This window comes from Bacteroidia bacterium (assembly GCA_033391075.1).
Classification (GTDB): Bacteria; Bacteroidota; Bacteroidia; order J057; family J057; genus JAWPMV01.
Map to the genome: position 1 here is coordinate 1,268,769 of JAWPMV010000001.1, position 57,671 is coordinate 1,326,439.

At 43.2% G+C, this 57,671-nt stretch carries 29 protein-coding genes (2 of these 29 cut by a window edge); 13 read left to right on the forward strand and 16 right to left on the reverse strand.

The genetic code is table 11. From position 1 onward, the window contains the following. A protein-coding gene (locus tag R8P61_05085) for a glycoside hydrolase family 3 N-terminal domain-containing protein (GenBank protein ID MDW3646408.1) crosses the window boundary here: on the reverse strand, positions 1-715 show its 5' end (the start). Its footprint begins 1,580 nt before the window's first position; 715 of the gene's 2,295 nt are visible here — the first part of the coding sequence; its start codon is at positions 713-715; its stop codon lies off the left edge, out of view. 223 nt (positions 716-938) lie between these two features. On the opposite strand from R8P61_05085, the gene trpS reads away from it, so the two are divergent. The 3 genes from trpS (at position 939) to R8P61_05100 (ending at position 4,303) form a co-directional block, all read left to right on the forward strand. Next, positions 939-1,937 carry a tryptophan--tRNA ligase gene (trpS, locus tag R8P61_05090; protein MDW3646409.1) on the forward strand — a complete coding sequence of 333 codons (999 nt, stop codon included), beginning with the start codon at positions 939-941 and terminating at the stop codon, positions 1,935-1,937. Positions 1,938-1,940: 3 nt separating this feature from the next. Further along, positions 1,941-2,561, forward strand: a complete 621-nt coding sequence (locus R8P61_05095) for a deoxynucleoside kinase (GenBank protein ID MDW3646410.1) — start codon at positions 1,941-1,943, stop codon at positions 2,559-2,561. A 158-nt stretch (positions 2,562-2,719) separates the two neighbouring features. Beyond that, a complete protein-coding gene (locus R8P61_05100) occupies positions 2,720-4,303 on the forward strand; it encodes a T9SS type A sorting domain-containing protein (GenBank protein ID MDW3646411.1) in 1,584 nt (527 codons plus the stop codon). Here R8P61_05100 and rlmD read toward each other — a convergent pair. Beyond that, the gene (gene rlmD, locus R8P61_05105) at positions 4,300-5,724 is read right to left on the reverse strand and encodes a 23S rRNA (uracil(1939)-C(5))-methyltransferase RlmD (protein ID MDW3646412.1); all 1,425 of its coding nucleotides are present in this window, start codon (positions 5,722-5,724) and stop codon (positions 4,300-4,302) included. The two genes, R8P61_05100 and rlmD, sit on opposite strands and share 4 nt — an antisense overlap. Before the next feature lie 198 nt (positions 5,725-5,922). Between rlmD and R8P61_05110 the strand changes: the two genes are divergently transcribed. The 3 genes from R8P61_05110 to R8P61_05120 all read left to right on the forward strand — a co-directional run bounded on the left by R8P61_05110 (position 5,923) and on the right by R8P61_05120 (position 11,603). Continuing rightward, positions 5,923-9,351, forward strand: coding sequence for a lamin tail domain-containing protein (locus tag R8P61_05110; GenBank protein ID MDW3646413.1), 3,429 nt, complete (start codon positions 5,923-5,925; stop codon positions 9,349-9,351). A gap of 121 nt (positions 9,352-9,472) precedes the next feature. Continuing rightward, complete coding sequence (locus R8P61_05115) at positions 9,473-10,264, forward strand: thioredoxin family protein (GenBank protein MDW3646414.1); 792 nt, start codon at positions 9,473-9,475, stop codon at positions 10,262-10,264. A 199-nt stretch (positions 10,265-10,463) separates the two neighbouring features. Beyond that, positions 10,464-11,603, forward strand: a complete 1,140-nt coding sequence (locus R8P61_05120; GenBank protein ID MDW3646415.1) for a serine hydrolase domain-containing protein — start codon at positions 10,464-10,466, stop codon at positions 11,601-11,603. A 371-nt stretch (positions 11,604-11,974) separates the two neighbouring features. Here R8P61_05120 and crcB read toward each other — a convergent pair whose 3' ends face one another. The 4 genes from crcB to R8P61_05140 all read right to left on the reverse strand — a co-directional run bounded on the left by crcB (position 11,975) and on the right by R8P61_05140 (position 15,173). Next, a complete protein-coding gene (crcB, locus tag R8P61_05125) occupies positions 11,975-12,340 on the reverse strand; it encodes a fluoride efflux transporter CrcB (protein ID MDW3646416.1) in 366 nt (121 codons plus the stop codon). After that, positions 12,337-12,936 carry a hypothetical protein gene (locus R8P61_05130; GenBank protein MDW3646417.1) on the reverse strand — a complete coding sequence of 200 codons (600 nt, stop codon included), beginning with the start codon at positions 12,934-12,936 and terminating at the stop codon, positions 12,337-12,339. The genes crcB and R8P61_05130 overlap by 4 nt, the downstream gene beginning before the upstream one ends. Positions 12,937-13,020: 84 nt before the next feature. After that, positions 13,021-14,556 (reverse strand): 2,3-bisphosphoglycerate-independent phosphoglycerate mutase, encoded by a 1,536-nt coding sequence (gpmI, locus tag R8P61_05135; GenBank protein MDW3646418.1) that lies wholly within the window; start codon positions 14,554-14,556, stop codon positions 13,021-13,023. Positions 14,557-14,894: 338 nt separating this feature from the next. Continuing rightward, on the reverse strand, positions 14,895-15,173 hold the full coding sequence (locus tag R8P61_05140; GenBank protein ID MDW3646419.1) for a hypothetical protein: 279 nt from the start codon (positions 15,171-15,173) through the stop codon (positions 14,895-14,897). Between the two features lie 116 nt (positions 15,174-15,289). Between R8P61_05140 and nadC the strand changes: the two genes are divergently transcribed. Further along, positions 15,290-16,147, forward strand: a complete 858-nt coding sequence (gene nadC / locus R8P61_05145; GenBank protein ID MDW3646420.1) for a carboxylating nicotinate-nucleotide diphosphorylase — start codon at positions 15,290-15,292, stop codon at positions 16,145-16,147. A gap of 406 nt (positions 16,148-16,553) precedes the next feature. On the opposite strand, the gene R8P61_05150 is transcribed toward nadC, so the two are convergent. Continuing rightward, positions 16,554-17,042, reverse strand: coding sequence for a hypothetical protein (locus tag R8P61_05150; protein ID MDW3646421.1), 489 nt, complete (start codon positions 17,040-17,042; stop codon positions 16,554-16,556). A 395-nt stretch (positions 17,043-17,437) separates the two neighbouring features. On the opposite strand from R8P61_05150, the gene R8P61_05155 reads away from it, so the two are divergent. Continuing rightward, on the forward strand, positions 17,438-18,739 hold the full coding sequence (locus R8P61_05155; protein MDW3646422.1) for a hypothetical protein: 1,302 nt from the start codon (positions 17,438-17,440) through the stop codon (positions 18,737-18,739). A 341-nt stretch (positions 18,740-19,080) separates the two neighbouring features. Then, on the forward strand, positions 19,081-25,197 hold the full coding sequence (locus tag R8P61_05160; GenBank protein ID MDW3646423.1) for an MG2 domain-containing protein: 6,117 nt from the start codon (positions 19,081-19,083) through the stop codon (positions 25,195-25,197). A gap of 190 nt (positions 25,198-25,387) precedes the next feature. Here R8P61_05160 and R8P61_05165 read toward each other — a convergent pair whose 3' ends face one another. Further along, entirely contained in the window at positions 25,388-25,801 is a 414-nt protein-coding gene (locus R8P61_05165; protein MDW3646424.1) for a hypothetical protein, read from the reverse strand. 99 nt (positions 25,802-25,900) lie between these two features. Here R8P61_05165 and R8P61_05170 point away from each other — a divergent pair, with 99 nt between their 5' ends. The 4 genes from R8P61_05170 to R8P61_05185 all read left to right on the forward strand — a co-directional run bounded on the left by R8P61_05170 (position 25,901) and on the right by R8P61_05185 (position 31,212). Continuing rightward, complete coding sequence (locus R8P61_05170; protein MDW3646425.1) at positions 25,901-26,518, forward strand: TetR/AcrR family transcriptional regulator; 618 nt, start codon at positions 25,901-25,903, stop codon at positions 26,516-26,518. Then, on the forward strand, positions 26,515-27,033 hold the full coding sequence (locus R8P61_05175; protein MDW3646426.1) for a class I SAM-dependent methyltransferase: 519 nt from the start codon (positions 26,515-26,517) through the stop codon (positions 27,031-27,033). Before R8P61_05170 ends, R8P61_05175 begins: the two co-directional genes overlap by 4 nt. 2 nt (positions 27,034-27,035) lie before the next feature. Then, positions 27,036-28,079 (forward strand): bestrophin family ion channel, encoded by a 1,044-nt coding sequence (locus R8P61_05180; GenBank protein ID MDW3646427.1) that lies wholly within the window; start codon positions 27,036-27,038, stop codon positions 28,077-28,079. Between the two features lie 256 nt (positions 28,080-28,335). Then, the gene (locus tag R8P61_05185; protein ID MDW3646428.1) at positions 28,336-31,212 is read left to right on the forward strand and encodes a PD-(D/E)XK nuclease family protein; all 2,877 of its coding nucleotides are present in this window, start codon (positions 28,336-28,338) and stop codon (positions 31,210-31,212) included. Between the two features lie 95 nt (positions 31,213-31,307). Here R8P61_05185 and R8P61_05190 read toward each other — a convergent pair whose 3' ends face one another. The 8 genes from R8P61_05190 to R8P61_05225 all read right to left on the reverse strand — a co-directional run. Next, positions 31,308-32,498, reverse strand: a complete 1,191-nt coding sequence (locus R8P61_05190; protein ID MDW3646429.1) for a tetratricopeptide repeat protein — start codon at positions 32,496-32,498, stop codon at positions 31,308-31,310. A gap of 31 nt (positions 32,499-32,529) precedes the next feature. Next, positions 32,530-33,648, reverse strand: coding sequence for a tetratricopeptide repeat protein (locus R8P61_05195; protein ID MDW3646430.1), 1,119 nt, complete (start codon positions 33,646-33,648; stop codon positions 32,530-32,532). 295 nt (positions 33,649-33,943) lie between these two features. Continuing rightward, on the reverse strand, positions 33,944-36,073 hold the full coding sequence (locus R8P61_05200; GenBank protein ID MDW3646431.1) for a S8/S53 family peptidase: 2,130 nt from the start codon (positions 36,071-36,073) through the stop codon (positions 33,944-33,946). 200 nt (positions 36,074-36,273) lie between these two features. Then, entirely contained in the window at positions 36,274-38,418 is a 2,145-nt protein-coding gene (locus R8P61_05205; protein ID MDW3646432.1) for a S8/S53 family peptidase, read from the reverse strand. A gap of 154 nt (positions 38,419-38,572) precedes the next feature. Beyond that, positions 38,573-39,028: a hypothetical protein gene (locus R8P61_05210; GenBank protein MDW3646433.1), complete on the reverse strand. Its 456-nt coding sequence runs from the start codon at positions 39,026-39,028 to the stop codon at positions 38,573-38,575. Positions 39,029-39,109: 81 nt separating this feature from the next. After that, complete coding sequence (locus R8P61_05215; GenBank protein ID MDW3646434.1) at positions 39,110-39,637, reverse strand: T9SS type A sorting domain-containing protein; 528 nt, start codon at positions 39,635-39,637, stop codon at positions 39,110-39,112. A gap of 3 nt (positions 39,638-39,640) precedes the next feature. Beyond that, on the reverse strand, positions 39,641-47,425 hold the full coding sequence (locus R8P61_05220; protein ID MDW3646435.1) for a tail fiber domain-containing protein: 7,785 nt from the start codon (positions 47,423-47,425) through the stop codon (positions 39,641-39,643). 207 nt (positions 47,426-47,632) lie between these two features. After that, positions 47,633-57,671, reverse strand: the 3' portion of a protein-coding gene (locus R8P61_05225) for an FG-GAP-like repeat-containing protein (protein ID MDW3646436.1). The gene runs 2,204 nt beyond the window's last position; only the last 10,039 of its 12,243 coding nucleotides appear in the window; its start codon lies off the right edge, out of view; the stop codon is at positions 47,633-47,635.

Consider the following 57,671-nt stretch of genomic DNA (forward strand, 5'->3'; position numbering starts at 1 on the left):
CTGCAACACTATAGAGATCGCTAATATCCTCTCCCTGATTTCCCATTATACTTGCGGTTCCCATTGCTGAAACGAGATGTACATCTTCTCCAAATCCTTCCCAAATCCGTGACCAGCGAACATCTCTACCTACATCCAGCATGGGAGTAAAATTCCAGGGAATCCCTGAGGCCCTGGTTTCATAAGCCGTAATTCTTCCCATTTTCCTGGCCAAATCCAGGTTCCAGGTAGAAGCTAATCCGATGGGTTGAGGAAAGAGGGTAGAGTTCATAGTGAAATTGGTGCCATGAATAGCATCTATCCCATATAAAACAGGAATCCCCGTTTCTTTTTCTTCCCTTGCTATCCGCTGAATGACTTCCAGTATTTCATGCCAGTGATCTTTTGTATAGGCATGTCCGCTAATATTCAAAATCGAACCGACACGAAGGTCTACCAAAACTTTCCTCAGCTTGGCTGAGTCCAGTTGATGAGGATCTTTCAAAGCATAGGGATCACCCACAGAGATCATATCTATCGCCAATTGGGTCATTTCCCCCACTTTATCGAGGGTATCCATCCTGGCCATAAGCTCCGTGATCTTGCTCTCTATCTGAGGATTAAGGGGAGGATGTAATTCTTTTTTAGGGCCAGTGTCCGATGGTTTGCAGGCAGCCAGGAAATAAAATCCTAGCATAGCGACAACAATGCCCTTGATTATTCGTCTAATAGTCATTTGTAGAAAGTAGTTTCAAATCCGGGCTGAAGTTAGTGAAAAGTAGGGAAGTGTTATAGTGCGGGAGTGTTGTAGAAGGAAGTGATCTTGTATTCAGGTGTCTTCGTGTTCATGTGGATACCTTTTTTAACTACAACACTAAAACACTACAACACCTAAACCCAAGAACACGTGAACACTTAAATATTTTTCCGTAGTTTCGGCCTAAAATTGGAGATAGCCTATGGCACGTATTTTAACAGGCATACAGAGTACCGGAGTTCCCCATTTGGGAAACTTGCTGGGAGCCATTCTTCCGGCAATTGAGTTGGCTAATGATCCGGCCAATGATTCCTTTCTGTTTATGGCAGATATGCATACCCTTACCAGCATCAAGGATGCTTCGGTTATTCGTGAGAACACCTATGCGACTGCTGCTGCCTGGCTTGCTTGTGGACTTGATACGGATCAATCGGTTTTCTATCGTCAGTCTGATATTCCGGAAGTAACTGAACTTACCTGGTATCTAAACTGCTTCATGCCCTATAGTCGTCTGCAATTGGCTCATTCCTTTAAGGATAAGGCTGATCGTATGAAACTGGTTAGTGCTGGCCTTTTTACCTATCCGGTATTGATGGCTGCTGATATCTTATTGTACGATACGGATATAGTACCGGTAGGGAAGGATCAGAAGCAGCATTTGGAGTACACCCGAAACCTGGCACAGGCTATAAATCGAGAATACAAAAAGGATATACTTGTAGTACCTGATGTGCAGATCGATGAAAAGGTCATGGTGATCCCGGGAACGGATGGTCATAAAATGAGTAAGTCTCGTGATAATACCCTGGTGATCTTTATGCCGGATAAAAAATTGCGGAAAAAGGTCATGAAGATTGTTACAGATACCAAGTCAGTCGAAGAACCCAAAGATCCTGATAGCTGCAATGTTTTCAGGCTCTACGAACTCCTGGCGGATGAAGGGCAGATTGAGGAGATGCGCAAAAACTATCTCGCAGGTAATTTTGGCTATGGTACAGCCAAGCAGGCCCTTTTTGAATTGATCATTGAGAAGTTCAAAGATGAAAGAGAGCGCTATAACCATTATATAGAGAACCTGGAAGAGGTAGATAAGAAGCTGGCGGAAGGTGCTGATAAGGCCCGTGAAGTAGCTTTAGGGGTTCTTCAGAGGGTAAGGGAAACATTGGGTTACAAAAAAGAGGTGAAAAACCTATATTTGTAATATATGCATATCTGCGTTGCAGGAAATATCGGAGCTGGAAAAACAACCTTGACCTATTTACTTTCAAAGTACTTTGGCTTTGAATCATTGTTTGAGGAGAATGAGCAGAATCCATACCTCATGGATTTCTACTCTGATATGCAACGTTGGTCCTTCAATTTGCAGGTCTCCTTCCTGCAATCTCGTCTGAAAAAACTCATGCAAATCCGCCGGGATGCCAAGAATGTCATCCAGGATCGGACTATCTATGAGGATGCCCAGATATTTGCGCCAAACCTTCATGCTATGGGCCTGATGTCTACCCGGGACTATGAGACCTATAAAGAACTCTTTGAGACGATTGCAGATCTTGTCCAGCCTCCTGATTTACTTATATACCTGAGGGGGAGTATCCCTCGATTGGTTGAGCAAATTCAGGATAGAGGTAGAAATTATGAGGATGCCATTCGCCTGGACTACCTCAAAAGGTTGAATGAGCGCTATGAAGCCTGGTTTGAAGCCTATAGCTATGGGAAAAAGATCGACGTAGATATTGCAGAACTCAATTTTAGAGACAATCCCGAGCATTTGGGCATCATCATCAATAAGGTGAAAGGTGAGTTGTATGGTTTATTTTCTAAATAATCCATACAAATAATTATTTTTAAATTATTTATTACCAAATATCCAACAAAAATAACCGTTGGTAAGCGCTCGCTTTCAATTGAGCAAAGGGAGAGTGACCTTTAGGGCCCATTATCTATCTCAAGTATATATAATGGAAAAGGTTTAACCCAAAGCTAATGCGATACCTGGCTTATGCAACTACCTTTACCTCATTCTTCTTTTTTTACTTTTTAGCCTTCTCTCAAGATCCTGTTCCTGGTGCCTGCGGCATAGTAGGGCCTAATCTACTCTCAAATGCAGAGTTTGATGCGGGGAATACAGGATTTACCAGTGATTACAATTTTTTTCCCAATAAGATCTGCAACTTTGGAGACTATACCGTCACCTCAGGAGTATTTTATGATCCCATAGATAATTGTTTCGGGGATCCTACCTTCAATCTGCAGACTATTTGGGCCGTTGAGGACAGAAACAGTCCGGGTGTTGGCAATTTTATGATTGTTGATCCCGCTGCTGCCAATGGGGTTACAGACCGCATCTGGGAGCAGGATGTAATTGTTTGTCCCAATACGGAATATGTTTTTTCCATCTTCGCCAAGAACGTCTACTTTCTGGAGGCGGCTTCTTACAGCGGGGTTGATCCTACCTTCAACTTCACCATAAATGGAGTGGAAATTACGGATCTGTATGTGGATGGAGTGTTTACCGGTTCTTCCGTTGTTGACTTACCCCGTCAGGCTCAGGCCGAGGCAGGTGTTTGGAAACAGATATCCGGCAGATGGAGCTCCGGTTCGGCGACAAGTGCTCTTATTACCATGAATAATCTGGTGGGCGTAGAGCAAGGCAATGACCTGGCTATAGATGGTGCCTTTTTCGGAAGATGTGGCAAAGCCAATGAAGTTGAAATTTCTGCTGGTGCTCTTTCTCAATGTGTAGCTGAAGGTACCGTCGAACCTATCACCCTGGTTGCGACACCTGAAACCAATAGTTCAAACTGGGCTTACCATGAATGGTTGAAAAATGGAGTAGTGGCTCAGGCCGACAATTCCAATCCTATTCCTCCATATACACCGGCAGCTAATGGGGATGGAACCTATTTTGCCGACTATGAATTGCGGGTATATGATGATCCATTAGGTCTGACTTGTGCAAGTATTAGTGAAACCCTCAGTTTTCAGGAAGATTGTCAAACCATCTTTCCGGTCGAATGGCTGAGTTTTGAGGCGAAGGTTCAGGGCCAGGGCGTAATGCTGAGCTGGACGACAGGAAGTGAATTGAACAATCAGGGATTTGAAGTAGAAGTTTCTGTAGATGGTCAACTATTTAGAAAAATCGGATGGGTACATGGTTTTGGAAATAGTTCTGAAGCCAAATCCTATAATTTCCTGGCAGATAAGTTGTTGAGAGGTGATAGTTATTTTCGCCTAAAACAAGTGGACTATGACGGAGCTTTCGAGTATAGCTCTACGGTTCAAGCCAGCTTTGTTTCAGATTTGGCCTATACCCTAAGTATAGCTCCCAATCCTATGCAGGAAGTCTCTTATTTCCGCGTGGAGTTGGATCAGGATGTTGAGGATATTCGCATGGATATATTTGACAGCTCTGGCAGAAGAGTAAGGGCATACTATCAGGGACCCTTAGAGGGCCAAAGGCTCTATCAATTTCCTTTCAAAAAGGAAGATTTGTTACCGGGACTGTATTTCCTGAGAATTCAGCACAATCAGTTTATCGGAGCAAAATCCTTCTTGATTAGTAATTAATCTGAGATTCTTCTGAGCAAAGCCACATTCTCGACATGAGCGGTTTGTGGGAACATATCTACGGGCTGTATTTTTAACAGCTCGTAGTTTTCTTTTAATAAGGCTATGTCTCTGGCTTGTGTGGAGGCTTTGCAACTCACATATATGATATGCTCTGGAGCCATCTCCAGGATTCGATTTACGACTTTCGGATCCATGCCAGCTCTCGGAGGATCTGCAATGAGAATCTCTGGCTTGCCGTGCTCCTGGATAAATTCCTGGTTCAGGATCTTTTTCATGTCTCCCGCATAGAAGCTGAATTTATCTTCGAGTTGATTGAGTTTCACATTCTCTTTAGCGTCTTCTATAGCTTCATTCACATATTCAATCCCTACTACCTTTTCTGCATATTCTGATACAAAAATACCGATACTGCCCGTTCCGGAATAGAGGTCATAGAGTAACTTTACTTTTTTCTTTTCGCCCAAACTTTCCACTAAAAACTCCCTAACCACTTCATAAAGAGCTTCTGCTTGTTTAGGATTGGTCTGGAAAAAGGAATTCGCCCGAATTTGGAAAGCATACTTTCCCAGTTTTTCCGTGATATATGATTTCCCTTTCCATACCTGAAAGTCCAAATCTGTATAAGAACTGTTTTTCTTAGGATTGTGGATCCAAAGGAAATCTGTGATCTGCGGAAACTTCTTTTCTAAATGAGTAAATACCGCATCTGCTTTCTGCTCATCTCCATCTGCCAAAATCAGGATCACCATCAATTCTCCTGTAGCGAGGGAAGAACGAAAAACCAGACTCCTCAGACTACCTGTATGTTCTCTATGGTCATAAAATGCGATACTATGTTCACGGGCAAAATCGCGAACCTCATTCCTGATTTCATTTACAATCGGCAATTGTAGCTGGCAGCTTTCGATATTGACGATTTTGTAAAAGACACGGGGTACATGAAAACCTAAGACTCTTTGATCTAAATCTTCAACTGGTCCTTCATCTCCTGTCAACCATTGATCTTTACTAGCGGTAAATTCTAGTTTATTTCGGTAGAAAAGGTCTTTTTCACAGGCCAGTATGGGCAATTTCTCCTGAGGTTCAACCTTCCCAATCCTGATAATGGCATTCTCTACATGCTTTTGTTTGTATTCCAATTGAGCCTCATAGCTCATATGCTGCCATTTGCAACCACCGCAGACCCCAAAATGCTCACAACGAGGACTGATCCGATGCGGGGAAGCTTCGAGGATCTCCTCAATGCGTGCTACCAAAGCCTTTTTTTCTTTGCGAAAAATGTGCGCACGGACTTTATCACCCGGAACGGCCTTTTCGACAAAGACAATTCTTTCCTCATGTTTAGCGATACCTCTTCCATCTACAGCAGTATCAACTACTTCCAGTTCCGTATCGAAAGGTTTTATTCTTCTTCCCATGCCGCAAAAATAAGGAGCCTTTTTTCCCCATCCCAACTCCCGGATTATTTCCTGGATAAGCCAGGCTTAATACAGGAAGAGAAAATTTTCAGAATAAATAAACAAAGAAGGAATTTCCTAAAATGAAATCCTGGCTCTGGCGTTATAGAATTGAATTTGCTCGACTTTAGCTTAACTTGTTTGCATAAATAGAAACACATGAATCAATTTTTATCTGGGATCATTGGGGTGATCCTATGTCTCCTACCCATTTGTTTATCAGCACAACTTAGCGAGGATTTTACCGACAGAGATATTACAAATAATCCGACCTGGATCGGAGATGATTCCTTATTTAGCGTTACGGCAAATGAGGAATTGCAAAGCCAGGGAAATCCTCTGACAGAGACCATTTATTTGGCTACCGCCCAAAATCAGCTTAATGATATAGAGTGGAGGATCGATCTGAGATATGCATTTGGTCCTAGTGGAAGCAATGCGATTCGGATCTATTTGATGGCCGATCAATCCAATATGCGAGCAGCTTTGCAGGGATACTTTTTACAAATAGGGGAAAGTGGTTCTAATGATAGTTATGACCTTTATCGTCAGGATGGAACAACGATTACCAAAATCATAGATGGGGTGGATGGAAGAGCAGGCTCCGGAGTTGATGTTCGCATACGTGTTAGCCGAACTTTAGCAGGTGTTTGGGAACTTTATTCAGATCCTAGCAAAACAGATAATTTTCAATTGGAAGGAAGCGCAACAGACAATACCTATAACAGTACGGCCTGGTTTGGCATTTCTGTAACGCATACTTCTTCACGTGCCAATTCCTTCTTCTTTGACAATATATATGTAGGACCGGAAGTACAGGATACAATGGCTCCTGATCTTTTGAGTGTAAATGTACTTTCTGCAACAAGTCTGGAATTGCATTTCTCAGAGGCTATGGAAAGTAGTTCGGCCGGATCAGCCGCTAATTATCGTTTGCAGCCAGATGATGTCGCTCCTGCAAATGCTCAACTTGATCCGACAAATGCAGCAAAGGTGATCTTGACCCTGGCAAACCCCCTGGTAAGTGGCAATAGCTATAGTATAGAAGTTTCTGGCTTGAGTGATCTTGCGGGGAATCTCATGCAAGGGACCCAAAGTCAGACTTTTGATTATTTGGAAATCGAATCTGCCCTGGCTTTTGATGTAGTGATCAATGAAATATTTGCGGACCCGACCCCTAGTCAGGGATTGCCGGAAGCAGAATTTCTGGAACTTTTCAATAGAAGTAATAAAGTCCTGGATTTACAAAACTGGAGCATTTCTAATGGCTCTACCGTAGGGCTTTTACCTGCACATGTTATGGGTCCGGGAGAACTTTTGATTTTGACCAGAGATACAGATGCCGGGAGATATAGCCCATTAGGTACAACCATAAGCCCGACGAATTGGACAACTCTGGTCAATAGTGGAGATAACCTGGGCCTTAGAAGTGCTGATGGAGTCTTGATAGACACGGTAGACTACGAACCTGAATGGTTCAGAGATGAGTTTAAGGCAGGAGGTGGCTTTTCTCTTGAACGCATCAATCCCGATAATCTGGATTGTCCTTCCAAAGCCAATTGGGCTTCAACCGTAAACGCACAAGGAGGAACGCCCGGAGCTTTCAATAGCATCTTTAATCCCAATCCTGAAAATGATCCTCCTGCACTGGCAAGTGTAGCAGTTTTGGATCCTCAGAATCTGGAACTATGCTTTGATGAGCCTATGGATGCCGCTTCGCTGAATAACTTAGGCATTTATACTCTCACAGGAATAGGCGCTCCCTTAAGTGCCGAAGCTCAAGGTCCGGATTTTGAATGTGTTCGCCTCAGCTTTTCAACGGCTTTACAACTAGGGCAAATTTATCAACTGGAAGTGGATGCTGCCGTTGTGGATTGTAGTGGAAATGCAATGGGAAGCATGTCCTCTTTACCAGTAGTGCTGGCTCGTCCAGCTCAGGCCCATGAGGTTGTATTTACAGAACTCTTTCCAGACTTCAGCCCTTCTGAAGGATTGCCGGATGCAGAATTTGTGGAGATATACAATCGGACTGCTGAGGTTCTGGACTTGAGTGGATCTGTATTGACTGATGGAGGCGGATTTGCCCTGATCAATAATTTGCAGATTTTCCCCAATGAATATGTGATACTTTGCAAACTGGATGATGCAGAGGAGTTTGAATCTTTTGGAAAAACAGTAGGACTGGATGGCTTTCCTTCCCTCGGTAATGCGACAGATTCTTTGACCTTTTTCGCAGTGTCCGGAGATGTATTAGACTTCGTGTATTATTCTGATGATTGGTATGGAGATCCGGATAAGGCGAGTGGAGGATTTAGTCTTGAGAAAATCGATCCGAATTATCTCGATTGTAATCAGCCTGATAATTGGCGGGCGTCAGAAGCCCTTGATGGGGGAACACCCGGCAGCGAGAATAGTATCAATGGGAGTTATACAGATACAGAGCTTCCTTTAATCAGTGGCATTCGGATATTAGGGAGTAATGGCCTGGAGCTGATTTTTTCCGAACAAATGGATCCTGCCAGCCTGGAGATGCTTAGTAATTATGTAGCAGGCCAAGGCATTGGTACTCCCATTTTAGCTATGGCTACAGCCCCTCATTATACAAGCGTTCGCCTTAGCTTCGACCAGGACTTTCAGGAAAATATACTTTATACCCTGGATGTAGCGGGCTTGTTGGATTGTGCCTCCAATGAACTGGAAGGAAGTTTCAGTTTTGGTTTGCCCTTACCCGCGCAAATTGGAGATGTCTTAATCAATGAAATTCTCTTTAATCCCCGAAGTGGAGGAGCCGACTATGTAGAAATCGCCAATGTTTCCGAGAAAATTTTGGATCTAAAGAGTTTGAGAATAGGCGAAATCTTTCCTGAGACAGATTCCATTTTCAATTCAGATCCCCTTACTACAACTTCAGTTTTATTCTTCCCGGGCCAATTGATTTGCTTGACTGCGGATGCGGGTTTTCAGATTCAACAATACCAACCGATTGCTGCCGCCAATTTTCTGGAGATGGAATCTTTTCCCAGCTATGATGATGGCAGTGGGGAATGCGTGATATTTTCTGATTCGGGTGCGGTATTGGATCGATTCTATTATGAAGATGATTTTCACTACCCAACCCTCATAGATGATGATGGAGTTTCTTTGGAAAGGATTTCTTTGAGTGTTCCCGCTTCGGAGGCCTCAAATTGGCATTCAGCAGCTTCTACCCTTCGTTTTGGCACTCCGGGCTATCCTAATAGTCAAGAGATAGATCAGAATTCAATGATTTCAGAAGTTCGTCTGGACAGAGAGAGTTTTACCCCTGATTTGGATGGAGTAGGGGATGTAGTAGCTATTGAATATGACTTCGATTTTAATGGAGCCAATGCTCGGGTAAGTGTATTGGATAGCCAGGGGAGACCAATCAAAATCCTTCAACAAAACACCTTGCTGGGAACAGAAGCCGGTTCTTTCTTTTGGGATGGAACAGATGCTAAAGGTACGAAAGCCGATCTTGGAATCTACATCATTCTATTTGAACTCACCCAGGCAGAAAATGGTCAAAGACAGGTCTATAAATTACCTGTAGTTCTGGCAGCGAAATTCTAGCTTTTTCTTATTAAATATCCCCTTTCCTATGTAAGTAGCTCTATTATCTTGCTATTTTATTTACTCTGATAATATGTAATTTAATATAATTGTAATATTGGAGTAGGTTAATAGATTGTACATGGATAATAAAAAGCGTAGCAAGCTTTCTCTTGGAAAAAGGTTAAAAGACCAACTTAAACTGCAGCGCAAGAGGACATGGTTCTTGTTTGCTGGCTTGATTCTGATCAGTTCCGGCGGATACTATGAGGCGAACCGGGAGAGAAACGCGAATCTTAATTTTGCTGAGCTCGCTTATGAAGAGTTTATAGACGAACTGGATGGCAATTATAAGAAAGGCCTGATCTTTTTCCATACAGACTATTGCTATCCCTGTCAGCGTATCAATGAAGTCTTTATGGGAGATGTAGCGGCTATTGAATTAGTGCAAAGCAATTTTCTCCCCTACAAGCTGGATGCATTTGAAAAAGAGCCGGGAATGATGTTGGCGGAGAAATATAAGGTAGACAAATACCCCACCTTTTTGATTATAGATGATGATGGAACAGAGATCGGAAGAAGTAGTTTTGAGGGAGATAAAGAAAAATTTCTAGCTGAAATACGATCTTTTGTTGGAGAAAAAGGGAAGGCTAAAAAATCAGAGCTTCAATACAAAAAGAAGGAAACCCGCTATGCTTTAGCCCTCAGTTCCTATGAGAAATACACAGAAGCAAGAAATAATGCTATGTTGAAAAGGGAGATTTGGGATAAAGAGATTTGGATCGAAGATACAGACGGCCAAAGCTATGAACTTCTCCTGGGCAAATTTGACAATAAAAATGATGCCCGTCTGGCCAAAAAATACCTCAATTCATGGGAAGGTATTGATAGTGAAATTCGCCCCCTCAAGGCCCATGCGCAATCTTATCAATAAATTTCCTCATAAAATCATCTATATTTCTATATTTACCTTTCTTTAAGCATTCCTCCTGCGCCCGGAACCAAAGAGGTTTCTTTGCTCTGCTGTGACAAACAGGAGATGAATTGACCAAATGCGAATTATTTCGAAAGCGGAATAATGTTTGCATTTTTGTTGAAACTGTATTTCAAACGGAATATAAGCGTTCTCATTTATGTTGAAGAAAGGTGCGATTATCGTATTGACGATAATAGTTACTTCCTTGCTTTTTGATGCAACTCCCCCACAAAGTCAAGCAGGTATAATGACAGCCATCGAAGATGATCCCCATAAACTCGGGACCTATCTTAGGATAATGAAAGCGCCTGGCATTGACAAAATTTTCACCCACTTACACCACAAAAAACGATTTAACGGATCCGTCCTGGTTATGCAGGAAGGGGAGACTTTGTATAAGAAAAGTTTTGGTTATGCCAATATGCGTACAAAGGAAAATCTGGATGAGCATTCTGCTTTCCAGTTGGCATCGGTTTCCAAAATATTTACAGCTTATGCTGTAGTGCTCCTTCAGCAGGAAGGGAAGCTGAATATAGAGGATAAAGTTGCCGATCATATCAAAGGCTGGCCGTATGATAATATGAGCATAAAAAACCTGCTCAACCATCGTTCGGGAATGTCGCGGTATATGGCAGTAGCGAGTTGGTATTGGAAGAACTGGAGAAAGGACATGAGCAATGATGATGTATTGAAACAGTTCATTCGTCATAAGCCTCCGATCTTCTTTCGCCCGGATCGCAATTTCAATTATTGCAATACCAATTATGTGATCCTGGCTTCTTTGGTAGAGGAAGTTTCGGGCATGCCCTTTGAGGAGTTTATGCAGGAGAGAATCTTTACTCCTTTGGAAATGAAGGATGCGATGATTTTTGGAAGAGGGCAGGGGATGGAGATTCCCCATGAGGCGGAAGGCTATAAAGCAGGACGAAGAGGGTATTATAAAGCCCCCAATGACTACATCGATGGTGTATGGGGAGATAAGAATATGTTTGCCAGTATTTCTGATCTTGAAAAATTTGACGAAGGACTGAGAAAATATAAACTCCTGGATGAAGAGCACACAGCTTTGCTTTTTGAGCCAGGATCAAAATGGCGTAAATACAATTATGGTTTAGGTTGGAGACTCAAAAGAGGAGAGGAAAATCTGATCTATCATTTCGGCTGGTGGCGTGGATACAGAACCTGTTACATTAAAGATCCCACGAACGACCTGACCCTGATCATTCTTACAAACCGTGACCACCCAGGTCTGAATGTAGATTATTGGAAAGTCTATAAACAGATCCTCGACACCTGAGACTACATACAAACCCTTTGTATACTTCCATTTTGTTGCGATCGCACAGTCTTTGACTGTGCGATATGCTTTTAGGGATTTGTGTAAAAAGAAATGGCTCCATCTGGGGATAGATGGAGCACATTGAGTTTGGGGTATTAGGTAGGTTAATAGGGAAAATCAAAATGAAATCTATCATTTGATCTTCAACACTAAGATAGAAAAAAAATGTACTTGCACAAAGTAATAGTCTGAGACCCGAACTATATGTGGCGTAAAAAAATCAAGCCTTTCTATCATTTTTGATCAAGATATTGACGCTTCCCGCAAAATACTTACATGAAAAGATGGAGCTGGATGTGAAAGGTAAATTTTCTATATTTCTCCGCTATTTATTTGCTATTAGAGAAAATAAAGGCCAATACGGCCAGGCAGGCCGCAACGGAAGCAAGGACATATATAGAGGCCAGAAGCATTTTCCCTTCCTCCAACAGACGGAAAGTTTCCAGGCTAAAGGTAGAAAAGGTTGAGAAGCCTCCGCAAAAGCCTACAAGGACAAGTAGCTTTAGTCCTTCGTCCAAATTGAGATGTTTCTCGACGTACACCCAGGCCAAAGCCAGCACTACACAACTGAGGATATTCGCAGCAAAAGTAGCGCTGGGAAAACCAGAACTGTGCTTGCCAAGCCAGAGGGATAATGCATAGCGAAGAATACTTCCCAATCCTCCCCCAATAAATACGGCTAAAAATGGGTTCATGAGCCTGCCAGTTTTGCTTCTACGATGCTTTTGAATGATTCATTGAGCCAGGGGACTTCATTATGAATTTTCAGTCTGTGAGAACTGTAAAGACCACTTTCATCGAAATATACCTGTATTCTCACATCGAGATTGTACAACCAGCTTTCCATATGACTACGGGATTCAAAGTAGCTGAATCGTTCTCCCACTCTCACCAGCTTTTGTTCTTGCAACTGGATGCTGCTGGCATACTCGGGCAATACTTGTGCGATCAGGGTATCTCCTGATTCATCTTGAGTGAAATAATCTGTTAATCCTTCCTGATCGAAATATTCCTCATAGGCATAGACCAGATCCCTGATCAGCGGACAGTTTAGACTGGCCTGATCCGAACTGAGTTGATAAACAGAATCTTCTCGGCTTTGAGGAGTTACATTCAGATTATAAACCTCCTTTTGATATGCACGAGCCGTCGCACAACTTTCTTCCAGTTGAGCATACAATCCCTTTAATCCATCTGCTACTTTTCGCTCCGGCTCACGAGAACAGGAGATCAGGGCTGGAAGCAGGAGGAAGAAAAGTATATGCCTGATTTTAGCTTGATTTTGCATCATGTGTAAGGGCTAAATCTAACATGAGAAGATAATGTTGCTTTTTGGATTTATTTGCCACGAGAATCTGACATTTTTTTAAAGGAATCAGGATTCTATCAGGATATCTCCCGACATTTCTTCCGGTATACTTAGTCCCATGAGCGTGAGGATGCTGGGAGCCAGGTCTCCTAGTTTACCCGTAGCAGGCTTAAGTCGATAGGTATTTTCCGGATCAAATAGAATAAGAGGTACCAAAGCAGTTGTATGGGCTGTATGAGGGCTCCCATCTGAATTCTGCATTTTATCAGAATTGCCATGATCGGAAGTAAGGAGGACTTTGTAGCCTTGCTCCATCGCAACCTTTACGATAGCTTCAGAACAGGCATCAACGGTCTCGCAGGCCTTTACAGCAGCCTCAAAAACCCCTGTATGCCCTACCATATCAGGATTGGCGAAGTTTAGGCATACGAAATCAACCTCTCCTTTCTCAATCTCCGGAATGATCTTGTCCCGGATATCATAGGCACTCATTTCCGGTTTAAGGTCATAGGTGGCTACTTTGGGAGAAGGACAGATCATGTATGCTTCTCCGGGCATTTGCTCTTCTCTTCCTCCATTAAAGAAAAAGGTAACATGAGGATATTTTTCAGTTTCTGCTATCCGGATCTGTTTTTTCCCCTGATTAGAAAGGTATTCTCCCAGGCCATTCTTTATCTGGTCCTTTTCATATAAAACATGTAATCCCTGAAACTTCTCATCGTAGCGGGTCATGGTTGCATAATGAAGGTCTAAAGTCTTCATTCCAGCATCGGGCATATCTTCCTGCGTGAGTACATGAGTCAATTGTCTTCCTCGATCCGTACGAAAGTTGTAAAAGAGGAGGGCATCTCCATCGGCAATCTTTGAGACAGGAACACCATCTTTTACTATAACTGATGCTTCAACAAATTCATCTGTAATCTCAGCATCATAAGAAGCCTGGATCGCATCGGCCGCAGAAGTAAAGGCTTTTCCCTTACCTTCAATCAAAAGATCATAAGCCAGTTTCACTCTTTCCCAGCGCTTATCTCTATCCATGGCATAGTATCTTCCTATAATCGTGGCGATCTCTCCACAGCCTTCTTTTTTCATATGGGCTTCCAAATCGGCTATATAAGATTTTCCTCCATCGGGTGCAGTATCTCTTCCATCTGTAAAGACATGAATGTAGACTCCTGCAAGATTTTCTTTGGCAAGGAAACTTATGATCCCCTTTAAATGATCGATACTACTATGAACGCCACCGTCACTTAATAACCCAAGTAGGTGAAGGGGCTTATTTTTGTCTTTACAATAGGAAAGCAATTCCTGAAAAGACTGGTTTTTTGCGAATTCTCCCGATTTTATTTCATGGTTAATTCGCACCAAATCCTGATAAACGATCCTCCCGGCACCAATATTCATATGACCCACTTCTGAGTTGCCCATTTGACCCTCCGGAAGGCCGACAGCATTGCCTGAGGCCTCAAGTTTACAGCTTGATTGCTCTTTGAGGGCTTTGTCATAAAAGGTCGTTTTCGCGGATTGAATGGCGCTAACTGCAGGATTATCTGCAATTCCCCAACCGTCTTGGATGATTAAAATTACTTTTCCAGAATTCATGGGGCAAAGGTATAATTTATTGGCTAGTGCTGGCAACATTTTTGCTATTTCTAGCCTATAAAGCCCAGATATTTATTAGCTGGATTTAAAAAAAGACAATTTTATAGTACTGAAATTCGTGAAAAACTTTCCACCCCATTGTATTGGCACGGTTATGGTACTACTTACATCCGAAAGCAAATGATTGATTTCACAGTTCCGAAAGTATGAGATTTTTCTTAACCATAACTTTGCTTTTCATCACGATGATGGTGAGTCTAGAGCTTGTAAGCGCACAGCCTTCAGGCCGCACCTTCAACACGGTCACGGAGAGTTTAGTCGAAGGAAAAGCAGACCAACTAGCAGATTATTTCGCACAGCGTGTCGAGATTTCCATTAACGGTACGACTCGCGTATATAATAGATCGCAGGCCAGACACGTGATGAGAGACTTTTTCCAGAAATACCCCCCTGATGGTTTCAGCCTGAGACACAAAGGAGATACCGGTGATACGACATTCCTTATAGGTCGTTACCGAAGCCGAAGCGGTTCGTTTGATGTGAACATCTTTATGAACAATCGAAATGATGAGGTAGTAGAAATAAGGTTTGAATGATATAATTGAGAATTTAAGCACAAGCTTTATTATTGAAATCTTTTCAAAAAAATTACCTAGCGGTTCTCAGACGAGAACCGCTTTTTATTTTTGCAAATTAATCAGGACTTTTACGGCCTAATAAAGCAATCATATCTATGCCTGATTTTCTCAATGACCCTCGCACCGATCAAATCATAGCAGCCGCTCTTCAGGAAGACATTGGTCCTGGTGATTATACCAGCCTTTCTACTATACCTGAAGGCCTGCATGCCAAAGCCAGATGCCTGATCAAGGATGAGGGGATTTTGGCGGGTATGGAAATTGCCAGAAGAATCTTTGAAAAAGTAGATCCGAAATTGGAGATGGAAGATCTTCTCAAGGAAGGTACATCAGTAAAATATGGAGATGAGGCCTTTTATGTAAGTGGAGATCCCCGATCCATTTTACAGGCAGAGCGTTTGGTATTAAATATCATGCAGCGCATGAGTGGAATCGCAACCTACACCCATAAAGTAAGTAAGGAGTTGGAAGGCCTGAAATGTAAGGTGCTGGATACCCGTAAAACGACTCCCCTGATCCGTCATCTCGAAAAATGGGCCGTTCATATTGGAGGAGGAGTAAATCACCGTTTCGGGCTGTATGATATGGTGATGATCAAGGACAACCATATTGATTATGCGGGCGGTATCCCACAGGCTATTCAGGCCTGTAAAGCGTATCTGAAAGCTCACAATCTTGATCTTAATATAGAAGTCGAAACCCGCAATCTTGAAGAAGTAAAGATAGCCCTGGATGAGGGAGGAGTCTATCGCATTATGCTAGACAATATGTCTTTGGAAATGATGAAAGAAGCTGTCGAATTGATCGACGGTAGAACTCAAACCGAAGCTTCAGGGGGAATTACAGTAGAAAGAGTGAAAGCAGTAGGAGAAACCGGAGTCGATTATATATCTATGGGAGCGTTGACTCATTCTGTGAAGAGTATGGATATTAGTCTGAAGGCGGTGAAATAAGGGTTTTATTCTTTTTTCTTTAGATAAGGTTAGTTTCTTCTTCTTTTCCTTAGATGAAAAGAAGCAAAAATCAAGCTGCTGCAAAGCCGGCACACATTCCGGCCCCCGCACCCGATGCAGCAGCGAGGCCCCGGCAGCGCCAATCGGGAAAAGGGGCGGCTAAGTGCGGCTGGTTCTTGGCGCTGCGATTTTGGCTCCACCTTTTCTAAAAAGGTGGAAATAAACCCAAATAAAAAAGATGGAAACAAGCCCCAAAATCACCACCCAAACAAAAAGGGAAAAACAAAAAAAGAAGGAACCAGTACTGTGAGAACACTATCTATAGACTATCGACTTCCTATAAATGAAGAACATTCTCTCTGGTCCCTTTATTTAAGATCTGGTTATATTTTTAGACTAGATGTATTTAGTTTCCTGATAGGCTTTTAGCTTGCTTGATCCATTCATTTCTTTCTATCATACTCACATTTATCTCTAAAGCCTTTGCTAAGGTGGGCACATCAGTAGCACTTAGGTTTCCTATTTGGGCGTATTGAAAAATGCCAATGGCATTCAATTTCTTTTCGGTGGCTGGACCTACTCCTTTGATCCGTTTGAGGTTCTCTTTGCTAGCAGAATCACCTGATCCCCAGGGAAAAGCTTCGCTTTTAGGCTTAGGAGATACAGGAGATGAAGGCTTTTTGCTGCTCCCCCCTTTTTTAGGATCTTTTTCCTTTGGGTCTTTGGAAACCTTAGGGGATTTTTTGCTTTTAGGAGCTTTCTTTTTTTCCGCCTTTAACAAATCTTCATGAGCTTCTGTTAAGGCTTTATATTTTTTAGATAGCTTGCTTAGCTTTGCTTCAAGCTTATTTACTTTTCGGTTAAGTTTTCGCTCAGATTTGAAGCTTTCTTTCAAAGATTTTTTTAAATCCTTGCTGGACTTCTTGCATGCTTTGAGCTTTTTTTCGGCTTTTCCCACAGAGTCTTACTAAAATTAAGAAATTGTTAAGTAGTGTTAATTTAAAGTTAAGTCATTTTCTACTCTGGACAAAATTCCTTAAAAAATAAAAGCCCGAATCCGGAGAGGATATCGGGCATTAGTACTAGATAGGGAATAAATAATTCTTTCGAGTGATCTTGAGGCTCCCTATTAACATTAACTCATAAAACCTTATATATCCTTAGACGCGACTTCCAGAAGAATCCTTCGCATCAGCTTTATTTTTTTTGAATAATTGTTTCATAAGCAGACCCGAAAGGAAATCCCCGACCTTAATTTGTATCTTTCGGGCTACCAAGACTTATTAGTATATGCGCCTTTTCTTCCTTTGCTCATTTCTTTTCCTCTCCCTTTATATAGTGAAAGGGCAGGATTCCTTTCCTTTCCCCGATGACATACAAATAGTAGAGCAGCCCATTTATCCGATTCCCGATCAGGCTATCATCAACAGTGGAAAGGTACTTTTGATTCAGATGGCTTATGCCCGGGATCAGATCCTCAATATGGAAGATGTACAGAATGCACTCTGGGATCAGGTGTATAGTGTAGATTTGGTTTTTACCAAATATCCGGAGGACACGAGTAAATGGAGGACCAATTATGATGTGCTGATGAGAGGGAGGTTGGCTTCATTACACAGATTGGATAGCAGCTTATTTCACAAAACAGGGGTCAAATGGCGCTATGTGCTTCAAACCGAATGTAAGACTGAACCAGAAGCCATGCAATACTTTCATGGCTTTGTACTAAGGCTGGAACCGGGAAGACCGCTGGAAGATGTGCCGGAAGAAATTGTAAAGGAAGTGAAAGTTAAGGTGAAGCCCCAAAGGCCTCGATATATTCAACCCAGTGATTCTCTGCCTGATTTCCTAAAACAGCATCCGGAAATGGGTGAAATTGCCTCTATCATTTACGGGAAAGTAGGGAAATTGAAGGACTCCAGTGTATTTCGAATCATGCGCCGGCATCCGGAATGGAAAGATATGCTGGTAGTTATGGATTGGACAGCTAGTATGTATGTAAATCGGGCAACGGTCCTTAATTGGTATAGAAGACAAACGGATCAGGACCGGATCAAGCATTTGGTATTTTTTAATGATGGAAACTGGACCCCGCATGGCGGCAAGAAAATTGGGAAAACCGGGGGCATTTACCATTCAAGACCTTATGATTTTGATAAGATTTTACGCCTTATGTATAAGGTGAGGAAAAATGGCCTGGGGGGAGATCCCGCTGAAAATGACATTGAGGCTTTATTGGTGGCTTCACGAAGTTTATCTGACTACCAGGACATTATTTTTCTCCCGGATCGAAATACTTCTATCCGAGACCTGAAATTATTACTTCGCCTGAAGAAACCCATTCGTATCCTGCTTTTCAGAAATAAAAAAGTCAAGCAAAGAGGAGTAGGGCGGAATAGTGGAAAGTTGGTAGCCAATAATTACATTCATCCCCACTACCTGACCCTCGCAAGTTTTACCGGCGGCTCCATCCATACAGATACACGTGACTTATATCATTTGGACGAACTAAAAGCCGGGGAGACCGTACGTTTTGGCAGATATGAATACAAGAAGCAGCCAAATGGTACGTTTAGGGTTATTAGTAGGTGAGTTGGAAGGGGAGTTTGAGACATACAGCATAGGCTGTCATTGCGAGCTCATATTATGAGCGAAGCAATCCCCTGAACCATCAATTGTTAATTGTATTCAAGGAAATTGCTTCGCCGGAGCTTAGGGCTCGCAAAGACAAGGGAGATTGAAAGTAAAACCAATACCAAGTCGAAATTCCATTTAGGAATATTATGGAATTATTCGAAAAATACTATCTTATCAATGAGCTTGAATATCAGGGGTATAAACTAAAAAACATGAAGCCTTGCCTCTGACACAAAACTGATTCCCTATTTGAATTTCACAGCCACATCGCAGCAACAACAAACAATCCCTTTACAATGAAATTCCGCATCACGACTTTTTGTAGTATACTTTTATTTTTTTTCCACTCATCCATTTTGGCACAAAACATAAACTATTCTGACTCCTGGAAAAGAGTCGACTCCTTGCTAAATAAGGGCCTGACACGTAGTGCGCTAGATCTCGTAACTGAAATTCGCACACAGGCTATAACGGAGGAAAATTCTCAACAAAATATCAAGGCACTGGCCGAACAGATCAAACTGGAAAGTATTATCCAGGAAAAATCAGATTCTCTGGCGATTCGTATGCTGGAGGCTGAGATCGCTAAAGCCAAAAGTCCTGATAAACAAATATTGAGTTCTCTGCTGGCGACTGCCTACTGGAATTATTATCAAAACAATCGCTACCAGATCCTCAATCGTACACAATTGGCCGAAGCCAGTACGGATTTTCAAACCTGGGATGCACGGACTTTCCAGGGAGAGATCATCTGTTTGTATGAAGAATCTCTCAAAGAGAAAGAAGCTTTGCAAAAACTTCCGGTTCGCGATTTTGAGGCTATCATTGTCAAGGCCAAAGATTCTGAGCTTTATCGCCCGACTTTGTACGACCTATTGGCCCACAAGGCCCTGGATTATTTGGTTACTCGGCAATATGGAATCATTGATCCTATCGAGACCTTTGATTTCAATTTTGAGCCGCTTATGGTCTCATCTGATGAGTTCCAAAAATTGAGCTGGGACAAACCAGAAAAGCTCGCAAGAGAAATCAGAACCTTCAAGCTCTTTCAGGAATTGATTGCAGAGCATAAAGGAAAAAATGATAAGGCATTTATAGATGTCGAACTCAAGCGCCTGAAATACATCAAGAATCACGCTACGGGAGAAGATGTAGAGAAAGAAGCAGCTTTTAAGACAGAGCTGGAAAGGCTGGCAAAAGTAGCTCCTAAAGAACCTATTAGCGGGGAAGTCCTATTTGAAATAGCTTCTTTGAAAGCGAATGCTGGTTCAAAATACAATGCAGAAGAAGGGGAAGATCATCGTTGGGAGAAAAAAGAGGCATTGGAGCTTTGTGAAAAGATCATCCGGGATTATCCAGAGACCTTCGGAGCCAGTCAAGCAGAGAATCTCAAGATTAGCATAGAAAGACCCAGCCTTGAACTTAGCATGGAAGAGGTTTATCCTCCCAATGCGCCTATCCTGGCCAAAATCAGTTATAAAAATCCTGAGTCTGTTTGCTTCCGTATCGTAGAACTTAGCGAAAAGCTGAGCAATACCCGTAATCAGAACAACTATTACAAGAAGCTCCTAAAAGAAGGCCGTTCGGTCAGGAACTGGTCCATCGATCTTAAAAATGAAAAGGATTATCAGGGACATAGCACAGAGATTGCGATGGATGAATTGAAAAATGGGCGCTATGTTTTACTGGCTTCTTTTAATGATAAATTTGAATTGGATAAGGACCTGATTCAGCACCAGGAATTTCAGGTGAGTGGGATCGCTTTTTTCCTCCAAAGCGGAATTTCGTCTGGAAAGCAAGGCATGTATATCCGCGATCGGGAAACAGGAGCCGCTCTATCCGGTGCAAAATTGCAAGTGTTTGAAGAGAGTCGGCGAGCAGAGAAAATGAAAAAGCAGGGTTCTACCCTCACTGCCAATAAAGAAGGCTTTATTGCCTTCGATTATCAGGAGCAATATGGAAGGGCACAGTACATCATCAAGCATAAAAAAGATGTTCTGTATTCGAGCAAAGCCTATCGTTATCGGGGACGTCCTTATGGCGAAGCAAGAGTACGTGAGGTAGTTCACTTTTTCACCGACAGAAAAATATACCGTCCTGGCCAGACCATATACTTCAAGGGGATTGCCATGGAATCCATGCAAAATAGCCATACGCTCAAAAAGAGTCAGGAATTGGAGATTCGTTTCAATGATGTGAATGGCCAGGAAATCAAAAAACTTAAGCTAAGAACCAATGATTATGGTTCGGTACAGGGTAGTTTTACTGCGCCCGATAATGGATTGACCGGCCGTATGTCCATCAGTACAGATGGAGGCTACACAGATTTGAGCGTAGAAGAATACAAACGCCCTAAATTTGAGGTAGCCTTTGATCCGGTTGAAGGAGAATATAGCCTGAATGATAAGGTAGTAGTAAAAGGCTTTGCGAAAGCCTTTGCCGGTTCCAATATAGATGGAGCCAAAGTTAGCTACCGCGTAGTCAGAGGAGCAAATTTCCCCTATTGGTATGGGGGATGGAGAGGACGGAGAATATATCCCCGTTTTGGAGGCGAAAAGGAAATCACCAATGGAGAGACAGAAACAGATGTAGAAGGAAAATTCAGCATTAGCTTTACGGCTGAACCTGACAAGAAAATCGATAAAAAGTTCCTGCCGGTATTCTATTATAGAGTATATGCGGATGTTGTGGATATCAGTGGTGAAACCCATTCTGCTCAAGCCTATGTACAGGTGGCTTATACCAGCCTTGATTTGAGCATGACAGTTTCGGATATCGTTTGGCAAGGGAAAGCTGATAGCCTGAAAATCAATACGGTCAATCACAATGGTAGTCCTTTGACTGCAAAAGGAACCTTGACCATCAATCAACTAGAAGCACCCAAGCAGATTTTTCGTGCAAGAAAATGGCCAGCTCCGGATCAGCCAATAATGAGCAAAGAGGAATTCACTAAGAAATTCCCCAGCATTGTTTATAAAGATGAAGACCAGGTTCAAAATTGGCCCAAAACTGAATTGAAAACCAAAGAGCTGGATCTGGACGGGATGACCAAAGTTGGCATTGATGACTTATTGCAAGGAGCCAAAAATGGGAAATATGAAGTGATCCTGACGGTCAAAGATCCTTCCGGTGAAGACTTGAAATTGCAGAAATTCTTCAGTTATGAAGATCCCGGAGACAAGAGCCCATCGGTTCCTGTAGTGTTGGAGGCAAATATAGAAAGCAAAGCCTATGAGCCAGGCCAAACAGCCGTCTTGAGTATTCAAAGCTCAGCCAAACGTCTCTGGGTATTATATGAAGTTAGTCAGGGAGGAAAGGTCCTGCAAAGTGATTATATCCGCCTCAAAGGAAAGAAGGGGGAAAAGATCAATATCCCTATCAGAGAAGAACATAGAGGCGGCTTGGGAGTCGGGGTGTATACTATTTATAATAATGAGTTCAAATCTGAACGCAAAAATATCAGCATCCCCTGGACCAATAAGCAATTAAAGCTGAGTTGGTCTACCTTCAGAAGCAAATTGAGTCCTGGACAGGAAGAAGAGTGGCGCTTGAAAATCAGTGGACCCAAAGGAGAAAAAGTAGCTGCCGAAATGGTCGCCAGCCTTTATGATGAGTCTTTGGATGAATTTCGCAGCAATTACTTCGGCATGAGTCTATACGGCAGCAATTATTCAAGTGCTGTCTGGAATGCAGACTACGGCTTTGGCTGGAACAACTCCTACCGGATATCTGATTTGCCTTATCCTCCTCGCAAATATTATAATGCCCGAGATTACGATCGCCTGATCGCTATTTCTGCCTATGGATATGGTGGAAGAGAGATGATGATGAAGTCTCAGGCTGTAGGGGCAAGGAGTGTTAGAAGCAGAGCTTCAAGACCTGGTGCTCCTATGGAGTCTGCACCTGCGCCTATGGCGGATGAGGTGGTAGCAGGCCAGGCCAACTATATGTCTTTGGAAGAGTCAGATAATGACGGAGTCCCGGATCTTTATGATAAAGAGGTGGGGGATTCTATTTCTACAGCTGAAGATGCTCCAGAAAAGCCCACTTCCGAAGTACCCATCCGAACCAATCTGCAGGAAACCGCTTTCTTCTTTCCCCAACTGGAAACCAATGAAGAAGGAGAAGTCGTCCTGAGTTTCAAAATACCCGAGGCCCTTACCCGATGGAAATTCCTCGGTTTGGCCCATACCCAGGACCTCAAAGTAGGTACGATAGGAGGAAATACAGTTACCCAAAAGGAACTGATGGTTTTCCCCAATATGCCACGCTTCCTGAGAGAAGGTGATAAACTGGCCTTTACCGCTAAAATCTCCAACCTGAGTGAAAAAGCTTTAAGTGGAAAGGCAGAAGTTCGTCTGCTGGATGCTTTGACTATGCAGCCCGTTGAGAATTATTTCGCACTCAATAATAAGGAGCAGAAGTTTGAGGTAAAAGAAGGCCAGAGTACGGTCGTGAGTTGGGAAATAGAAGTGCCGGAAAATGTACAGGCAGTAGTTACCCAGGTAATTGCTTCTGCCGGCGAATTTTCAGATGGGGAGGAAAATGTCTTGCCGATCCTGAAAAACAGCATGTTGGTTACAGAGTCTTTGCCTTTAGCCGTTCGAGGAGAAGAGCAAAAAACCTTCACCTTTAAAAAGCTGGCAAATTCAGGTGATTCTGAAACCCTCAAACATCACAATCTGACTTTGGAGTTTAGTTCCAATCCTGCCTGGTATGCAGTTCAGTCATTGCCTTACCTGATGGAATATCCCCATGAGTGTACCGAGCAGATCTTCAGCCGTTTTTATGCAAATGCTTTGGCCACACATGTCGCCAATTCATCTCCACGTGTGCAGCAGATTTTCAATCAATGGAAACTGGATGCACAAAAACTGAGCAAAGATCAGGGAGCCCTGCTTTCTAATCTGGAAAAGAATCAGGAACTCAAAGCTGTCTTGTTGGAAGAAACTCCCTGGGTACTCAATGCCCGTTCGGAGTCTGAGCGTAAAAGACGAATCGGTCTCCTATTCGACCTGAATCGCATGCAGTCAGAATTCGCCAAAGCGAATAAGCAATTGGAAGAGCGTCAGAATGGTAATGGAGCTTTCTCCTGGTTCCCGGGCATGAGAGACAGTCGATATATCACCCAACTGATCGTTACGGGTATTGGACACATGGATAAGCTGGGAGTAAATAGCGGCAATCCAGAGATCAATGGAATTGGAGCAAGAGGACTGACTTATTTGGACGACCAGATCAGAAAGGATTACCAGAACCTCAAAAAATACAAAGCCAATCTGGAAGAAGATCATCTGGGATACACACAGATTCAATATTTGTATGCACGTTCCTTCTATCCCAATGTTCCTGTAGCTCCTAAAAATGTGGAGGCCTATAATTACTATGCGGGACAGTCGAAAAAATTCTGGTTGAGCAAGAGCAAATACATGCAGGGCATGTTGGCACTTTTTAATCATAGATCAGGTGATCCCAAGGTATCTGCTGATATCCTGAAATCTCTGAAGGAAAATGCGGTATTCAATGAGGAGTTGGGCATGTATTGGAAAGATGTGAATAGTGGATGGTATTGGTACCAGGCTCCTATCGAGCGTCATTCCTTATTGCTCGAGGCATTTCAGGAAGCAGGCAAGGATGAAGAAGCGGTTGAAGAATTGAAAATCTGGTTGCTCAAGAATAAGCAGACCAATGACTGGAAGACAACCCGTGCGACTGTAGCGGCTATCAATGCTTTGCTTTCCAGCGGTACAGACTGGCTGGAGTCCAGTGAATTGGTAGAGATAGTGGTTGGGGGCGAAAGCATAGATCCCAAAACTCGTCCAGATGCGCAAGTAGAAGCAGGGACGGGGTATTTCAAAACCTCATGGGCCGCGAAGGAAATCACGCCTGAAAAAGCGACGATTAGCCTGAATAAAAAAGACAAGGGCATTGCCTGGGGAGCTATGTACTGGCAGTATTTCGAGCAATTGGATAAGATCACTTTTGCCGAAACACCTTTATCCCTGAAAAAGCAACTCTTCCTTAAGAAGAATAGCCCGGAAGGTCCCAAGCTAATCGCTATCACAGATAGCAGCCAGATCGAAAGAGGCGATAAGGTAACAGTACGAGTAGAACTCAGGGTAGATAGAGCCATGGAGTATGTTCACATGAAAGACATGCGAGCAGCAGCTTTTGAGCCTACAGAAACCCTTTCCCGCTATAAGTATAAGGCAGGATTGGGTTGGTATCAAAGTACACGAGATGTGGCTACGCACTTCTTCTTTGATTACCTGCCCAAAGGAACCCATGTATTTGAGTACGACCTGGTAGCTACTCAGACCGGAGATTTCTCCAACGGCATCACCAGCATTCAATCCATGTATGCACCGGAATTTACCTCGCATTCAGAGGGAATTCGTGTACAGGTGAAATAGGATATATTTATTATGTATATGGTAGGGGCAGCTCATGAGCTGCCCCTGCCCCTACATGTTTTTCACAAACCCCTTGTCATTCCGATTCTAGTGGAGGGACCTAAATCCTTTCCCTAAATCGAAGGAGTAAGGCTTCCCAGTTCAAGGGAGATGCTTCGACTTCGCTCAGCTTGACAGGAATTAAGGTTTATTACCGCCTCTTTTCATACCGAATCCCCAAAAGCATCACGCCCAGGTATACCAGCATAAAAAGGGTATTAGGCAAAGCATCCCGCAAAAGCTCTCCATTTCGAAAGAAAGCCATTCCCAGAAAAATCAGATATCGTCCTGCATTGATACCGACAACTAAGGCAACCAAAGGAATAGTGGCTTGCCGATTTCTATAAACAGTCATGATAAACAAGCCAATAGCAGAAACGATAGAGGTCGAAGTCGACAGATGCCAACTCATAAAATTAGAATCCTGCCCAAATCGATCCAGGTTCGAGACTTCCAATTGGGGAAGGACCAACTGATGGGTATAAATCGCATGTCCCAGGGCAGCAAGTATGGAAAGTACAGCAGCAGCCAGGTAATAATAATTGTGAACTTTAAGGCTATTCATAGGTAAACTTATTTTCTAGTACAATTGTACTAGAAAATATTGATTTGTACAAGTGTACTAATTTTTTATTTTTGGGAAGTGAAGACGAAAGAGAAAATTTTGTACACAGCTCTTCAATTGTTCAATGAACAGGGCTTTAGGACGGTTACAGTAGAGAATATCTGTGAAAAGCTGGAAATCAGTAAGGGTAATTTCAATTACCACTTTAGAAAGAAAGAGAGTTTGATAGAGCTTTTGTATGATTCCATGGTGGAGGAAGTACATAAGTTGATTTCTGAAATTCCTTTTGAGGATGCGAAAGTCAGTTATTTCCTCGAAACCCATCAGGCTTTGTTTCACATCCAGGCCAAATACCGCTTCTTCTTTCTTAATCTTTTTGAGATTCTCAGTCATTACCCCAGCATAAAAGAAAAGTACCTGCAACGCTACGAATTGGAAAAATCTTTCGCCTTTCAGTCCCTGAAAATCTATATGGAGAAAGGAGTATTGCGGAAGGACATTCGTGAAGAGGAGTTGGATCGAATCATAGAGGTAGGTTATGTGCTCAATAATTCCTGGGCAGTGGATGCAGAAATTCATTTTCAAGGCAATGAGCAGCAGAAAATGATTCATTATTTACAGTTGTGCTGCGGCAGACTGGAACCTTATTTAAGTTCCGCCGCAAGAAAAGAGTATTTAGCCTACTTTGATCGTCTTCAAAAAGAAATGCCTGTATGAAAATAGAAACGGCTATCGGACTGATCTCTGACTTGGAAATAAAAGGCGATAATCCTCAATTCTGGTTGGATTTGGGTGCAGGAGAGGGAACCTTTACAAAGGCCCTTGCCCATGTTCTGCCTGAAAATAGTGAGATACTTGCCATCGATCAATCGGCCAGTTCTTTGAGAAATATTCCTGCCAAGCTAGCTTCAACGCATATCAAGACCCAGGCAGGGGACTTCAGCCAAATTCCAGATGGTTTAGCTCAACTTGACGGAATTATGATGGCCAATGCTATTCATTATGTTCAGGACAAAGCCTCTTTCCTGCAAACCTGGATAGATAAATTCGAAGCATCCTTTCTGATCATAGAATACGATACGGATAGAAGTAATAGCTGGGTGCCTTATCCCATCAAACCACAGGCCCTGGAAGAGCTTTTTGCAGAGCTGGGATATCATCAATTTGAAAAACTGGGAGAAATCCCTTCTCTTTATCATAATAAAATCTACGCTGCTCACATAAGACCTTAATTATGCATGCCGGACAAAAATTTAGTTTAAAGGAAGTCATCACCTGGACAAGGAGAGAGATTTTCATCTTTTTCGTATTAGCAGCTATCCCTGTAATCTTATATGAGATAGTGGGGATGAGCTGGATCGCCATTACCTGGTTGCCTATCGCATTATTGGGTACGGCTGTAGCCTTCCTCATAGGTTTTAAAAACAATGCCTCCTATGATCGACTCTGGGAAGCACGTAAAATCTGGGGAGCTATCGTAAACTCCAGCAGGACCTGGGGAATCATGGCCCGGGACTTTGTTTCCAATACCCATGCTGAACATAGAGCTTCAGAAAGTGATTTGCATGAGGCCCATAGAAGGTTGATATACAGACATATTGGATGGCTTACAGCTTTGCGCTTCCAACTCAGGCAGCCCAAAGCCTGGGAAAACATGAATAAAAAAGCCAATGAAGAATACCGGGAAATATATAAAGTGCCGGAATGGGAGAATAAGTTAGAGGAGGAGTTGAATCCATTTATTAATCCTGATGACAAAGCTTATGTGTTGGGGAAAAAGAATCGAGCGACTCAGTTGCTGAGTTTGCAATCCCGGGATTTAGCTGAACTGAGAGATAGAGGCCTGATCGATGATTTCAGACATGTTGAGATGGAAAATATGCTCAAGGACTTCTTTACCCAACAAGGTAAGTGTGAACGGATCAAAAATTTCCCCTATCCCCGTCAGTTCGCTACAATCAACCTCTATTTTGTCTGGATATTTATTCTCTTCGTGCCCTTTGGACTCTTGAGTCCCTTTGCAGAGCTTTCTTCGGATATAGATGGTTTTTTCCAGGGAATGACCGTCTGGTTGACGATTCCTTTCAGTACCCTGGTCTGTTGGGTGTTTCATACGATGGAGAAGATTGGAACTTCTACGGAAAATCCCTTTGAAGGAGGAGCCAATGATATCCCTATGACAGCTTTGAGTCGGACCATTGAGATAGATTTAAGAGAAATGCTGGAGGAAAGTGATTTGCCTAAACCTGTCCAGGCTCACAATCATATTTTGATGTAGGTATTTTAGCTAGAGATCGCTGATTTTGGATTGGTAGTAAGCCTCTCAGCCCGACCAAAGTGGAAGGGTCTGAACCCCTTAAGCCTGGCACAGCCGATGCTCATTCAATAGGTGATTTTTACCTCACTGTAGAGGTCACTCGACTTCGCTTGGGATGACATTTAATAAACTCAAAATCCCATGAGAATTACACAATAAATAGTACCTTTGGCCTTATTTCTCAGCATAAATAGAGACACAGACAGGGCCCAGCTACATGCGTACATTCCTCCAACAGATTATAGCAGAACTCAAAAGCGACTACGGAAAAGGAATTTCTGAACTATGCATTGTAGTTCCTACGCGTCGGGCTGTTGAATTTCTGCGTGAAGCCATTCGTGAAGAATATCGGGAAAGTATCTGGGCACCTAAAATGCTTTCTATTCAGGACTTTGTAAGAGGGATCAGTGGACGTGAATTTCCCGAAACCATGCCATTGGTATTCGAGCTATACAAAGTTTACCTGGACCGGATGCGGGAGGATAATCCCAGCTTTTATGAATCCCTGGAATCTTTTTATGCCTGGGGGGAAATGCTGGTGAAGGATTTTGACGAAATCGATAAGTATCTCGTCAATGCAGGAGATCTTTTTCGCAATATCCGGGAGCTAAAGGAGATCGATGAATTTTTCCATTTAGATGAACTGGACCTGGAGCCGATTCGCCGTTTTTGGGAAACATTGCAAGGGAAAGGAAAAGACCTGACGGAAGTGCAGGAACAATTCCTCAAGATTTGGCAGGTATTGCATGATATCTATAAAGGCTTTCGTGAGAAACTAAATAGCGAGAGTTATTCTTATGATGGAATGGCCTACCGCAATATCATCGGCCTCCTGGAAGAAGGAAAATTAGAACTGCCTTATCCCCAAATCATCTTTGTAGGTTTCAATGCTTTATCAAGAGCGGAAGAAAAATTGATGGAACTTCTCCTCAAAGAGAAACGCGCACGCGTGTACTGGGATGTAGATCAAGCCTATTTTACCCTGAAAAAAGAGGCCCTGATGACGGGAGAGGAACCTGGAAAATTTATTCAGGAATATCATAAGAAATGGAAGGATATCGGTAGCCATCTGATTGTCCATGATATGATGAATGAGGAGAAGAATGTGTATCATACCGGAGTGCCCTTGGAAGTCGGTCAAGCGCAGTACCTCGGCAATCTTTTACGAGACAATAAGATAGCAGAAGAAGATTTTCGGAAAACTGCCCTGGTATTGGCAGACGAAAAGCTCTTATTCCCCGTACTCTATGCCCTTCCTTCCCATATCGACAAGCTGAACATCACCATGGGTTTTCCCTTGCGGCAAACCAATGTATTCAACCTTCTGATGAGTGTGATGCGGCTGCTGAGAAATATGCGAAGGGAGAAAAATGAGCTTTCCTTTTCGCATAAAGACGTCAGCGAGATCCTCAATAATCCTTATGTCAAATCTGCTCAGACGGAACTGAGTGAGGAGATTCAGTTTGCGATCAACAAGCACAATTGGGTGTATATCTCAGGCAAAGAGTTGAAAAAGCGGGAGTTGGATGATTTGCTCAAGCATATCTTTTCCCCACCTGACTTTACGACTCGGAAAGTCGATCTCAAAAAACTGCTGGACTATTGCAAAGGAGTATTCGATTATCTTCTGACCGATGCACAGGTCAGACAGAATTATCTGGAAACAGAGTATATATTCAAATTCAGCCTGTCCTTCAACCAGCTACAGGATGTTTTACTAAAATATAAGCCAGATTTGAGTATGCTGGGTTTTACCCGCTTATTCCGAGAGGTTGTCCAGAAGCTTCGAATTCCGTTTGAAGGGGAACCTTTGGAAGGGGTGCAATTGATGGGATTTTTGGAAACCCGTGTTCTGGATTTCGAAAAAGTCTATATACTGGCTGCGAATGAAGGCAATCTTCCGGATACCAGTTCGGGAAATAGCTTCATCCCATATAATCTACGGAAAGGATTTGGCCTGCCAACCTATGAGGAAAAGGATGCGATCTATGCCTACCATTTTTACCGTCTGCTTCAAAGAACGAAAGAAGTTCACCTGATCTACAATTCCGTAGTGAGTGATTCGACGGGAAGTGCCAAAGAGCTCAGTCGATTTATCCGCCAGATCCGACATTTCTTTCGCCAGCAAAACAATTTCCATATCCATGAAGGACTCGTAAGTACGGCTGCTCCCTTTTCGGAACAAGCCAGCATAGAGATTGCCTCTGATATCGATACCAAACGATTGTTTCGAGGGCGTTTTTCAGGAGGAGGAAGAAACTACCTTTCTGCAACCGCTTTAAATACCTGGATTAGTTGTTCCCTGAAATTCTATTTTAAATACCTGGCTCGGATCAAGGAAGCAGATGAGGTAGAGGAAAGTATGCAGGCAAATACGCTGGGAACGGTACTGCACGAAGCTATGGAGGAGCTGTACAAACCTCATGCAGGAAAAGAAGTAGATGAAAAACTGATCGACAATCTCCTGAAATCTGTGGATAGGGTAGTGGCGGATAAGTTTGTTGAGAATGGATTGGGGAAAGTAGAGGATTTGCAGGGAAAAAACCTGCTTTTGCACCGGGTAATCATGCGGCTATGTAGCCGCATGTTGAAACAAGATAAAGAGAGTCAGGCTTTTCAGGTGATCGGTCTGGAAGCTGATGAGTTTGAACAGAAACTGGAAGTAGCAGGACAGCACTTTGCCATCAATGGTAGTCTGGATCGCGTAGATCAGTTGAGTGAAACAAAAAGCGTTCGAATACTGGATTATAAGACAGGTAAAGTTGCCTTGAATAATAGAGCTGATCTGGACAAGATTTTCAGCGATTCGAAAAACAAGGAGATGTTCCAGGGATATTTATATGCCTGGTTATATCGGCGAAAGTTTCCGGATGCCCGGGTAAAGGTAGGCTACTACACGGCTCGGCATTTGAGTGATGGAATACAGTTTTTGCGGCAAGGTGCTGAGATCGGAGATATGGAACTGCAGGCCTTTGAATCAAAGCTTTTCGTGCTCATAGAAAGGATGTACACGGAGAACTACACGCAAACGGAGGATGAGTCCAAGTGTAGTTATTGTCCGTATAATGCGATTTGTAATCGCAGAACCAATTAGGGAAACGATATAAAATTGAAGGGGATATTTACCCAAAAGAAAAAATCCTGCTGCTCCGAAAAGCGACAGGATTTTTTCCTTGAGAAAATGCCTTATTATCTTCTCAAATCTACCTGGTAAAAGTTCCAGGCACCATTTCTCTGGTTCTTTCCTTCTACAATATTGATGAAACCGATATTGTCATCGATTCTTTCAAATTCGAGGGTAAAGTATTGATAACCGTTGGGCTTGAGTTCAGTTGTATTGGGATAGAAAGCCATGTCTTTTACAGCTCTCAGCTTATAAGTTTTATGGCGATTACTTCCCCTCCCAACAATTTTGAAGGCCTCAGAAGATGATTTTGGAGCTAAACTTACCCAATGAGAATCTCTGCTGGCATTGCTTACTTTAATACGAACAAAGGTCGAGCGATCTGTAATTACCACTCTTTCTATGTCCAGATAGTTTTGAGAGGCTCCCAAAAATTCAGGATTTCTGTAAGTCTTTCCTCTTTTATTCACTTTCCTTTTGATGAAAACTTTGGGTTTTAGCAAGCGATCAAAGATATTCTCATCCTTGGGATCATCATCATCCATTTCATCTCTGGCAACTTCTTCTTCACGAGCTTCTCGGACATCAATCATCATTGAGTAGGCATCACGGTCGCTAGTTTCCCAAAGAGATACGGGTCTGCGGTTAAATTCATTCTCATATCCTTGCTTTGCCTTATCTGATTGGCTATCTCTTCCGCCTCTTTTACGCTTATTGATGGTAGCTTCGTCTACAATTTGAAGTTCATTTGAACGATCATAATCAGCACTGCGCTCATTGTCGCGAATGACTTCTGAATCCGGGTCATAGTTTCTGGCTGTTTCAAAAGCTTTTTCGGCTGCTGTTCTTTTCCCCATTTTAAATCGGGTAACTGCCAGATTATTGTAAAGTCTTGCATAGCGCTGATTCAAATCTTCATCGCCATTGGGATCGAGGAGGACAAAATCATCTCCCACCCTGCGACTGGAACCTCTGTCTGGCTTGGGCAAAAGTTCAAGAGCTTCCAGGTAGTCCAGCTCTGCTTCGCGATATTCTCCCAATTTGAAAAATGCATTCCCCCTAAGCTCATAGAGGTCTTTATAGTAGGCATCTATTTGAGCAACTTCTTCGAAATAAGAAACTGCGCGTTCGTAATCTCTATCAAAATAAGCCTCTTTCCCTCTTTCCATAAATCGCTCTGACTCATTTTGTGCAATAGCAGGACTTAGCATCAAAAAGCTAAGGAGGCCAAACAAATAAATTCTTAATGATTTCATTGTGTTGTATAGTCTGTTGTTTAAGCTATAACTAATTGCGACTCAATTCAATATCGTACATATTCCATGCACCGGGCTTGGTAGTTTTCCCTTCCAACAAGTGGAAAAACCATACATTGTCATCCAGTCTTTCAAATTCAGCAATGAAAACTTTCGTTCCACGGGCTTTGAGGTTGTAGGAATTTCCCTGTGCCCATCCATCAAGACTTTTGATGGCTTTGAGTCTGTAGGTTTTTCCAAAAGATCTGTCCGTTATGTACCAGGCGCCACTTTTATTTTGCTTTGCCAGTTTTACAGGGAAAGATTTATCACTCAGATTTTTCAAGCTAAAGCTCAGCATGGTAGAGTTCTTGGTAATCCAAACCTGATCCAGTTTTAACTGTATATCAGTTCTGGGGCCCACACTGATCATAGAACTGGTGTATTTATAATCTCTTTTGCTGTTTCGAGTTTCATTGTTGAAGCGATCCAAATCCTGGTTTTTGTTATCTCCGGGACGGGTAGGATTGTATTTGCTTGGACGGGTACTGCTACTACTTGAAGAATTCCGATCATCGTCGCTATCTCGGCTATCCCAGGGGCGATCACGATCTCGGTCCCTGTCGCGTCCGGAATCTCCATAGCCACTTCCGTAGGTCCCATTATAAATATCATCCTCATCTCGCCAGTTCCTGGGCCGTTTGGGCTCTTCATAGGCAATGCCTTCATCATTTAGTAGCCTTCTGGCTTCCAGATAGTTATCATTAGCATCTTTATTATTGGGATCTATCTGAACGGCTTCAAAGAAATAGTTGGCAGCTGCCCGAAACATATTCATATCTCCAGCAGCAACACCGGCATTATTCCAAAGATTGGCATTGTCAGGGTCCTGGTCTATGGCTTCTTCGTAGTCACTCAAAGCCTGTTCGAATTTTTCTAATTGATAGTAGGCATCTCCACGTGCTTCATAAACATTGGGATGCTTGTCATTCAATTCCACAACTTTGTCAAAGGTCTCAATCGCATCATAGAATTGTCTGTTTTTGAATTGTTGTAGACCTTCCAGATACAATTTTTCGGCGCGAAAAGACCGGATGGTTGGATTTCGATCTTGCGCATTAATCCAAAGAGGAAAGAGAATGAGCGCTGAAAGCAAAAGATTTCGAGTCATTTTCTTAGGATTTAGCTTTTTCCGAAAAAGGAAGAAGTTTTTTGTTAAATTTTCACTTTAAGTGCAAAGGGTTAAATTGCTCATTGTTAAGGTGTTTCACTCCTAATTCAGGATGAAGGTAGGAAACAATTATTAATTACACAAAATTGAATGGAAAGAAATTTGCTACCATTCGCGTTTTCGTTTGAGTTTCAAAGCAGAATTATCCCGCCTTTTTGATAAGACGGGATAATTCATGATTTTCCATATAAGCCCTAAAGCTTATTGAATTTTTTATATGTCGGGATAAACTAGCCTAGGGAAGTATATGGAAGCTTTTACTGGATGAAATTCCTTTTTGAGTTCGTAGAATAAGAAAATAAAGTCCTGAATTCCAGTCATTTAAATTAATGACTTTTGTTTGAATATCTGCCGCCCCTCGTAGGGATTCTTCTAATATTTTTCTCCCTTGTACATCTACAATTTCCAGTTTCGCTTGTTTATGTAGGGGAATAAAATACTCAAGCTTAGCTTGATCTTTGGCAGGATTGGGGTAAAGAGAATTGATAAAATATCGGTCTGCAGGGGCTTGTTTCAGTTCCAAAACTTCTGAATAAGAAAATGCTCCATTTTGGTCAACTTGCTTGAGACGATAGTAATTTTTAAGAGGGAAAGGTGAGGGGTCAGTGAAGGTATAGTCCTGGATATTTGTGCTATTTCCAGCTCCCGCTACTTTCCCGATTTTTTCAAAAGCTCCTCCCTGACTCCTTTGAATTTCAAAATATGCATTATTGTTTTCTAGAGCAGTAGCCCAATATAAATGGGCCTTATTTTCCTCTATTTTACCCGTGAATTCCAACCATTCGACCGGAAATCCTCCCATAGCAGCGCTAAGGGCATCAAAAGCATTGAGTCTGCCATAACCTGTTGAATCATTTAAACCTGGACTTCCCATATCAATAGCTGTGCTGGTCAGGATACTTTTTACAGCAACATCCGTAAGGTTTGAATCCACGGAAATGATCAATGCAGCGATTCCGGAAGCAAATCCACAAGCACTTGAGGTTCCTCCGGCTTCGTCTACATAATTTCCCGTTGTAAAACCCAAGGCACCCATGCGGTCTATAGTTCTGATATCTGACTGGTCATCGCTTACGGGTACACAGACATCAACTTCCGGCCCAAATGGACAATAGGGGGGAAGATCCCCGGTTTTTGTTATGGAGTTTACCGTGAAAACAATGGGATTATTTCCGGGAAAGTTTACACATGTTCTGCCAGGATCATTTTTGCCAGAAGCAAAAATAACGATGGCTCCTTTTCCATTTCTCCCTAAAGTCTGGGCATTGTCAATTGCGCTGATAATGGCCGGGAACAAATTGGGGTCGCAAGAAGGATATCCCCATGAATTATTGATGATATGTGCCTTTCCCTGGTTCCAAATCCATTCCATTCCGGTGGCTACATAACCCAGGAGGGTAGAAGGGTCTGCTTCGACATAAACCGGAAGAATCCGGGAATTGGGAGCCAAACCTGCTGCTCCCAGGTTATTATGGGTAGAGGCGATAACTCCTGAAATAGAGACGCCATGACCTTCATATGAAAATTGAGGTTCTCCGTTTCCGGTACCTGCTGGCGAAAACCCACTGAGAACCCGGTCTGAATTATCGCTGGGATCTTTCATATCTTCATGAGGCTCTGCTCCTTCATCTACCATTCCTACGATTACCCAGTCATCTCCCAAAGTAATATCCCAGGCCTCTACGGCATCAATATCCATATCAACAGTTCCGGTTTGTCCGTCTACGGTTTGTCCGGTATTATGCAGGGTATACTGTTCCGAGAATTTGGGATCGCTTGGGGTATGATACAATACCGGTTTAGCCATAAAGTTGGGATGAGCCCAATTCACCATACCGGATTCAAAGAGTTCATTGGCCAAATCCAGGCTATGCATAAGTTTGGAAACCTCTATAAAATAAAGGCCGACTTCGTCCTGTCCTATTTTTGCATCTGTATACTTGTCCAGGATTTCCTTTACACGTATATCCTCCCAACTATCACCCGGTTCAAAGAGAATTTGCTCTGATAACCATACGGGCAAATATTCATTGATTTCAAAGCCCCAGGAAGCATCTTTTACCATCTCGGGATTTGGGAAGAATTCCTGGATCAGTTTTTCCAGACTTTGCTCTGAAGGTTCTTTAAGGCGAATAATAATTCGTGGAGTGGCTCCTTGCTTCTTACCATGGACTTCCTCAATCAGGGGATGCGAAGTATTCATGATCTTTTGCCAGGAATAAGCTCCCTGAAAGTAAACGGAGAGAGAACTTCTGGTCTCATATATAGGCTTTTTCTCCTCGAAAGTATAATAGCCGAGGGTTTGTGCCTGAGATAATGATAGAAGCAGAGGAAATAAAAGAAAAATTCTAAAGTACCGAGACATACAGGCTTTCAATTCTAATTTGATCGAGACGAAACTATTTAATTGAATGGCTAAAAACAGGCAAATTGTGCTCAATCGCAGGAATAGATGCACAAGTGGAGAAAAGAGACTATTAAATTATCCCGGCATTTCTTTCCTCAAAAATAAAAAGGTCTTTCTACCCCTGGCAGAAAGACCTTCCCTATCGTTAAAAAATATCTTTATCGGCTGATTATGAATCTTTTACTCCGAATATTTCCTTTGCTGCTTTTCATGACAAGGGTATACATACCTGGACTCAGCTCAGTTACCGAAAGTTCCAGACTTCGGATTCCTTCTCCTGCCTCCAAAGTATGCTGTGCCAGCACTCTTCCCTGAATATCTACTATTTGATAATTCGCAGAAATACCTCTTGGAAGGGCATAGTCGAGATTGATCTGATCTACCGTAGGATTAGGATAAACGTTTGTCATACTCAGGCTATTGACACGATCTCTGGAAAGTTCGATGACAGCCGAGTAGCTGAATGCCCCATTTTGATCAACCTGTTTGATTCGATAGTAATTGGTTCCAAGAACAGGATCGCTGTCTGTATAATTGTAGGTGCTCAATTCGGTAGTTGAACCTGCACCCGCTAAGGAACCCAGATCAACAAATTCACCTCCCACGCTTCTTTGGATATCGAAACGTGCATTGTTTTGCTCACTTGCCGTAATCCATTCGAGCCTTACTACATCATTTATCAGTTCTGCTTTAAAGTCAAGCCATTCGACCGGAAACCCACCCATTGCAAGGCTTACGGCTGCATCGGCACGCAAAAGACCATTTCCAGTACTGTCATTGAATCCTGGTGAACCCAAACTCATAGCTGTTGTATTCATGATGATTTCTACATCCAGGCAAGTCAGATTAGGATCTTCTGAGAGGATCAAGGCTGCTACTCCGGAAGCAACTGCACAAGAGGTTGAGGTCCCACCAAAAAAGTCTACATAATTACCCAGGTCGAGTCCTTTGCGATTTGCGGCTACCGTTGCCGTATCTTGGCGATCTATTGATCTCACATTAGAGTTGCTTCCTGCACTGGGAACTACTACATCCATAGCTGGTCCAAAGGGAGAATAAAAAGGCACATCTCCATTGCCATCCACAGCTCCAACAGTAATTACATTTGGTCTATTTCCAGGGAAATTGATACAAGTGGTACCCACATCATTTTCACCCGAAGCATAAATCACAACACAACCCTTACCATCTCTTCCCTTGATTTGTGCAGAGTCAATAACGTCTACGAATGCGGGATAGAGGTTTTGGTCGCAGGATTTAAATCCATAAGAGTTGTTGATGATGTCAACCTGGGCAACTTTCCACAACCACTGCATACCATTTACTGCATCCGAAACTACAGTTGCGGGATTAGCTTCGATATAGGCAGAAATCATCATACTATTTGGCGCTACACCTGCAATTCCCAGATTATTATGACTTGCGCCAATCAAACCCGCTACAGATTGGCCATGACCTTCATATGGTAATTGAGATTCGCCTGTACCCACTCCTCCGGGAGCATAACCGGATAGTAGTCGGGTATTTCCTCCATCGTCTTCCAAATCTTCATGATCTTCTACCCCCTCATCCAGAATCCCAACTAAAATCGAGCTGCTGCCCATACTCAGATCCCATGCTTCCGGTGCATTAATATCGATATCTGCTGTTCCGCTTACTCCATCTATTGACTGGCCTGTATTTTCGAATGAATATTGTTTGTCAAACTTGGGATCCATCGGATGGTTTAACGTCAAGCCGCCCATAAAGTCAGGCTGGGCCCAATTTACCATCCCAGCTTCAACCAGGGCATTCCCCAGTTCAATACTGTGGATAAGCTTGCCAACCTGAATAGAAAATAAACCCAATTCATTTTTCTGAAGTCTGGCTTCAGGATACTTAAGGAGAATTGCATCTACGGTTTTCTGATTCCAGTTAGGGGAGGGATTGTAAAGGAGTTTGTCTGTAAGCCAAACATCCAAACGAGGATTTATGCTAAATCCCCAACTCATATCTTTAACAAAAGATGGGTTGAGAATTAGCTCCTGCACCCACTCTTCAAGACTTTTATCGCTTTTCCCATTGAGTTCAAATACGACGTTTTTACTCGGTCTACTCTTTATCCCATGGACTGCTTTTAGGTCCGGATGATTGCTAACTACAAACTTCTCCCAGGCGACTGCCTGTTTAAATACAATCGAGAAAGAACTTGAATTGATTTTCAAGGGCTTTTTCTTGTCAAAAGTATAGTAGAAATTGTCTTGAGCTGATACATCAAGAAGCAGAAGGGGAAGCAAAAAAATGAGAAAGTAAATCTTTTTCATACCTACATTGTGTTTCCTACGACGATAGAAACTAATGCGAAGATAGGTCAAAGCTTACTATATGGGAATAGCTTTATTCCCAATGGACAGTATTGCTGTTTTAACTGTCTATCAGATTTCTTAAGTGAAAATTATGAGATTTCGAATTAGTGCTTTACTGTGAAGTATCCAAGGCGTAAACCACTGAAATATTCTCGTATTCCCCGTTTTCGTGGATTTCAAAAATGAAGTTTGCAGTACCTTTTTGTAAGCTTTCTTCTGCAAAAAGACCCACTTCAACCAATTTGCTTTCTCCGGGTGCTAAATCACCAATTTCTTGTTTTTCTGGTAGCTCCAGACCGGGAACTCCACTAAGTTCCTTCGGGAATACAGCTACATTCAGGGCGGGATACTTACCTACATTTTTGATTGTGAAGCTAATCAACCCTCCTTCACCGGGATCAATGATATTATTGTCATTTTGATCCTGAAACTGAATATCGTCCTCTACCTGCAATTCCGGAAAGCCAAAATTCAGGCGAATAGATTTACTGCTGTCTTTGATGATTTGAGCCGACAAGCTTTGAAATCCCATAGAAAGGCAAAGGACAAAAAAGAGGGATCTGATCATGTTGAAGGATTTAGCGATATTTTAGAAGGGAATGGATGAGAAATTGGGAGCGTTGTAAGCTACAACGCTCCCGTTTTATCCTTAGTCTAATTTTTGAATATTAAAGGTTCTTAATATGGCGCCATCTTTATTTTTAAGGGCGAGCATATAATAGCCTTCCGGTACGCGTTCGAGGTCAAATTTGGTTTCCCATAGACCTGCGACTTTTTGCCGCTGAACGGGTATTGGCGTTTCCTGACCCAGAAGATTATAAATCGCCAGCTCGAGTTCGATAGGTTGATCTGTACTCAATCGGATATTTACATATCGTTTAAAAGGGTTAGGAGCAATTGTATAGTCTAAAATGATTTTGAGGTCATCGTCTATGTCCAACAGGATGTCATCGTGCTGTTGAAAACCCTGGGTCAGAATGAGGCTACCATTTAAGCTGGTTACGGTTGTAATAGCAGCCAATTCACCCACGGTGTAGGAGATATTTAGGCTACCTACAGTCGTATCATTTCCAGAGGCCGCAATGACATAGCGGTCGAGTTTCAATTGTGCATGAAGAAGCTGTGGAATACACAGGCCACTGATGCTGATTAGGATGACTAGAAAATTTCTATACATGACTTATTGCTTATTTTCAAGTTTGCTCAAACGCGCCTCTAATTCCTCGATCATTCTTTGTTGCTTATCCAATTTAGCTTTTTGTTCGGAGATTTGCCCTTGTTGTTCCTGAATACCTTTGATCAGTACAGGAATAAGGTCAGAATAAAATACTCCGTATGCATCAAGCTCTTCCTGGAAGGTTTCGCCGGTTTCAGGATTAACGCGTGATCCGTGAGTTTTTACAACTTCATTGATCACAGGTAAAATTTCCTGTGCAATCAGGCCTAATTTGCGTGATCCTTCCTGCTGATTTTTCCAGGCGAAAGATACCGGACGCAGCTTCATAATCTCTTCCAATCCATAGCCTATTTCCTCAATGTCTTCTTTCATTCTCAAGTCAGAGGTATTGATCGTACCATTAGTAGCAAATACTTCTGTGAATTTAAAGCTGGCATTACCCAGGCTATAGGTATTATCGGTATCTGGAATAATATTGCTATCTATGGTCAGGTCAGAGGTTGTTAGTGCTTTTCCTTCCCAATCAGTACCGTCATAATGCAATACTTGTCCGGATGTAGGTGCGTTTGCTGAAACCGCAGTTCCTTGCAATCCATCAACCGTAAGCGTCGGGAAAGTACCACTTACATCTCCTGCACCAATTGTAGCTGTGGTTATATCATCAGAAGCATTGGTATCACCTGTATTCTCAACCACATTCCCGCCGGTAATATTGATGCCTGTACCTGCGGTATAGGTCGTATTATTATCGGTAATAGTGGTATTGGTAACACCTGTAATACGTCCTTGTGCATCTACTGTAAATGCGGGAACCTGTGTAGCTGATCCATACGAACCTGCTGTTACAGCAGTATTATCAAGGTTGAACTCAGTTGTTGAGAGAGTCAAGCCTGTTCCTGCAGTATAAGTTGTGTTATTATCAGTAATGGTGGTATTGGTAACACCGGTAATAATTCCCTGGGCATCTACTGTCAATACGGGAACTTCTGTAGCAGAACCATAGGTGTTCGCTGTAACTCCTGAAGTTGGTAAGCTAAATTCGGTTCCTGTTAAGTCAAGACCCGTTCCCGCCGTATAGGTAGTATTATTATCAGTAATTGTGGTATTGGTAACACCTGTAATACGTCCCTGAGCATCTACGGTAAATGCGGGAACTTCTGTAGCGGAACCATAGGATCCTGCTGTTACAGCTGTATTGTCCAGGTTGAAGGTGTTGCCACCCGTAAGTGTCAGACCCGTACCTGCCAGGTAAATACCGCCGCCGCCTGAAACAGTTGTATTGGTTACGCCTGTGATTCTACCCTGCGCATCCACAGTAAATACAGGAATTTCAGTTGCTGATCCATAAGAACCCGCAGTTACAGCCGTATTATCAAGGTTAAATTCTGTTCCTGCCAGGCTTAATGCAGTACCGGCAGTATAGGTTGTATTATTATCAGTAACAGTGGTATTGGTAACACTACTGATTCTACCCTGAGCATCTACCGTGAAGACAGGTACCTCCGTAGCAGAACCATAGGTACTGGCAGTAACGCCTGTATTGGTCATGTTGAAGGTCGTTCCGGAAAGATCCATTCCGGTTCCTGCTGTGTAGGTCGTATTGTTATCAGTTATTGTTGTATTGCTAACTCCTGTGATACGACCTTGTGCATCTACAGAAAGGACAGGAACTTCTGTTGCAGAACCATAACTACCCGCAGAAACGGCAGTATTTGCCAGATTGAAGGTGGTTCCTGAAAGATCCAATCCTGTACCGGCAGTATAAGTAGTATTATTATCTGTTATGGTGGTATTGGTAACACTGCTAATTCTACCTTGTGCATCAACACTGAAAACAGGTACTTCTGTTGTTGAACCGTAGCTGCCTGCAGAAACTCCTGTATTCTCAAGGTTAAAGGTGGTTCCAGCAAGACCAAGTCCTGTACCTGCGGTATAGGTGGTATTATTATCGGTGATAGTCGTATTGGTAACTCCTGTTATACGTCCTTGTGCATCTACAGTCAGAACAGGAACTTCTGTATTGGATCCATAACTTCCGGCTGTAACTGCAGTGTTTGCCAGGCTAAAAGTAGTACCCGAAAGGTCCATGCCTGTACCGGCAGTATAGGTCGTATTATTATCGGTAATGGTGGTATTGGTTACCGCTGTGATTCTCCCCTGGGCATCTACTGTTAAAGCAGGTACCTGAGTAGCAGAACCATAACTACCGGCAGAAACGGCTGTATTGGCAAGACTGAACTCACTTGCGCTCAGGTTGAGGCCTGTTCCAGCAGTATATTCTGTATTTGCATCTGTAGAGGGAGTCCAAACTCCTCCAACATACTTCAGAACATCATTGGTAGAAGGAGTTCCTGATGAGACATTCTCTCCCTGGATTTTCGTAACAGTTAGGGCAGAAAAGGTTCCTGTTACATCACCGCCAGCAGTTGATGCGGTAGTGATATCATCAGAAGCATCTGTATCACCCGTATTTGTAATCTGATTAGTTACATCTATGTCAATCCCGGGTCCAGCGGTATAGTTCACATTTCCAGAAATGGTCGTATTGCTTACTCCTGTAATTCTACCCTGAGCATCTACGGTGAAAACAGGCACTTCTGTATCAGATCCGTAAGAACCTGCGGAAACAGAAGTATTTTCAATGCTAAAGGTTGTACCTGTCAGGTCAAGTCCTGTACCTGCTGTATAGGTAGTATTGTTATCTGTAATAGGAATTTCACTTACTCCTGTCAAACGACCCTGAGCATCTACAGTGAAAGCCGGTACTGCAGTTGCAGAACCATAAGTTCCACCCGTTACAGAAGTGTTGTCAAGATTCAGGGTGCTACCTGCGAAACTCAGGCCTGTGCCTGCAGTGATATTTACTGTATCATCAGCGGCTGGAGCCCACTGACTACCATTCCATTTCAACACCTGATCTGTAGTAGGTGCTGTGGAGGCAACTGGATTACCCTGAAGGCCATCTACCGTTGGATTAGGATAGGTTCCATCCAAATCCCCATTTGCAGCACTTCCATTCGTAATATCATCAGAAGCATCTGTATCACCAGAGTTCGTGATAGTCGTTCCAGAAACTGTTATTCCAGTTCCACCGGTGTACGGCAGAGCAACAGAACTACCGCCATTTGAAAGACTGATAGTTGTTCCGGAAATACTTAGGGTTTGAATCTCATTTGAAGCATCATTATCGGCGTCATTGGTGTCATCAGTTGAAGGTGCCCACTGGGTCCCGTTCCACTTCAAAACTTGTCCCGATGTAGGAGCTGTATTGGCAACAGCATTTCCATTCAGACCCGTAACTGTAAGGGTAGGGAAGGTGCCATCAACATCCCCTGCCGCTGCAGTTGAAGTTGTGATGTCATCAGAAGCATCCGTATCCCCTGTATTGCTTACTATATTGCTCGCAATGGAGATTCCCGTTCCGGCAGTATAGGTATTATCATTATCTGCACTGGCTTCCCACTGAGTTCCATTCCACTTGAGAACTTCACCTGAGGTAGGAGCTGTGTTGGCTACTGCATTTCCATTTAAGGCTGTTACGGTAAGGGTAGGGAATGTACCGCTTACATCTCCGGCAGCAGCTGTTGAAGTTGTGATATCATCTGAAGCATCTGTATCCCCATCATTGTTGATTACATTAGCTCCCGTAACTGTAATTCCTGTTCCTCCTGTATAGGTATTACCCCCGTCGGCTCCAGGTGCCCATTGGGTACCGTTCCACTTAAGAACTTCACCCGTAGCAGGAGCCGTATTGGCTACTGCATTTCCGTTTAAACCTGTTACACTCAAGGTTGGGAAGTTCCCGCTTACATCACCTGCAGCGGCAGTAGCTGTGGTGATATCATCAGAAGCATCTGTATCTCCTGTGTTCTCGATTACATTGGCACCGGTAATATTTACCCCTGTACCTGCTGTGTATATGGTTCCTTGGTCAAGGCCGGGTTCCCACTCTGTCCCATTCCATTTCAATACTTGTCCGGAAGAAGGAGCAGTTGCTGAAACTGAGGAGCCCTGTAGACCGGTTACGGTCAAAGAAGAGTATAGACCGGTTGCATCACCTCCTGCTGTACTACTGGTCGTAAGGTCATCACTTGGGTTGGTATCACCTGTGTTTTCGATGATATTACCTGCAGCAATGTTGATGCCTGTACCTGCACTGTAGATTTCACCTACGTCAGAACCCAGGGTCCACTGTGTACCATTCCACTTAAGGATTTGACCGCTAGTGGTAGGAGCCGTATTCGTAATAGGAGATCCCTGAAGACTATTTACATTCAGGTTCCCAAATGTCCCATCAACATCTCCTCCTGCTGAAGAAGAAGTCGTAATGTCATCCGAAGGATCTGTATCCCCCGTATTTGTAACAATATTGTTAGTTATATCAATGGCTGTACCTGCTGTATATACAGGTAAGCTTACGGTATTTCCATCTGTGATAGAAAGGTCGCTTCCTGATACGGAAAGTGTTTGGAACTCATTGGTTGGGTCAGAGTCAGCATCCACTCCCAAATCACTCGAAGGTTCCCAGGAAGTTCCATTCCATTTTAGTACCTGACCTGAAGTAGGTGCAGTTGTAGAAATGGCAGATCCCTGTATGCTGTTCACATTCAGATTTGCAAAGGTACCATCAACATCTCCACCTGCTGTAGAACCGGTAGTGATATCATCAGAAGCATCGGTATCTCCCGTATTATTGATGGTAGTATTAGGTGCACTTCCTGAAAGAGAAATACCTGTACCAGCAGAATAAATCGGTAGGTCAACTGAGTTTGAAGAAGAAATAGAAACCGTAGTACCTGTAATACTCAGGTTCTGAATTTCATTGGTAACATCTGCATCATCATCTATATCATCATCTATAGAAGGTACCCATTGTGAACCGTTCCATTTTAGGATTTGTCCTGCAGTAGGAGCATTATTAGCTACGCTATTGCCTTGAATCTGCGTAACAATCGGATTGGGATAAGTTCCTCCCAAATCTCCACCTGCGGCAGAACCGCTAGTGATATCATCAGAAGCATCCGTATCTCCTGTATTGACAATAGTTGTATTTGGAGCGCTACCTGTTAGGGTAATCCCTGTTCCGGCAGAATAAATCGGTAAGTCGATAGAGTTACCTGCGGAAATAGAAACAGTTGTTCCAGTGATGCTCAGATCCTGATTCTCATTATCTGGATCGGAATCATCATCCACGTCATCATCTATAGAAGGGGTCCATTGTGTACCATTCCATTTCAGAATCTGACCAGTTGTAGGAGCTGTATTGGATACAGGCGAACCCTGAATTCCAGCTACAGTTGGAGAAGGATAGGTTCCATCCAAATCTCCGGTAGCAGGAGTTCCGATATTGATGTCGTCTCCTCCATTGGTATCCCCTGTATTGTTGATTATGGTATTAGGGGCGCTTCCTGATAAAGAGATTCCTGTACCTGCAGAGTAAATGGGCAGGTTTACTGTATTACCGGCAGAAATGCCGAGGGTATTCCCTACGATGCTCAAGTCCTGGTTTTCATTATCAGGATCAGAGTCATCATCGACATCATCATCTGTAGAAGGAATCCATTGGGTTCCATTCCATTTCAAAATCTGTCCAGCATTTGGAGCAGTATTAGAAACCGGTGATCCCTGAATTTGGGTTACGCTTGGATTTGGATAGGTACCTCCTAGGTCTCCACCAGCAGCAGATCCCTGGGTAATATCATCCAGCGCATTGGTATCTCCGGTATTGTTAATCACAGTGTTTGGTGCACTACCTGACATGGAGATTCCTGTTCCTGCAGTATAAATAGGAAGGTTTACGGTATTGCTTCCACTAATTCCCAGCGTTATACCACTCAGACTAAGTGCCTGAATCTCATTGGTAGAATTGGTGTCGTCATCTTCGTCGTCATCGTCTTCTGGGGACCATTGTGAGCCATTCCATTTGAGGATTTGGCCGAATCCGGGTGTTGTATTGGATACTTTTAAGCCCTGAATTTTATCTACGGTCGGGTTAGGATAAGTTCCAGTGAGGTCGCCACCAGCCAGAGAGCCAATGGTGATATCATCCAGTCCATCAAGGTCACCGGTATTCGAAATTACCGTTCCGTTAATGGAGATCCCGGCACCCGCAGTATATTCGGGCGGATCAGGTAAAGTAACAGTGCCTCCTCCATTTGAAAGAGAAAGGACACTTCCGTTAAGGGTTAGAAATTGTATCTCGTTTGTTGGATTGGGGTCAGCATCATCATTGGTGCCTGGGGTCCACTGGTTTCCATTCCATGACAGGACTTCTCCTGTGTTTGGGATGGCTGTAGAAATGGGATTACCCTGAATTGCATTGATTGTTAGGTTGCTGAATATCCCGTTTGCATCTCCGCCTGCAAGGCTGGAGGTAGTTATATCATCATTAGGATTGGTATCTCCGGTATTGGTGATTTGGGTAATGTCCGGATTAGAGGTGCCAGAAAGTGAAATCCCAACACCTGCAGAATAGGTAGGAATCGTAATCGTTCCTCCTCCATTGGATAGGATGAGGCTATTACCTGTTCTGCTCAGGGTTTGAATCTCATTGGTTGGGTCCGCATCCGGGTCCGTAGTTTCATCAACTGCGGGTTCCCACTGACCATTATTGAATTTCAAAATCTCGCCATTGGCAGGAGGAGTAAGCGAAATTCCATTTCCTCTAAGTCTGACTACACTTAAAGTTGGATAGGTGCCTGAAACATCTCCTGATGCGAGGGTATTTACGGTAATATCATCATTAGGGTCTGTGTCTCCGGTATTTGAGATTACACTTCCTACTATGCTAATGCCTTGTCCGGGTATATAGTTTACAAATGGCAGGTTTACTGAGCCCCCACCATTGGATAGGGTTAAAATGGTACCAGCAATGGAAAGCTGTTGCGTATTTATATCATCATTAGCAGGAGACCAACTAAATCCATCCCACTTGAGTACCTGACCGATACCGGCACCTTGCTGGGCGATATCGAGTTCATTTCCTATTCCGCCATCACCTGTAAGACGTGCAGTAACATTTACTCCACCACCTGAAGTTACATTATCCGGTGAAGGTCTCCATTCTGTACCTGTCCATTTCAGGACATCACCTGAAGCAGGATTGAGGTTGGCAATAGAGCGCCCCTGAATACTCAGGATTTCCGGATTGGGATAGGCTCCTCCAAGGTCTCCTCCTGCAGCTGTCCCGATGATGATATCATCCGAAGCATCTGCATCCCCGCTATTGTATATGGTATCATTGGAAATGGTAATCCCGGTACCTGCGATGGAACCACCACCGCCACCATCTGGAACTGAGATCCACATAGTTCCGTCCCATTTCAATACATCTCCTACATTGGGCGCGGGCGCCACAACATCTGAAATGCTCCCGATACCTCCGGCCAGGCTTTGCGCCTCTTCCGCATATAAACTATAAGGGACACTTTCCAAAGGAGTAGTACCCATGTTTACAAATCCCTGTCCGTTGTCAAGCTCAACCTGAAGGTTGTGAGTCTGAGAACCCCAATCAATGTTGTTAAATTGGCCAAGATTAGGAAGTCCCCCACCGATTACAGCTGTAAAAAGACCATATTCATTGGTCTGTACGGTGTGGATTTCCTGATAGACCACATTTCCTCCTTGCAATATGCTGAATCGCACATTGAAAGTTTGGTTGGTAAGCAGGGTTTGGTTGTCCCTTGCAACAGCTTGATAAGGTATACCCTGTGGTACTACCTGGGCACTAAGATCGCCCAATAAGAGTGCAAAGAAGCAGAAGGTGAGCAGCAAAATTCTCGCATTCATATTCCTGAAGCTTTTGATGTTAGCAAATGAGTAGGAGTGATTAGATGATAATTTTTGCATAAAGTAGTTAGTCAGTATAATGGATCTACTTTTATTTAAACGTGAGTTATGTTCCGACCCAAAGGGCCGGAATAACCATATTTACTCACATGAATGAACGTTTATAAATGAAGCCTAATCCTAAAAAGGTCAGGCCTACTAAGCTACCTATTTCAGGATCAGTTTCTGTACCTGTATATCTTGATTCCCAAACTCTGACACAGTCAGACGATAAATATACAAACCAGCGGGCAATCTTCTGCCAGAATTGTTAGTTCCATCCCAAATTATTTCATGGAATCCCCCCTCAATGCTATCTTTTGTCCATTCTGCAACCAATTGTCCTTTCTGATCAAGTACTTCCATTTTTATATCAAAGAAGTTTCCATTTTCCGGTAGGCTGTAGGGCAAATGCACTTCATTAACTGCCGGATTTGGATAGGCCAATCCCAGGAAGACTTTGTCTGCCTGAATTTGTTCTTCTATGAATGAGGCTGATCCAAACAGGATTTTGAATTTTCTTGTATTTTCTTCGCTCAGAGAACGATAGGAACTAACCATGGCCATATCCACAAACTTCTGTCTCTCTACATCAAATAGATACAGTTGAAGTCCACTCGTTCCAAAAGATTCATTGTTCCAGGAAAGCTCTACATAAGGATCAGCGAGATTGCTGTTTACTGAGAATTCCCAAATGAAGTTCTTCTGAGTCGGTACGATATCACGGGTAAAGTTCTTGATGCTATCTGCCTCACGACTAAAGTTCAGTTCAAGATACTGACTCGGTCTTGGGGCGACATACCAGTCTTCTTTGTCCAGGCCTTCTTTCGCCTCCGGACTCATACCGATGGCTGCCAAACGAGAGGTCAGTCCTCCGCTTTTCATATGTATCCCTAATTTCCATTCTGCAGAATGAATGTTGGGAGACGGTAGGTCAGCTTCGAATAGGAAACCTGTACGGTTGATGCTGTTGTTTTTGATCACTGGAATCTTAAGGCTCATTGTCTGATTTGCTCTGACAAAGACTCCTCTATATTCACTTACGGTCGTTACAGCTTGATATCCAGCAGAAGAATAACCCAATGGAGATCCCTGAATTTTATCCGCATCCGGTAAGTTGGCCTGGAGTATATCGTTCCAGGATAAGTTGAATGCGTAGGGATTACCGATCTGATTCCATCCCGGACTCAGTGTAATGCTGAAGGGATCTGATTTCTTAACCTGGGTAGTATGTCCGGCTCCCGTATTGAAGCTTTGGCTTTCTTTCGTAATCAACCAGTAACCAAGACCGGTTTCAATATTGTCCAGCCCTTCTGTATACTCCACACTTCCTCCTGTCTGATAGTGCCAGAACCTCCATTTGAAGATGTCGTATTCTCCAAATTCTTCCAGGGTCGCTGAAATGGCATTATTGCTCAACACCAAAGGAATAGAGATGATATTGTAATCTGTTACATCCTTTCCAAAGGCCATATCAGTAAACTCATAAGGCATACCGGAAGGATAGTTGATATAGGTGTACCCAGTATCTGAATATGCATTAAAGCCTGCAGTTGTACCTAGTACTTCGAAATAGTATTCAACTCCTATTTCGTCTACCAAATCCGTACTAATATCAAAAATATAAGGATTGCTTGGAGCAGTCAGTACCATACGGGTAAAGGCTGAAGAATCAGAAATTCCTCTATAGTAGATGGCTACCTCTGCAACAATATTCAAGTCATCAATGATGATGCTACTTTCCACATCATTTCCTCCCCAATCGATAAAATCAGCAAAATCTTCCTGAACGATGAGGGGTTGAGGATTGTTGAAGTTGAGGGTTTCTTCGGGAGCGAAAGCAGAACCCTCAAAGCCCTGGTCAACGGTTTGTACACTCCATACATAAGTACCATCCGGCAGATTATTGATTCGCCAATTGAAATTGCCCTGAGTATTTCCTCTTACATGGATTTTCCTATACCCATTTGTCAGGTCCGCATGAGCAGATTGGATATGTTCTTTATCACTGGCTGGGCCAAAGTAGAGATTGTAACTCAAGCCATCTACCGTTGCCGCGTCAAATCCCGCAGGAGCTTCCCATTCAAGGACCAAAGTAGCGCCTACTACTCTATGTTCCAGAGAATCAGGAACGGGTGGCTGTACACTGGCTATTGTATCAATATTATGGAAGATGGATAAGACTTCGTTATTATTTACATCCAGGCCTGTCATGATCAGGTCCAGTTGCCCATCATTATCATAGTCAATCCAGTCTGCACTTCCCTGAGCCATATCCCTCAGGTTTTGCGAGCTGAACAAATCCTGGGTAAAACCACCTAAGCCGTCATTTCTGAATAGAAGACTGCTTTTGTCGGCAGGATTAATACCTGTCTGTCCATTTACTACAAAATCCGGCCAGTTATCATTGTTGAAGTCTCCCCAGAGGATATTTCCATTTGTCATGCTAACAGAACCAAGGCTGATTGGATTGAAGACGTCATTTGCCGCATCATAGCTATAGCCTACAGTAATAGGAGCAAAGCTGGGTCCGACGCTGTTATCTCCACTGATCAATACATCCAGGTAGCCATCATTATTGAAATCTGCCCAGTCTGCATCACTGTTTTTTGCAGTTCCGAGAGAACTGTTTGTGAAGAGGCTGAAACTGAATGGTCCATCATTGGTGAATAGCTGAATGGTAGCTCCATTAGAAAGAGATTCACCTGTAATCAGTACATCCATATCTCCATCACGGTCGTAGTCAGCAGCTTTGATGCTACCATTTCTCACGTCTGCAAAAGGAGAACTTACGGGATCGAATACCCCATCTTCATTTTCATAGAGGTCTGTTTGAGGAACTCCATTGGCATCATTTCCACTTATGATCAGGTCGAGGTCGCCGTCATTGTCAAAGTCTGCCATTTCCATGTCTCCATCACTCAATGCAACAAGGTCACTTACTGCATTGGCATCTGCTGTAAACCTTCCGCCATCATTGTTATAGACAAATACTACATGATTACCAGGGTTGGCATTGTCGATACCACTGATGATCAGGTCGGCATCACCATCATTGTCATAATCGCCCCAAATGGCAGATGCATTTTGGATGTCATTCAGGTCAAGAGAAGCGTCTGGGTCTCTGACGAATCTACCTCCAGTACCGGAATTATATTCATTTCGGATGATGTCTGTTTTTCCTGCACCTGCTGATTCTCCTACCATGAGGAAATCTATGTCTCCGTCCTGGTCGTAATCCGCACTGGCAACAACACCATTGGAAAGACCTCCGGGTACTCCATTGGGGAATACATTGTTGGTGACTTCTTCAAATCCAGGAGGATTGAAGGTAAAGGCACCTGTGGCCCATTCTGATCCTTCAAAGTCAGGACGAATAGCCTGTACCCTCCAGGTATATTGGCGACCTGATACCAGACCTCCGACTCTCCATTCCAGGTTTTGACCTACATTTCCTTTCGCCACAACTCTTCTCCATCCCTGATTTCCGGATGAAAGTTCTGCCATCCCTGCTTTTACAAATTCATCGTTTGCTGTAATACCAATAGAGACATTGTAGGTGTATCCTTCTGCATTATCTGGGGCTATCCAGCTCAGTTTTACTTTACTACCATCCACTTCTTCGTTTCGAATTTCTGGTGGATCTAGTGGTGAATTCTGGGTGCGATCAATATTTCTATAGATGGTAAATGCATTGGCTACGCCTTCACCGCTCAGGGCAAGGTCCAGTTTCCCATCATTGTCATAATCTCCCCAGGCAATATCTCCCGTAATTAGGTTTTCAAGATTTGCACTTGCATTGGCATCTTGAGAATAATTGCCATTGGTGGCTTGTTTAAACACCAGGGTTTGGCCGATATTGCTGGCATTTTCGCCCGAAAGAATGATATCTACACGATCATCGTTGGTATAATCTCCAAAAATTGCCTCACCACCTGCAAGAGCCGTAAGTCCGGCAGTACTGGCTGAGAAAGCTCCATTACCATCATTCAGGAAGATATCGGTAAAAGGAATCGTGCCGGAGTATCCGCTTATCAAAAGATCCGTATTTCCATCTCTGTCTACATCGGCGCAATCAAAACTTAGCTGAGTAAGAGATGGAATTGAGCTAAGCGTATTAGCTGAGCCATAAGTAGCATTTCCGGTATTTAACAATAGCTGGAATCCTCCATCACCCCCACTAAGGATGTCCAGGAAGCCGTCATTATTTACGTCTACAAACCTGACCTGAGCATTATCATTTGCGGGAACAACTACTGCCGGGATGGGAGAACTATAGCCATCCACCCCATCATTTCTTATTACCCTGATTTCATCTGCCGTTCCATTATTTCCACTAATCATGATATCCAGATCCCCATCATTGTCATAATCTCCAAAATTCATTTGGCTATCACTAAGGTCAGGAAGGACCGGGAAGGAATTTTCAGTGAAATCTCCTCCGTTTTCATTTGTATAAATTCTGCTGATAGCACCACTGGCACCCAGACCTGAAAGTGCAATGTCCAGCCAGGTATCCTCATCCAGGTCCACCCATTTTACAGTCCCGTTTCGGATATCAGCGAGTTTATTTGATAGAGTGGTATTTAATTGAAGGGTTCTGCCGTCGAGGTTTTCATACAAATAGGTTCCAAAGGCCGCAGAAGCGGATTCTCCTGCAATCAAGAGGTCCAAATCACCATCTTTATCAAAATCTCCCCAATTCAGGCTACTATTTTTCAACCCTTCAGGTATACCATTCGGGAATACCAATTGGTTCATGTTGACAAACACAGGTGGGCTATACACAAAGGTATCAGCCGGAGAGCTAAAGCCAGAGCCTTCAAAATCCGGTCCGATTGCCTGCACGGCCCACTCATAGGTTCCTGCGGCTAATCCTCTGATGCTCCATTGGGTGAGATTTCCTTGTCCGCCATTTGCAGCGATTTCGCGCAAACCTGTAGTCATATCCGCCATAGGGGAGAGGAAGTAGGTTGTACCTCCAGGATTCCTCAGGCGAATTTGATAAGAATGTGCGGGCAATAAAGCTGCAGGGATATTAGCAGGCGGTGTCCAGGTAAAAGTAACTGAGTCTGAGCTAATGATAGCCGGAGAAAGAACAGGTGCATCCGGCGTAACATTGGGGTTAGGGTCTATGTTTCTGTATATAGTAAATCCTCTTCGGGGTGATGCATCTGCATACTGACCCGTTAGAATGAGATCTAGTTTTTGGTCTCCATCTATATCTCCAAATACAGGACTTGAGCCTTCATTGGAACCAAAAAGATAATTGCTGGTAATAACATCTTTGGTAAAGGTCAGGGTACCTGCTCCATCATTGGTGTAGAGAGAGGTGGTACGATTTCCTTGAGAAACGCCATCCTGGCCACTGACGATAAAGTCGGCATAGCCATCGTCATTGTAATCTCCCCAAATGCCTTTTCCATTTTTTACTCCATCAAATATTTGTCCCGTGGAAACAAAGGCTCCATTGGCAGGATTGTATCTGTAAACACGGGTAATGGGGACTACCTGATTGACCGTAGATTCTCCTGTAATTAGAAGGTCCTGATAGCCATCAGAATTGAAGTCCATCCAATCAATACTTCCTTGCTGTACACCATCCAGGGGTGCATCTGCTCCCATATCGGTGAATCCTCCCAGAGGTCCGTTATTGCGGTAAACTTTTGCATGCAAAACGCCTCCTTCTCTCCCGACAATAGCAAGATCGGCATATCCGTCCCGGTTAAAGTCTCCCCAGGCAATACTACTTTCGTTTACCTGAACCAGATTGATACTAGAATTTACGATGAAGGTATCCAGTTCTCGGATATTCTCATAGATTGCCGAGAAAGGATCACCAGAAGCATTTGCCCCTGTCAAAGCGAGGTCAAGGTCGCCATCATGGTCATAATCTGCCCAGTCGGCCTCTCCATTCTCTACATTTTCCAGGATAGCTGAAAGTCTGATGTTGAGTGAGAAAGAACCTGCTCCCAGGTTATCATAAATACGGGTAGCCAGGTTTCCATTACCAACATTTCCCAGTACGATAGCATCCAGGTCTCCATCATTGTCATAGTCTGCCCAATCGGTATCGCTATTGAATACATTGAGGAATTGATTGGAAACTCCATTATCAAAGGAGAATACTCCATTTTTGTTTTTCAGGATGGCTGTGGATCCCAATCCACTTTCGTCCAAACCGGAAATGATAAGGTCGAGATCATTGTCTCCATCATAATCTCCCAGGGCAATATCACCATTTGTGTATCCCGTTGGAGGAGTACCCGTAATCCGGGTAGCATTTTCATTTCTGAATGCTGGGGGTTGATAGGTAAAGGATCTTTCAGTAGTCCATAGTCCTCCTTCAAAATCCTGATCTACAGCCTGAACTTTCCAATAATATGTTCCGGCCGGAAGTCCTACAACTCTCCAGCTTTTATTATTACCTGTGTTACCCATCGTCGCAACTTTGCGGTAAGCAGAAGTTACATCAGCCATTGGGCTTTGTACCTGCGTCGAATTAGGGGCCGTACCCAGGTAGAAATTATAGGTGAAACCATCGTCGATATCTGTATATCCAGGTGGTTGATTCCACTGAAGCACTATCGTATCTCCGAAAACCGTATCAATAAGGCTCACTGGAGCATCCAATCGATAGGGAGTGGAAGTATCTATGTTCTCATAAATTTTCAGGCTTTGTCCACTCAAGCTTTCCCCCAAGAGGGCCATATCCAATTTGCCATCATTATTGTAGTCTCCCCATGCAAGGGCAGCTCCATCACCTACTTGTTGTAGAGGTAGGGCTCCAATGTCCATGGACACAAAAGTTTCAGCGACACTATCGTATCTGAATACTTTGGCTACGTTGGCCGAACTTCCGGTTCCAACAACTACCAAATCGAGGTATCCGTCATTGTCATAATCTCCCCAGACCACAGATCCATTTTCTGCTCCAATCAGAACAGCCTCGGGAGCAAAAGTACCTGCTCCATTGTTTTTGTATAGTCTACAGGTTGGGCCACTGCCATTATTTCCACACATGATCAGATCAGGGAATCCGTCATTGTTATAATCTCCCCAGTCTATCTCTGCTCGGTCCATCGCCGCAAATACAGAAGTAGTGAAACCTGAGAAGGAACCATTTCCATTATTTTTAAGGAAATAAACCGTCCTAATGGCTCCATCCGTACCTGTTGCAAAGATATCGTGATAGCCATCTCTGTCCACGTCAACAAAAGCTACATCTCCTGAGCTTATGCCCGGCAGTCCGATAATCTGTGGGGTAAGACCATTGCCATCATTACGATAAATTTCAAAATGTCTACTTCCAGAACCTTCCTCACCCATAAGTACGAGGTCCAGGTCTCCATCATTATCATAATCTGCCCAATCTGCTGCTCCATCAAATACGCCAGTTGGACTAGCCCATACTGTTGGGAAGCCGCCAGATCCATTGCTAAGATAGACTCTACTTAAGCCAGAACCATTAGCCTGCTTTCCACTAATAAAGATGTCAAGATTATTGTCCTGATTTACATCCACCCATTGGACATGAGATTCTACCAGGTTAGGAAGGTTTATTCCGGAATTAATGAAACTACCTCCATTGATGTTTTGCAGTACCTGGCTTATTCCTGTACCTGACCTTTCTCCACTGATGAGAAGGTCTTTGTCTCCATCATTGTCAAAGTCTCCCCAGGCAAGGTCTCCTTTGTCAAGTCCTGCTGGTTGGGTCCCGAAGAGGGAAACGGTTTGATCTTTGAATACGGGAGGGGAATAAATAAACGTTTGGGCATTTGCCGTAAATGGCCCTCCTTCAAAATCGGCATCTATAGCCTGAACCGACCAGAAATAGTTTCCGGGAGTCAGGTTTTTGAGGCGGAAAGTGGTGGTATCGTTTACCTGGCCCACTTTCACCAGTTTTCTTTTTCCGGTATTCAGCTCTGAATGAGCTGCTCTACTGTTTTGGGAGTTATTTGCTGTGCCGAGATAAATGCTATAAGATAATCCTCTTGAGTTAGGAACATTGTTGACTGCTTGCCAACTGAGGAGAACCTCAAAGCCTATAACAGTGTCTTGCAAATTGGTAGGAGCGGCCGGTTGGGTAACAGGATTCTGGTCAATATTTCTGTAAATATTGAAGCTTGGACCCGTTCCATTTTCTCCAACTATCGCAAGATCCAATTTCCCATCACTGTCATAATCTCCCCAGGCAGCATCACTCAAAGCTCCCACATTTTCAAAGGTACTACTAGCTACGTCTTCAAAAACGAAGTTTTGAGAACCCGGATTATAGCGATACAATTTTGCACTTTTTGCAGTAGTACCTCCATTTTGGCCTACTACCATGATATCCTTATAACCATCATTGTTGTAGTCTCCCATTACGATGCTACCATCGCTGACTGCTTCAACAATACTTGAGGTCGGTGTAAAGGTTCCGTTTCGGTTGTTTTTCAGGATACGGGTCAGTCTTGTTCCTCCTGATAAAGCGCCTATCTGGACAATATCCAGAAAACCATCTGCATCAAAATCAGCAAATTCCAGATCACCCGTAACGACAGGTGCCAGCCCTCCGCTTCCTGATATCCATCCTCCATTCTGATTGTTTTCATAGAGGAATCCTGATCCGGCGCCTCCTATCGTTTCCCCACTGATTATAAAATCGAGATATCCATCATTATTATAATCTCCCCAATCGAGAGAAGCATGTTCAATCCCATTTCCAATGTTGGAAGGGTTGAAGTTACCTTGACTGTCTTGTGTATATATGCGGGTTACCGGCCCTCCATTTGAACGTTCGCCCGAAACGATGAAGTCTAGCCTTCCGTCATTATTATGGTCTGCAAATTCTGCGGCACTGTGTTGTACTCCGAGAAATTGCAGGGTATCAACAGAGGTAAATCCCCCTCCGATATTGTTAAATATTCTGGTGATAGGAGTGGAACCATCGTTTCCTGTAATCAGGAGGTCGAGGTCTCCATCATTATCATAATCTCCCCAATCTACGCTTCCATTTTTGACATCAATAAGGGCATCACTATTGGCCCCTCCATCAACAAAGAATCCATTGTCAAATTCATAGAGATTGGTCGCTGGATTTCCATTATCATCTGTTCCACAAACAACCAGATCGAGATTGCCATCACCGGTATAATCTCCCCAGGCAATATTTGCTTCGTCCAGCAAAACGGGTGGGATACTGGTAAACAGGCTATCTGTCCGATTTATAAAAGTAGGAAGCTCATAAACAAAGGATTTTGTAGGCGCAAAACTGGAACCTTCAAAATCCTGATCTATGGTTTGTACGCTCCAATTATAAGAACCTGGACGGAGGTTCTTCAGGACAAAGCTGGTATTGGTACCTGCTTCTCCCATATGTACAACTGAGCGAATTCCAGTATTTATGTTAGAATTAGGAGAGCGGACATCTACGGTACCACTTCCTCCGGTGGTATCAACAAAAATGGAATAGGTTAAACCTCCTACACTATTTGCCGGATGATTGGTCGGTGGATCCCAGGAAAATTCAACGTCAAAACCAGATAGTCTCTGATCCAGATTGGTCGGGGCATTCGGGATATTATTGGCATCCGTATTTCTATTTCTGTAAAGGCGGGTAATATAGGTAGAGCTACCATTAAGCGCTCCAGCTATTGCTACATCCAGCTTCTTGTCATTGTCATAATCTGCCCAGGCGATAGAACTTCCTGCACTCACATCTGCCAGATTGGATGAGGCATTCAGGTCTTCGGTAAAATTCCCCAGTCCATCACCTGAATTTAAGAGGACTTTGGTACGAGCGATTCCATTAAAATCGATCCCACTAACGATGAGGTCTGAATAACCATCATCATTATAGTCTCCAAATTCGATGTCTCCATTTTCTAATCTTGCATCCGGTGGGAAACTTCCTCCGGTTGAGTAGATAGACGGAAAAGGGGGCGGAAGGGGAACATACTGATAGACTTCGGCTACAGGTTGTGTGCCATCATTACCCATTACGGCAAGATCGAGGAATCCATCATTATTTATGTCGCCAAAGGCAATGGAAGACTGATCTACAGCTGTAATTGAGCTAATGCCGGAACTGAAGTCCGAGAAGGTGCCATCTCCATTATTTTCGTACATGGCTCTCACTTTCCCTATATCTCTTCCCGTTACGAAGAAATCCAGCCATCCATCTTTATTAAAGTCTCCGAAAAGTGCTTCGCCGAATTCAACT

What these genes read in the sequence shown, in the direction of transcription:
- trpS (MDW3646409.1), top strand. Translation starts at nt 939, where the DNA reads ATGGCACGTATTTTAACAGGCATACAGAGTACCGGAGTTCCCCATTTG.
- R8P61_05095 (MDW3646410.1), top strand. Translation starts at nt 1,941, where the DNA reads ATGCATATCTGCGTTGCAGGAAATATCGGAGCTGGAAAAACAACCTTG.
- R8P61_05100 (MDW3646411.1), top strand. Translation starts at nt 2,720, where the DNA reads ATGCGATACCTGGCTTATGCAACTACCTTTACCTCATTCTTCTTTTTT.
- rlmD (MDW3646412.1), bottom strand. Translation starts at nt 5,724, where the DNA reads ATGGGAAGAAGAATAAAACCTTTCGATACGGAACTGGAAGTAGTTGAT.
- R8P61_05110 (MDW3646413.1), top strand. Translation starts at nt 5,923, where the DNA reads ATGAATCAATTTTTATCTGGGATCATTGGGGTGATCCTATGTCTCCTA.
- R8P61_05115 (MDW3646414.1), top strand. Translation starts at nt 9,473, where the DNA reads ATGGATAATAAAAAGCGTAGCAAGCTTTCTCTTGGAAAAAGGTTAAAA.
- R8P61_05120 (MDW3646415.1), top strand. Translation starts at nt 10,464, where the DNA reads ATGTTGAAGAAAGGTGCGATTATCGTATTGACGATAATAGTTACTTCC.
- crcB (MDW3646416.1), bottom strand. Translation starts at nt 12,340, where the DNA reads ATGAACCCATTTTTAGCCGTATTTATTGGGGGAGGATTGGGAAGTATT.
- R8P61_05130 (MDW3646417.1), bottom strand. Translation starts at nt 12,936, where the DNA reads ATGATGCAAAATCAAGCTAAAATCAGGCATATACTTTTCTTCCTCCTG.
- gpmI (MDW3646418.1), bottom strand. Translation starts at nt 14,556, where the DNA reads ATGAATTCTGGAAAAGTAATTTTAATCATCCAAGACGGTTGGGGAATT.
- nadC (MDW3646420.1), top strand. Translation starts at nt 15,290, where the DNA reads ATGCCTGATTTTCTCAATGACCCTCGCACCGATCAAATCATAGCAGCC.
- R8P61_05155 (MDW3646422.1), top strand. Translation starts at nt 17,438, where the DNA reads ATGCGCCTTTTCTTCCTTTGCTCATTTCTTTTCCTCTCCCTTTATATA.
- R8P61_05160 (MDW3646423.1), top strand. Translation starts at nt 19,081, where the DNA reads ATGAAATTCCGCATCACGACTTTTTGTAGTATACTTTTATTTTTTTTC.
- R8P61_05165 (MDW3646424.1), bottom strand. Translation starts at nt 25,801, where the DNA reads ATGAATAGCCTTAAAGTTCACAATTATTATTACCTGGCTGCTGCTGTA.
- R8P61_05175 (MDW3646426.1), top strand. Translation starts at nt 26,515, where the DNA reads ATGAAAATAGAAACGGCTATCGGACTGATCTCTGACTTGGAAATAAAA.
- R8P61_05180 (MDW3646427.1), top strand. Translation starts at nt 27,036, where the DNA reads ATGCATGCCGGACAAAAATTTAGTTTAAAGGAAGTCATCACCTGGACA.
- R8P61_05185 (MDW3646428.1), top strand. Translation starts at nt 28,336, where the DNA reads ATGCGTACATTCCTCCAACAGATTATAGCAGAACTCAAAAGCGACTAC.
- R8P61_05190 (MDW3646429.1), bottom strand. Translation starts at nt 32,498, where the DNA reads ATGAAATCATTAAGAATTTATTTGTTTGGCCTCCTTAGCTTTTTGATG.
- R8P61_05195 (MDW3646430.1), bottom strand. Translation starts at nt 33,648, where the DNA reads ATGACTCGAAATCTTTTGCTTTCAGCGCTCATTCTCTTTCCTCTTTGG.
- R8P61_05200 (MDW3646431.1), bottom strand. Translation starts at nt 36,073, where the DNA reads ATGTCTCGGTACTTTAGAATTTTTCTTTTATTTCCTCTGCTTCTATCA.
- R8P61_05205 (MDW3646432.1), bottom strand. Translation starts at nt 38,418, where the DNA reads ATGAAAAAGATTTACTTTCTCATTTTTTTGCTTCCCCTTCTGCTTCTT.
- R8P61_05210 (MDW3646433.1), bottom strand. Translation starts at nt 39,028, where the DNA reads ATGATCAGATCCCTCTTTTTTGTCCTTTGCCTTTCTATGGGATTTCAA.
- R8P61_05215 (MDW3646434.1), bottom strand. Translation starts at nt 39,637, where the DNA reads ATGTATAGAAATTTTCTAGTCATCCTAATCAGCATCAGTGGCCTGTGT.
- R8P61_05220 (MDW3646435.1), bottom strand. Translation starts at nt 47,425, where the DNA reads ATGAATGCGAGAATTTTGCTGCTCACCTTCTGCTTCTTTGCACTCTTA.